Below are 45,597 nucleotides of genomic sequence, written 5' to 3' on the forward strand. Positions count from 1 at the left end.
TATCGAGAGCAATAGTCAAAAAAGGCAAAAGCTCTCTACATATTTTTATTTCATCTACTGACAGAATTTTCCTCTCATATGCTTGAAAAGTAAACCCTCCTATAACTTCTCCCTTGACTATAAGAGGAGCATGATAAGAAACTTGAGGGGTTGCCTCTTTACACTTTATGCTATGTTCCACCTTTAATTTACTATTTATTACTTCCCTTTTATCAAGAACAGCTACTAAAAGAGCATTCCTACTTTCAGCCGAATAATTCATATCATCTTCTTTTAAAACTTTACCACTTTCACAGTAAAAACAATCCCCTATCTTTTTTCCCTCAGGGTAGTTTATACCTATCCCAAATTTACACTCCCCATAGCTTATCCTCATATAACTATATAACTTCTTAATTATCTTTTCCATAGATCTAGTAGATACCACAACCCTTATAAGTTTCAGCATTAAGCTATATTCATCACTTTCTCTTTGATCTATTTCAAGTAATGTATTTATCTCCTCTCTGGAGCTAGATGCTAATAGACTTCTATTTCCAATTTTTCTCCTCACCTTTCACCTCCAGAGTATAACTCTTACTTGATCCAGCCTTAAATTACTCTTCAGATTTTTTCTATTTAATTCTCTCTCGAGAACATATCTCTTTGAGGTGCTTAATCCCTAAGACTCTTCTTCTCTTTCCTTTAATCTCAATAATTTTAACTTCATTTTTTTTCCAAAACTCTAATAATTTTTCTCTTGTCACATCACTTGTAACTAAAAGAACTTTGTATGGGTCATCTATAACTTTCATAAATCTATACCTACCTTTAATTTTACTTAAGTTTTAATGCTAATATAGCTACAGTGAAGGTATCTTTCATTTACAATTTAACTATTCCCTTATATCTACTAACCCTCAGATTTTTTCAGAAATAACTTTATTCTCTGGCAAACAATAACTTCTAAACCACTTACCATTTAATATATATTCCCCATAGTGAACTACTACTACTTCCTAAATCATTTAAAAGATTTCATAAGCAAAAGCACAGAAAATCACCGTATTTCAAAAACATTATTTCATACAAGCTCTAACTTAACTGTTAACTGGGTTAACAGTTAAGCTTTTCTTTAGCAAACATTAAGGTGAACATTAGAAAAAATAATTCTTGAATCTCTCCTAATTACTTTGTTATCTATAATCTAGCCTATAACAATACCGATCAAAAAGAATCTTAATATTCAAGAGATTCCTTATCACGGTAATTACATTTAGTCTATTACTTTTACACTCATTCCATCTCACACTTATTTAAAATCATCAATACCTTGAGAAACAATTTATAAAGGATTGTTTTTCTTCCTTTCAAATCTAGACTTAGATAAATTCCCTTATTAAAAATTTGACAAATTTCTAAATTAAATATAAAATGTGCAAAATAAAATAATCGTATAACCCCGATAATCTGGTTCGGGGGTTTCTACGGGAAACCTTAATTTCTCATTACGAAATGAATCGCCTAGGCATTCATTTTCGTGATGGGATTTTTTTATTTTACTAAGATTTTACAGACGGAGGAAAAATTTATGAATAACAAGATAAAGCACTTAATCGATGTGGCGGCAAAACGGAAAAAAGCAGAGCTTCTTCTGAAAAATTGCAGGATTGTAGATGTATTTTCAGGGGAGATAGCGGAGGGGAACCTGGCAATTGATTCAGGGAAGATAGTAGGCATCGGCGACTACCAGGGATTAAAGGAGATTGACCTTAACGGGAAGTTCCTAGCTCCGGGACTTATAGACAGCCATGTCCACATGGAGAGCTCTATGATCTCCCCTGGTCAGTTTGCAAGGGCAGTGGTTCCCAGGGGAACAACAGGTGTAGTTACAGATCCCCACGAGATAGCCAATGTCTGTGGTTTAGAAGGAATTAAATTTATGATGGAGTCCAGTAGGGACCTCCCCCTCAATGTTTACTTCATGCTTCCCTCCTGTGTACCTGCAACTCCCTTTGAAAACTCAGGGGCAGTACTGGAAGCTGAGGAACTGGCGAAGTTAATTGACAATCCTGCGGTACTGGGCTTGGGGGAGATGATGAACTATCCTGGGGTCATAGAGGGAAATGATAAGATAGTAGATAAGTTGAAGCTGGCTCAGGATAACAATAGGATAGTGGACGGCCACTCTCCAGATATCGTCGCCGAGGAGCTTAATGCCTATGTAATAGGAGGAGTAAAGACGGACCACGAGTGCTCCACGGTCGAGGAGATGAAGGAGAGGCTGAGAAGAGGGATGTATATCTCCATAAGGGAGGGAAGTGCTGCCAGGAACCTGGAAGCTCTCATAGAGGGGATCACCCCAGAAAATGAAAGAAGGTGCCTCTTCTGTACAGATGACAGACATCCAGAAGACATAATAGAGAAGGGACACATCGATAACAACGTAAGAACTGCCATAAAGAAGGGGATAGACCCCATATCTGCAATTAGGATGGCCACTATCAATGTGTGTGAATGCTATGGAATAAAGAACTTGGGAGCGATAGCTCCTGGATATGATGCAGACCTGATAGTTGTAGATTCCTTGGAGGACTTCAATGTGGTGGAAGTTATAAAGGATGGTAGATTTGTTGCAAGGGAGGGTAAACCACTCTTTGAGTTAGAGAAGGAGGATACTTCAAAGGTAACCGACACTATAAACTTCAAGGAGATTGTAGAGGATGATCTGAAGGTAAAGCTCACAAGCAACCGTGCAAATGTTATGAGACTCTTGTCCCACAGCCTTTTAACTGAAAAAGTAGTAAGGGAAGTGGAAAGAGATACTAAGGGATACTTTAAGTTTAATAAAGATAAGGACCTCCTGAAGCTGGCTGTAATCGAGAGACACAATGCAACGGGGAATATCGGATTTAGTCTGGTGGAAAACTTCAACCTCAAAGGAGGGGCAATAGCCTCCACCGTCTCCAACGACTCCCATAATATCCTGGTAATAGGGGATAATGATCGGGATATGTATCTTGCTGTAGAGGAGATCAAAAAGATGCAGGGGGGAGTTATCATTACATCTGGAGGTGAGGTGCTGAAAAAACTGGAACTTCCAATAGCGGGGCTCATGTCCGATAAGCCCATTGAAGTGGTAAAGGATACCCTAGAGGAGATGCACAGGATAGCCTATGACAGGCTGGGAGTAAACAGGGACCTGGATCCCTTTATGACCCTGGCTTTCCTTGCTCTGCCAGTTATCCCAGACATAAAAGTTACAGATAAGGGTTTATTTGATGTGGTTAACTTTAAGTTTATAGATATAAGTGTTGAGGATTAAAAGAATTTGATACCTTTGTCTTGATACAAATGTATCCGAAAAATCAAGACTTCCGACAATTGTCTTCTGGGGTATGCACAAAGTTTCCATTCCTTATATTGGCTCAAGATTGAACCTGCATAGTCCGACGGAATGAAGCTACATCTTTCCTGTGATGCTCGACGACTGCCTTAAGTCAATTTTTATGACCTAAAAATTCTATTTAATTGTTAGTAAAGAAAAAGAGAGAGCCTTCGCTCTCTCCATCTAATCTTATTTTTTACTATATAAAATAACCTATTATAAATTCCGGACCTCTTAATAAGAATACTCCCCATTTTTCTTCAATCTGAAGAAGTCCGAGTAGTCTATCTCGAAGATGTTTTTATTGATCTTTGAGATATCCGTCCTGTTTTTTATTAGGTGGGTTAGGACTCCCGAGTAGGAAAGGTCTCCCTGGAGAAGGGCTCCCTTGATACGCCCCTCTTTGTGGATAATCTTCTTGTAGATCCCCTGAAACTCATCTACCTCCACTATATCCCCTTCTTCAGGTAGAACACTTCCAATAGACATAGTAGGAAGGTCCATGAAGTTCATGGTGTTTTTAGAGCTGAAGAAATCATCCATTACCATCTCCGAACCCAGCATGTTGTTGGCTGCAACCACCGCTTCCTTTACAGCATTGGGCCAGATGGGATTTCTTCCTGTTACATCTCCTGCACCGAAGATATGGGGATCGTTGGTTCTTCCCCTGTCATCTATCACAAGGCCAAGACGGTCGGTGGATACCCCGGTTCCCTCTAGGAAGGAGATATTGGAACGGACTCCTGTGGCCACAACTACCATATCACAAGGGACCTTTTCTCCCCCTTCCAGGTGGAGGGCAACTGGGTTATTATCAGCATCTACCTCTAGCCTTTCAGCCCTTGAGGAGAAGGAAAACTCAACTCCCCTCTTCCTGAACATCTCCTCATATCTGGAGGAAGCCTTCTTATCCAGCTGAAGGGGAAGGATCCTGTCGCTCATCTCAACAAGATTTACCTCTACTCCCAGCTCCATAAGGCCGGTCACTGCATCTACCCCCACAAGTCCTGCCCCTATTACACAGGCTCTCTTAATATCCTTGGCATCCTCTCTAATCCTTTCAGCATCCTCCAAATTTCTCAGTCCGTATACCCTCTTGGCGCTTCTCAGGTTTTCCACTGGCGGAATGAAGGAGGAAGCTCCCGTGGCGATGAGGAGTTTGTAGTAGCTCACAGACTCACCGTTATCCAGGTGAACCTCCCTCCTTTCAGAGTCAACTCCTACAACATCCCTTCCCCTCTTCCACTGGATATTATATCTCTCGAAGAAGTTTTCATCGGAGAAGTCCAGCTCCGAAACATTCCTGTGATCGGAGATGTAGTGGTGGAGGATGCACCTTGAGTAGACGTGCTCATCCCTTGAGATGAGGATTATCTCAGCTTCCCTGTCTATCTTTCTGATCTCCTTGGCTCCGTTTATCCCTGCAGCAGAAGCTCCCAGTACAACATATCTCATATTACTCCACCTCCTCAAATGTTATAGCCCCTGTAGGACAATTATTTATACAGGCAGGTTCGTCCCTTCCTGCACACAGATCACACTTGAGGATAGTTTTGTGGTTTCTGTTGTCGGCCTTTAACACACCGTAGGGACAGGCCATTATGCACATAAAGCAGGAAGCACACTTCTCGCTGTTGTACTCAACACGTCCCGTCTCAAGGTTTTTCGTCATGGCCCCTGCCATGCATGTGTATGTACACTCAGGTCTGTCGCAGTGACGGCAGAAGATGGGCACATACTTCCCGTCAGCAGCCACCCCGATATGGTTACGGCTGCCGTTATCCAGGTTATCTATATCCAGCTGATGGATGTTTTCCGTTTCACTGTGAGAGAGCATACAGGCCACAGAGCAGCTCATACACCCTACACATATATCCCTGTCTATCCTTATTCTTTTCATTCTTCCCCCCTATGAAAAAGTATTAAAGTCCCAGCGCTCTTCTTCTGTCTAAGATGATATCCTCCATGATGTCTGCTGACTTCAGGATATCCTCCTCAACAATAAGCTGTCCTCCAGTGATCTCCTTTAAGCTGTTTGTAAGGACATCTACCACTATCTCACTTCCAGTAACAAATGGAGGAAGTCCAAGGTGTAGAGGAAGTCCAAGGGCAAGTCCGAAGGCTCCGTCGGCAAGTGCCTGCTCCTCCAGCCACTGTGGTGCTGATAGAGCAAGTGGTAACTGAGGAATATCAATTCCCAGAGCTTCAGCCAGTTCAGTGGCTACAATCTCTAATCTACCTATGGCAAGACATGGACCGAAGTTTAGTACAGGAGGAATTCCCAGGTTCTCACAAACTGCTCTTAGGTTATCTCCAGCTAGAGATGCTGCTCCTGGCGACATAAGCCCTACATTCTCAAGTCCTCCCGATGAACACCCTGCTGACAGCACAAGAATATCCCTCTTGATAAGCTCCTTGGTAAGCTCCACAGTAAAGATATCATGTCCCTTTGCAGTAAGGTTGGAACATCCAACAACTCCAACAACTCCCTTGATCTTACCAGATGCAATTAGGTCGATTAGTGGCTGCCACGTGTTCCCCAGGAAGGCCTTCAGGGATTTTTCCGAAACTCCTGTGATTACATCGTCGTGTCCGTGATCCTTTGGAATATTTATAGAGATCTCTCCCCTTCTCTCTGAGTAAGCTGAGATAGCTTCTTTTATTATGGCTTCCGAGATAGACTCCTTGTCATCGGTGGAGTACTTCATGAACTCTGCATTGGATTTCTTTGCAACGTCGTCCAGACAGATCTGCTTTACCTTAAACTCCTCTGCAATAGGCTCGATTCCAGGCAGGGTACAGTTGAACTCCGAAAGGATTACGTCCACTGCTCCAGTCTGAAGGAAGGCTTCAGAGATAAAGTTATTTCCTGCATGTCCCACGAAAACCTCCTGGTAGTGCTCTCCTCTCAGCTGAAGGTCCTGTCCCACACATGTACAGCCCACAAGTCTTATTCCCTTAGCTCCTGCAGCCTTGGCCATCTCAGTTACATCTGCATCGATAAGCCTGTCCTGAAGGTGTGAAAATACAGAGTGCTGGTGTCCTGTGATCATTATGTTGATGTACTCCTCATTTACCACCTTAAACCCTACTGGTGCCTTTCTTATTACAGGCTCCCCTAGCATTACGTCGTTTAGCAAGTTAGTCAGGGTAAGTCCATAGAGTCCCGTTGAGATTCCAAGGTTCAGCGAGTGCATAAGCATATCCACCGGGTCTGAGTTTAGGTTTGTAGAGGTCTTTACCAGGGCATCGAAAACCTCCGACTTAGCTCCTCCAGGCAGGATTCCCAGCTCCTCCCACTTCTTGTATCTTGGAGCATAGGCCATCTTCTCCACCAGTTCCATCTTCTGGTTTCTTGGCTTATAGAGGTCTGCCAGTACTGCGTCGGCAACCTTTACAGCTTTCTCATGCTTATCTCCCTCATGGATACCAAAAATTTCACATAGTTCTTCAAGAGCATTCTCTCCCTTGATCTTCTCCCTCTTTTCTCCCAGAGACTTAAGGTTGTTTGCAGTTGTCTCAATAACGTGTAGGTAGCACGCACTACCTGCAGCGATGTTTCTCAGGAAGTTTCTGGCAACTATAGTGTGTGCATCTGCTCCACAGACCCCCTTAGGTGATTTAGGTGTGATCCTGCACGGCCCGTTTGAACAGAGCCTGCAACAGACTCCCTGAAGTCCGAAACCACACTTTACTTTTTGATCGACTACCCTCTTAAAGGACGTTTCACAGCTGCACTCCTTGATAAAATTTTCTAACTTCTTGTCCGCTGATTGACACATTGGCATCTTAATATCTCCCCTTTCCTATCTGGATTTAATTTAAATGTATACTATTTTGGTATAGTTTAAGTTTAAAAAATATGGGGGCTTTACCCCTGCCTTTAGTAGAGCAGCTTTCACACAGAAAGCTGCTTACTGCTCATCTCCCATTAACTTCTTAAAGGTTACCGAGGAGAGATCCTCCAATAAGTTTCTCTGTACCCTTGCCAGCTCCTTGTGGACGGCACAGACATTCCCCCTCTGGACATTGCATTTTTCTTTACTATTTAAGCATCTGTTTATAAAGATCTCGCCCTCTACAGCTTCTATTACATCCAGCATGGTGATCTCCTGTGGATCCTTAGCCAGGGTATACCCCCCGTGGACTCCCCTGAAGGAAGCTACTATTCCCCTATGGGTCAGTTTTCTCAGGATCTTCAGGGTAAACCTCAGGCTTACTCCTTCGGCCTCGCTTATAGCCTTGGCCTCGATCTTCTTTCCAACCCCTAGCCTGCAGAGAAATAGAACGATCCTCATAGCATAATCAGACTCTTGAGTTATCTTCATGTAAAACTCCTTCAAACTATACTCTCTTAGTACACTTTTTACATCAATTTTTAGTTAATGTCAAGTACTTTCCTTCACAAATAATAAAATTTTTAATGGAATTCCTATTCATCAAAGGAAGCAAAAACTATATTTTTCCCTATTAAAACTGGAAGAATTTTAAATTAAACACTGTAAAACCTTAAATATAAAATCATTAAAAAAGAGAGGTTTCCCTCTCCCTTTTAAATTTTATATTATTTTGGATCTACAGTGCTGCCTCAAACTTTTTCATTGTATCTGTGAGCTTTGCATCCACAGCCTCAGCTGAATCTGCCTTTACACCATAGTAATACTTGATCTTTGGCTCGGTACCAGATGGTCTTGCTGTGATGTGAGTTCCGTCCTCTAACACAAACTGGATTACATTTGAGCTTGGAAGGTCCAGCTTAGCTTCAGTTCCCGCAATCATATCCTTCTCAGTCTGCAGTTTAAAGTCTCTCAGGATAGCTACCCTCTGACCAGCTAACTCCACAGGTGTGTTGTCTCTAAGCTTAGTCATGATAGCTGCTATCTCCTCAGCTCCGGACTTTCCGCCCTTGGTAATAGCGCTGATTCCCTCCTTGTAGTAACCATACTTTTCATATAGCTCCTCCAGCTTCTCTGGGATAGATGTTCCCTCAGCAGCATACTTTGCCGCCATCTCAGCTATAAGAAGGGTTGTAACCACTGCATCCTTATCCCTTGCATGGGTTCCGATAAGGTATCCGTAGGACTCTTCAAATCCAAATAGGTAGGTTCCATCCAGCTTCCCCTCCTCAAACTCCTTTATCTTCTCCCCTATGAACTTAAATCCAGTAAGGGTTCTCATCACCTTTACATTCTTGTCTGCAGCTACCACATCCAGCATAGGTGTGGATACCACTGTTGAGATTACCGCTCCGTTTGCAGGGATATCCTTTCTGTTTTCCAGGATGTAGTTCATAAGAAGAAGTCCCACCTGGTTTCCATTTGGATAGATCCACTCTCCCTCCTTAGTCTTTACTGCAATACCAATTCTGTCCGCATCTGGATCGTTTGCCATACAGATATTAGCACCCTTCTTCTCAGCCAGCTTGATCCCAAGCTCAAATACTGCAGGATCCTCTGGGTTTGCATAGGAGCAAGTTGGGAATGTTCCGTCTGGCATCTCCTGCTCAGCAACGGTATATACAGATTCAAAACCAGCTTCAGCCATGACTCTCTGTACCGCTACCCTTCCAGTTCCATGAAGAGGTGAGTAAACAATCTTAAAATCCTTCTTCCCCTCTATCTCAGAGTTCAGCACCTCTCCCTTTATAGTCTCGATATACTTATCATCCAGATCCTTACCGATCATGTGAAGAAGCCCCTTCTCTTTAGCTTCCTCCTCAGAGATCATCTTTATCATCTCAAGGTCTGTTACTCCATTTACGCTCTCTACCACTCCTGTTGCATGGGGATCCACTATCTGAGCACCGTCATTCCAGTAAACCTTATATCCATTGTACTCCACAGGGTTATGGGAAGCTGTTACTACCACTCCTGCTTGGGCTCCCAGCTCTCTTACTGCAAAGGATAGCTCTGGTGTAGATCTCAGCGACTCAAAAAGATATGCCTTTATCCCGTTGGCTGCCAGTACCAGTGCTGTTGTAAGGGCATACTCTGTAGATCCTATTCTGCAGTCATAGGCTATAGCTACTCCCTTTTCCCTAGCTGCTTCAGCATCCACTGAAAGCATGTAGTTCGCCAGCCCCTGAGTTGCCTTTCCTATCATATATTTATTGATTCTGTTGGTCCCTACTCCTCTGATACCTCTCATTCCACCAGTTCCAAATTCCAGGTCCTTATAGAATCTTTCCTCTATCTCCTTAGGGTCGTTAGCTATTCCCCTTAATTCCTCTCTGTCTGCTTCATCAATACACTTAGAGTTTAGCCATGTATTGTATAGATCTTGTATTCTGTCTTCCATCATTTCTCACTTCCCCCTTGTATTTTGCTAGTATAATTTTATGACAACTCCAGGGAAATTGCAAGGCCTACAGACCTATTTGAGAATACTTCCTCTAAATTAAATCTAGCCCTGAACAGCCTTTCTCTCTTTTTTTCCAGCAAATATCTTCTCCGCTGCAAAGATAGATACCCCGTTAGCTATAAACCCTGGTAGAAGCTCATACATGTAGGCACCATATCCCAGCTCCTTCCAAAGAAGCATTACAAGCATTCCAGTAAGCATCCCCAGGAATACACTCTTCCAGTTGATCCCCTTAATATATAGAGTTGCAAGGATAGCAGGTCCAAATACAGCCCCAAATCCTGCCCATGCATAGGATACAAGGGCAAGTACGTGGGCTCCAGGATTCAGTGCCAGTACTACAGCTATTGCTGAGATAGCTACTACACAGATTCTTCCTACCCACATAAGCTCACCATCTGTTGCATCCTTCTTTATATACTTATAGAAGTCCTCTGTAAGAGTTGTAGAGGATACCAGCAGCTGGGAGTCGATAGTTGACATAATAGCTGAAAGGATCGCTGCAAGAAGCACTCCCCCTACCCAAGGGTTGAATAGCTTGGAGATCATGTAGATGAATACTCTTTCAGCATCTCCACCCATCATATCAGTTGTGGCAAATAGGGAAACCCCTGTAAGTCCCACAGCTATAGCTCCCCCAAGGGAGATAAATACCCAGATCATAGCTATTAATCTCGACTTATCCAGTTCCTTTACACTCTTGATACTCATAAACCTTACAAGGATGTGAGGCTGACCAAAGTATCCCAGACCCCATGCCATAGAGGAGATAATAGCCGCAAATCCTATCTTCTCTCCCCCGTTTTCCATGATATTCATGGTCATATCTCTCACCTGCATAGCTGCTTCCATTCCGTCCATTCCTCCACCAGCTCTAAAGGCCATAGTAGGAACAAGAATTATAGCTCCAAACATAAGTGCTCCCTGGAAGAAATCTGTCCAGCACGACGCTAGGTATCCCCCCATAAATGTGTAGAAGACTATTGTTAAGGCTCCCACAACTACAGCTACCTGATAGTCGATTCCAAGCATAGTTTCAAAGAGTTTTCCTGCAGCTACAAGACCGGAAGCCGAGTAGATAGTGAAAAATACTAGGGTTACTATAGCTGAAAAGTTTCTTATAAGCCCTGTGTTATCTCCCAGCTTCTTCTCTAGGAATGTAGAGATAGTTAAGGTGTCCGTCTCCTCCGTCTGTCTTCTCAGACTCTTAGCCACAAACTTCCAGTTGAGGTAGGTTCCTATTAGGAGTCCTATGGCTATCCATATCTGGTTTATCCCGTAGAGGTAGATTGCTCCAGGCAGTCCCATTAGCAGCCATCCGCTCATATCGCTGGCCTGTGCTGAAAGTGCTGTTACCCACGATCCCATTCCTCTACCACCTATTAGGTAGTCCTCTACTCCGCTGGTTCTCTTATAAAAAAATACTCCTATTCCCATTAAAAATACTAGATATATTCCAAAAGTTATTAGTGTTTCAATTCCCATCTTCATTCTCCTTCTTATTCTGAATTTTCATACTCCCGGCATCTCCTGCCCAGCCACAATCTCCAACAATCCTCTGTAACCCCGAGGGGAATCTCCTTTATCTTTACAACCCTATAGATGAAACTGTACATACTTCCCTCCTAAACTTTTTTATCTATGAAATAGTTTTGCTCCCAATAAACGATAAAATAAAAAGCCCCTTAGATGCTCTTGCACCTAAGGGGCTAACTCAGCTGAATAAAAGAACTTTCTTCCTTTACCTCACACTCTTTAACCATAGATGCAAATCCAGTTTGACATTCAACTCAAAATGGATTTGCACCTATGATCAACAATCACAAACACAAATCCTTCTATGGCATAATGGGGCTGTTATTAAGTGTAAAGGTATTGATTAACTTCATTTTCTTCCTCCGAAATATTTATTATATTAATAGAATATCATACCTTCAGTCCATCTGTCAAAGAAAAATTAATTTTTGTGCTCTGTAGAAGGACTTTTATATGGTTTTTCTCACACTTTACAGGGACTATAACACCTTTCTCTTAAAAGAAAGGTGCCCAAAGTTCAAGACTTTCGGTAATTGTCTTTTTAAGCTGAGCAAATTTACCGTTTCTTTTATGGATGCTAGATAGAACCTAATAAGTCCAACGAAACGACGTTCGATATTCTGTGAAGCTCGACGACTACCTGTAGTCGACCAAAACCTCTAAAAAATACTCTTTAATAGTACCTTTGACTAATTATACGCTCCTTCTTTTTATCGATATGACTTCGACTTATTTACCTGCTAGTCCATAAAACAGACTAAGTTCCCCAGGACATTCCAATATATTTTAATCATAAATTTATACCAATTGCTAAGCTTTAATGGAAAGTTATCTATACGAACTCTAAAGCGGGGTTCATAGTCGTCGAGCATCACAACAAAAAACTACTTCGTTCCGTTACACTCCTTCAGGCTCTGTAGAGAGCCCGGCAAAGGAACGAACAATCTGCAGTTACCCAAGATGACAATTATGAACCCCTAGACTTTCTTTGGTTCGTTTCTTGTGTCATGACAAGAAATGAACTCACTCTCTACAGAGAGTGAAATAGCTCCTTTCCAAAATAAAAAAGCTGCCCCTAAGGGCAGCTATGTCTATCTATTAAAATACCTCATACTTTGCTACAGTATTTCTTATTCTGTTAAGAGTTCTGTCTCTTCCGATGATTGAAACTACGTTGTAAAGCTCAGCTCCTCTTGCCTGACCAGTTACCACTACTCTTAGAGGCATAAGAACCTTTCCAGGTCCCTCTCCGATCTCCTCCATAGTGTCGTTAAGCATAGCCTTTGCTTCCTCTACAGTAAGCTCCTCCCCTGCAGCTTCAAGCTTAGACATAAATAGCTTAATAGAAGCCTTTCCAGTCTCATCGTTGATTGCACTGTACATTCTGTCGATGGACTTTCTCTCCTTCTTGTTCATATCCTCAGTTGCCACTGGAAGTTCAAACTCATCCACGTAGTAAAGGTGAGCTTCCTTAGCGATCTGCTTTAGAGTATTTGCTCCCTCTCTCAGGATCTCAACAACAGTTGTCAGAGCCTTCTCCTCCTTCTCAGTCAGAGTTTCTCCGATATATCCCTCTCCTCTGAAGAATGGCTTAGCAAGCTCTACAAGCTCCCCAAGGTCCTTCATTCTCATGTGCTGGTTGTTAACCCATCCAAGCTTTACAAGGTCGAATACAGGTCCTCCAAGAGATACGTTGTCGATGTTGAAGTTGTCGATGAACTCCTGTAGGGAGAAGATCTCCTTGTTCTCTCCAAATGAGTATCCCATCAGCCCAAGGAAGTTTACAAGACCTTCCTTCAGGTATCCCTCATCTCTGTACCAGTTTAGTGATACTGGGTTCTTTCTCTTTGAGATCTTTGTCTTATCCTGGTTTCTAAGAAGTGGCATGTGGATAAACTCAGGCTCATCCCATCCGAATGCTCTGTACAGCTGGATGTGCTTAGGTGTAGATGCAATCCACTCCTCTGCTCTGATTACGTGAGTGATATTCATCAGGTGGTCGTCCACTACGTTAGCCAGGTGGTATGTAGGGAATCCGTCAGCCTTTAGAAGAACCTGGTCGTCGATCTTGTTATTTTCAAATCTAACCTCTCCTCTAAGTCTGTCCTTGATTACAGTTTCACCCTCATATGGCATCTTTAGTCTGATTACATATGCTTCGCCAGCTTCTAACTTAGCCTTGATCTCCTCATCAGTAAGGGATCTGCAGTGACCGTCATATCCTGGAGCCTGCTTCATAGCCTTCTGTCTCTCTCTTAACTTCTCAAGTCTGTCTCTTGTACAGAAGCAATAGTAAGCCTTCCCATCCTCTACAAGCTTTCTTGCATAGTCCCCGTATAGGTGGAATCTCTCAGACTGTCTGTATGGTCCTGTGTCTCCTCCAACATCTGGACCTTCCGAGTAGTCTAGTCCCAGCCACTTTAGAGTTTCAAAGATCATCTCTTCAGATTCAGGTGTAGATCTTGTCTGATCTGTATCCTCTATTCTCAGGATGAAGTCTCCTCCGTTTTTCTTTGCAAATGCAAGGTTAAACAGTGCAATATAAGCTGTTCCCACATGTGGGTCTCCAGTTGGAGATGGAGCTATTCTTGTTTTTACTTTTGCCATCTTTAGTTCTCTCCTTATACTCTTTATATTAAAGTTTTATTTTTATTTAATTTTTTTAATTAACTACATCTTCTTCCATCTGAGATATCCGGTTATAAATGAATCCAGGTCTCCGTCCATTACAGCCTTTACATTACCAGATTCCACAGAGGTTCTGTGGTCCTTTACCATGGTGTAGGGCTGGAATACATAGGATCTTATCTGACTTCCCCATCCTATCTCATTTTGCTCACCCTGAAGCTTCTTCATCTCCTCTTCCTTCCTCTTCATCTCGATCTCCAGAAGTTTTGATTTTAGGAGCTTCATCGCTGTTTCTCTGTTTTTAAGCTGGGATCTCTCCTTCTGACATGTGACCACCACTCCGCTTGGCAGGTGGGTAATCCTCACCGCTGAGTCTGTGGTATTTACGTGCTGTCCTCCGGCTCCGCTGGCTCTGTAAGTATCTATCTTCAGATCCCCTGCATTTATCTCTATATCTGTGGATTCATCCACCTCTGGCATGACATCTATAGATGCAAAGGAGGTGTGTCTCTTCTTGGCTGCATCAAAGGGGGATATCCTTACAAGTCTGTGGACTCCCTTCTCACTCTTGAGGTAACCATAGGCCCTCATCCCCTCTACTGCAAAGGTTACAGACTTAACTCCCACCATATCTCCTGGCATAAAGTCAAGCTCGGTAATCTTATACTTCTTCTCATTACACCATCTGGAGTACATTCTGTAGAGCATCTCTGCCCAGTCGCAGGATTCAGTTCCTCCAGCTCCAGCATGGATGGTAACTATAGCACTGTTGGAGTCATACTCACCGTCTAGAAGAAGCTTTGTATCATAGGCCTCTATGGAGCTTCCCAGAACCTTTATCTTCTCCTCCAGCTCCCCGGCAAACTCCTCCTCGCCGCTCTCAACGAAATCGATGAGTACCTCTACCTCGTCTGAATACTCCTGGAGTCCCTGAAACTCTCCCACTATCTCCTTGAGAGAGTTCATCTCCTTTATCACCTTTTCACTGGATCTCTTGTCGTTCCAAAACCCCTCGGCCATGGTCTTGTCCTCTAGGGATTTTATCTTCTCCCCTTTGCCTTCAAGGTCAAAGAGACCCCCTTATATCATCTAATTTTTCCAAGTAGTCACTATACTCTCTCTTTATGTCTAGTATGTCCACCATCTTCCTCCTTAAATTCAAAAAGAGTCTTTAATCTGTCTAAAAACCCCTCCCTTTCCTCAGCTGCCACACCTTCAAGTTTTTTTATATATTTCAGGTTCTGGGATATAAATATCCACCTTCCCTCTATAAAGATATACTTCTTCCTCTCAAAGAATGGAATCTCCAAAAAATCCACTCCCTCTTCCACGCCTCTCACAAGGCCTATCCTCTTGAGCACCCCTTCATTGTAAAGGTTTACCACCTCATCCACTGTCATAGGATCAAGGGATTTTATTACTATTCCCTCATCCAGGCTGAACACTCCGTTCACCCTGCCCTCAAGGAGTTTTTCAAGCCTTGCCGGATTCAGATCTATCTCAGGAACAGATCTCATCATGGTCTGGGCCATCTCCTGGTAGTCCACTACCACCCTTACATCTCCCAGCCTGCTGTCCCTTCTTACATCCTCATCTATACTGAAGCTTTTAAAGTAAAGCCTCGTACTTCCTCCGTCTTCAGATGCTTCAAGGAAGGAGGAACCGTATATGGTCTTCTTCTCCTCATATACTATCTGCCTGTTGCTGTACTGGCTTCCCTCTTCAAAGTAGCCCTTCAGCTCAGCCTTCAGGGCATCTATATTCTCTATTCCAAAGTAAGCCCCTTCCAGGCTGTTGGAAAGGTATATCCTCTCATCGCTGTAGATAATAGCTATCTCATTGTAGTTGGGTCTGTACTTCACCCTGTAGCTTCTTCCGCCTATCTCAAAGGTGTCATCTATAAAACCGCTGCTCTTCAGGATCAGCCCCTCAAAATCTCCCTCTATCTCCAGAAAGAATTTCTCCTTGGACCTTCCCTCATAGAAGTAGGGACTCTTTATAAGGTTGCCCACATCTATCCCCGCTCCGTCCAGGTATTCATAGACCTCATCGATGGTGTCCTCTGTGAGCCAGGATCTGAGTTTCTTCCCCTGTCTCAGCAGTCTCCTCTCACCCTGCTTCCCATAGGAAATAAAAGAAAGTAACAGGTAGATTATCAGTGTAAAAGTTCCTACTTTCCTCAAAATATCAATCCTCCCAGGGAAATTTATGCAAAGAGTATTATACCATATGCCTCTGTTTTTTTCAATAATGGTAGGGGCTTAAAAACCCTCCTCCTCAAGGATTCTTGGAAGATCCTCCTCCTCTACCCTGTGATACCCTGTGTCATCCACATAGATATTCGGACCTATTGCGCACTTTCCAAAACACCTCTGGGTTCCCAGGGAAAATCTTCCATCCTCAGTGGTCTCATCCACCTCTATTCCCATGAGCTCCTCCATCCTCTTGAGAAGCTTGGCACTTCCCCTTCCGCTGCAGCCCATTCCTACACAGACCTTTACCACCTTGGGTCCGGTCCTCTCCAGGGTCTCCTTAAACTTAGGATAGAAATCTATAGTCCCCTTGATGGTAAATGGAAATAGTCCCGTTTTTTCAGCTATAAACGCCTGAACCTCCTTGGGAATATATCCGATCTCCTCCATTACAAACTCAAGGATCTTCTTGTCATCTTTCTTATCTGTAAGTCCCTCTATATACTCTTCCAGTCTCTTATAAAACTTCTGATCAATCATAGGTTCCTCCTTACTGTTAGCCTCCTACCTCTCCAGAAGAAGTGCCACTGCAGTGGCGTAATCTCTGGAGTGAGATATGGACAGCTCTACTCTGTAGTTTACATATTTTTCAGCCAGAGGTCCTTTCAGGGTCACCTCAGGCTTCCCCAGCTCATTGCTGAGTATCTCTATATCTGTAAGCTTAAACCCCCTTACCCCGGTACCAAAGGCTTTGGCTACCGCTTCCTTGGCTGCAAAACGTCCTGCATAGCTGGGATAGGGATTACTCTTCTCCGCTACAGCCTCTATCTCCCCAGGTGTAAAGACCCTGTCCCTGAACCTGGAGTTTCTCTCTATTGCCCGCTGTATCCTATCTATCTCTACAATATCATTTCCTATTCCTCTGAACATAGTCCATTCCTTTTATTCTATAATTTTTTACTCGGTACCTCTGGAGTCTAAAATCCTACTTGAACCTCTTAACAAAGACGTCTATATTCACATCTATGGTTACATCCAGCTCCTCTAAGGCAGCAAGCCTCTCCACTCCCTCCTTGGGAGTTCTCCACTTATACGGGGTCATATCAAAGAGACTCATAATGTCCTTACTCCCCTCTACAAGGGTTCTGTACTTTACATTTTTCGTCTCCTTTAGCTGAAACTCCTCTGCTAGGTCCACTTCAGGTCTGTAGTACTCCATCCTCACCTCATCGTAGAGGACCTTTTTCATATCCAGGAGGTGGTCCTCCCCTGTGGATACCACTACTAGTATACCATCATCCTTCAGTACCCTGCTGTACTCCTCCTCTGCCAGCCTGGAGAACATACATACCACAGCATCCAGGCTTCCAGCTGACATAGGCAGGTCAGCTGCACTTCCCACAGCCCAGAAGATATCCTTATAGGATCTGCTGGCAAAAAGTACCGCCTCCTTTGAGATATCTATCCCGTAGATGTTACTCTTCTTCCCCATATCCTCAAGGTGGTTTTTCAGGTGCTTTGTATAGTATCCCTCTCCGCACCCTATATCCAGGATCTCTGGTTTCTCAGATCCCAGGTGTCTTCCTGTAACCTCATTTACCTCTTCTGAGATCTTTTTGTAGTAATCCTTCTCCAGGAAATCCCTCCTGCTCTGGATCATCTCCTTATCATCCCCTGAGTTCTTCTTGTTGGAGATGTGCAGGTTCACATACCCCTGCTTTGCCATATCAAAGGAGTGGTTTTTAGGGCACCTGTAGGTTCTCCCCTCTCTCTCTAAACTTCCCTTACAGATGGGACATATTAAGATACTCATCTACTTCACCATCCCATAAGCTTTTTTAGTATTTTCATTGGTGATCCTCACAACTTCCTCATAGGAGATTCCCTTTACCTCTGCTATCCTCTGGGCTATATACTCCACATACACAGGCTCATTTCTCTTTCCCCTATATGGTTCCGGTGTAAGGTATGGACAGTCCGTCTCTATAACTATCCTGTCCATTGGCAGCTTCTCCACAGTTTCCTTGAGCTTCTTAGAGTTTTTAAAGGTAAGGACTCCCCCCACTCCAAAGTAGTAGTTGTCCATTATCTCAGCTGCACTCTCATAGGATCCTGGGTAGCAGTGAACTATCCCCCTTACATCTGGGTACTCCTTCAGTATATCCAGGGTGTCCCTTGTGGCCTCCCTTGTATGGATAACAACGGGCTTCCCTACCCTTCTGGCCATCTCCATCTGTTTTCTGAAGATCTCCTGCTGCTTCTCCTTGGGGTCGGTCATCCAGTGGTAGTCCAGACCTACCTCTCCCACAGCCAGCACCTTGGGATGCTTGGCCAGGGCTTCCAGCTCTGCCTCCACCTCATCGCTGTAGATACCTATATCTGTCGGGTGTACCCCCACCACTGCATAGATGTAGTCGTGGCTCTCAGCCAGCTCCACACTTCTCTTGGAGCTTTCCAGGTCGTATCCTATATTTACTGCAAACTCTAACCTCTCCTCTATTCTCGCCAGTACCTCATCTCTATCACTATCAAATCTTTCATTGTCCAGATGACAATGGGAATCTATTAATTTCATCTCTTCACTTCACCACCATATTAATTATTAACTAAGTAAAATTATACTACACTCCCCCGCCTTTATAAAGTAAAGTTTAAAAACTCTTTTATCCTACCTGCTCCTCCTCTCCTCCCTGCAGAGCTTAAGGTAGACTCCTCTCACATAGGCCACCGCCACTATGGCAGCACTCCAGTTCACTGCAAATATCCCCCACCAGATGCCGTAGATACTTCCCACCATTGCAATAAGGGCTGGAAAGAGGATCACAGGCATGGCAAACTGCCTGTATATACCTATGACTATGGGGAACTTTGGTCTCTTGAGTCCCTGGAGAACCGATACAGATATATTCAGGAGCACATAGGAGTTGAACACCAGGGTCTCCACCCTGAAGTAGGATATTCCATAGTGGATGACCTCCATATCCCTGGTGAAGATGTAGAAGAGGTACCTGGAGAGGGGGAGGATTACAAACATGGCTGTGGTCATTATAATTAGGCCGTACTTCATGGTCTTCCTGTAGGTCTCCTCCACACGGTCCAGCCTTCCCGCACCGTAGTTTTGCCCTGTTATGCTGAGGGCCGCTATATTCAGTCCTATGGCAGGAAGGAGAGCCAGCTGCTCTATCCTCATGGCCACTCCGAAGGCAGCTACCGCCTTGGAGCCTCCCACTCTGACAACATAATAGTTTATTATAAAGACCCCCATAGCTATGGTCATCATATTAAAACTTGCAGGGATCCCCTGGGAGAGGATCTCCATGTAATTTCCTATATGGGGTATAGTGAGCCCAAATCCCTTCCCGGCTATGATCTTGGATCTCCTCACCCTCCTCAGGAGGTAGAGATTTCCTATAAACTGAACCACTACCGTAGCCAGGGCCACCCCCTCGGTGGTCATTCCCAGCACCAGTATACTTAAGGGATCCAGAACTATATTCAGCAGAAAACCAACTATAAGAAAGTTTCTGTAGCTCACTGTATCCCCCTGGGCTGAGAGGATGCCGTTCATCACCATATTTAAAACAAAGAAGACGGTCCCCAGAAAGATAACATTGGTATAGCGTAACCCGTAGACGAGAGTTAACCCCTCTCCCCCCATGGCCCTCATTAGGTATTCATCTGCTGTTACTCCTATCCCTGTTATTACAAGGGATACTATTATCCCCAGGGACAGGGCGTCCCTGGCCACCTCCCTGGCCTTTTCAATCCTTCCCTCCCCTATATAGTTGGAGATTATAGCCGTTACCCCAGTCCCCACCCCTGAACCCAGGGCTATGAGGATAAAGAATACCGGAAAGGATATGGCCAGCCCTGCAAGGGCTTCCGATCCTATATAACCTGTAAATATATTGTCCACCACATTAAAAAGGGTATTGAAAAGAAAGCCCACACTGGACGGAAAAGCTACCTTTCTCACCAGATTCCCTATATCTCCAACAGTTAAATCCATAATCTCCCCCTGCCTTTCTCAGATCTCTTCCTCTAATATTTATTCCAAAAGATCTATTTTCCTATAAAATAAAAGAGGCACCTCCTTAGGTGCCCCTAATATATTAATCTTTAAAGAAGTGTTCTCCGTGATAATAGACCCTTGCCCTTTCAGGAGCTTCATCCTCCTGTACATTGTGGAAAAATTCCAGGTTCTCTCTAGGGTTTCTCTCTTCAGTTCCAGACTGGGTACTGGTACATCCCAACAACAAGGACAATCCCATGAATAATATCAGCATTCTGAATAATTTCATAGTATCACCCCCTTTGCTATTTCCTACTCCACCTATATTAAGGATAGATTAATTTTGTCTATGTCACCCCAAAAAACGAAACAAAGAAAATATGCCCCACCTTCCAATGTTTCACGGGACACCTATTTAATATACGACCTTTTTTAGCTACAGTCTTCGCTTCCCTCTGAAACTCATACTGCATAACGGTCTAGCATCACTTTTCCAGCTAAAAGCCCCATCAACTGGATAGGTAGGGATATTTTTATCCTGTAATCTAAATAGGCATTTCAAAAGCTACCTGCACAACTTGTAGTTTTCCTTTTACATAATAAAAAAGCTGGGTAGATACCCAGCTATAAAAAACCTATCTATTCAGATCCAGGTAGTCCTCTAACTCATTTACCCTTCTTCTGTTTATCTTTCTCTTATGGAAGTAGTAAAGGATGAAGTTAATCATTTCCAGCCTCTTCTCCACATCCAGGTCCATAAAGACATTTCCAAGAATCTCCCTTCTCTCCACAAACTTAAGTCCCTTGTCCTCCTTGTAAAGTCTTATATACCTCTCAAAACTAAATGGTAGTTCTGGATTATATCTTCTCATAAGGCAGTAGGTAGACTCCTCGTTGAAGTCAATAGTATCCTCTGCAAAAAGGTTTTGTATCTTCTCTCCGATCTCTATCCAGTTATAATTTGACATATGACCCCTCCCTTTTATCCTCATACTATTTCTACTAATTATAGTATACTTTCCTTTTTTTACCAAAAAAAGAGGAGCCCCAGGCTCCTCAAAACTATATCTTAAAGAATTCATTCTCTTTAAAACTATACTTTTTCTTACAGAAGTGGCACTCCACCTCTAACTCTTCCTTCTCTGTAAAAATTTCCTTTAACTGCTCCTTACCAAGGGTAATAAGCCCCTTGAAGAACTTCTCCCTCTCACAGTTACACTGGTAATCCACATGAGTTTCCTCTAGGATCTCAAACTCCTCCACAAGCTTTTCGTGGTTCTCATCTGTCATATCCTCATATAGTAGCTTAATTATTCTCTCCAGGTCCATTCCACCCTCGAAAAGCTCAGTTACATTTCTTACAGCCTTTACCTTCTCCTCTAGTGCGTCTATAAAGCTGTCCTGGGCTCCTGGAAGAAGCTGGATCATGTATCCCCCTGCTGCCTTTACAGTCATATCCTGGTTTAAAGATACTCCCAGTGCTACAACAGACGGAGTCTGCTCAGATGTGTAGTAGTAGTAAGCCAGATCATGAGCCAGGTCACCATTCTTTATATCGGACATTCCAACATATGGCTCCTTAAGTCCCATATCCTTAATAACTCTAAGGATTCCCTTTCCAGTTATTGCGCTTACTCCGTTGGACTGAAGGTCTGCTGCTGGGTTGGACATATAACCCTTTATTCCACTCTTAGCGTCTGTCGTCACTACCATGTGATTTAACGGACCATCTGTATCTGTTCTCAGTGTAAGAAGGTCATCTCCCTTTAGATCTGTTCCCATCATAAGTCCCGCTGTCATCAGCTTTCCAAAGGCCTCTATAGCTTTTGGTGTAGCTTTATGTAAGTCCAGTGCCTTCTGTACTATATCCTTAGAATCCACTGCAATAAATCTTGCATTTTTACTAGTTCCTCTTATTATTCTAGCCATTTATATCTCCCTTCAAGACTATTTTTTTACAAACTTAATTCTATCATAAGATACACTTTTTTTCAATCTCTAGAAGAGTAGGTAGGGATACTGAATTTTTCTACAAAACTTCCTACTCTCCACTCTTTTCAATTAAAAGTATCTCTTTCAGCTTTTAATACCTTTCTTTTAATCATAGATTCACCAAGGGGACTAAGCCTTCATCTGCAGATATTTTAAACGGGGTTCATAGTCGTCGAACTTCACCCAATAATTTACTCCGTTCCGTCATACTCCTTCAGGCTCTATAGAGAGCCCAGCAAAGGAACGAAAAATATGTATTCACCCCAAAAGACAATTATGAACCTCTAGACTTTCTTTGGTTCGTTTCTTGTGTCATGACAAGAAATGAACTTCCTCCTTGAGAGAGTAAATTATAATTTAAAATAGCTGCCGGGAGTCCCGGCAACCTCTCTATATCCTTCCAAGGATCTCCTCTTCCAGCTCCTCTATGTGCTCTTCTCCCTTGAGCCTGGCTATCTCAGCCTCCACCCTTCTCAGTTCCTCCAGAAGTTCCTCTCTTCTCTTTAAAAGCTCCTCCATACTCTACCACCTTCCAATAAATATTGGACATTATAACATTTTTGTATTTTCCCAGCCACAGCTTTAACCTTAAAAGAAACTCTGCCAGTTAAGGCAGAGCTTCACAAAACTACTACTTATATCTTCTAAAGGTATCCTCCATCTCATCTGTGTATGGAACAGCCTCTACCTCCAGCTCATTCAGGTCAGCCCTTGCAATAAGGATCTTCATCTTATCCCCCATATTGTAGGTATAACCTGTATCCACATTCTTCATTACATACTCTCTCTCATCAAACTCATGGTACCCCTCAGCCTGGACTATATCCCAGAAGCACTCCACATGCTCCTTGGTCTCAAAGAATACCCTCTTGTTGCTGAATCCTATGATGGTGGCATCGAAGACATCTCCCACCTTATCCATCATATACTCCACCACCTTGATCTTTACACTTTCATCCTCCAGCTTCATGGCATCCCTTTCAGTCTTGGAGATTATAGTACCAATGGTATCCATCTCGTGATTCCATCTTGCTATTTTCTTCTTGCTCGGGTATCCGTCCAGAGTAGATGCCAGTACCCTGTGGATCATCAGGTCTGCATATCTTCTGATAGGTGATGTAAAGTGTGTATAGTAGCTGGATGCCAGTCCGAAGTGACCGGTATTCTCCTTGGTATACCTGGCCTGCTTCAGGGACATAAGGATCATCTTGTGCACTATCATGGCCATATCCTTGTCCTTGGAATCCTCTATTATACTCTGGAACTTCTTAGGGTGAAGGTCCTCAAAGGAGTGGATCCTGTACTTAAACTTAGCCAGGGTCTCGTTGAGGCTCTTTATCCTCTCTGGGTCGGGCTTATCGTGGGTTCTGTAGAGGGACGGTATCTCCATCCAGAAGATCTTCTCAGCCACAGTTTCATTGGCTGCGATCATAAAGTCCTCTATTATCCTCTCAGCTTCTCCCCTCTCTCTGTTCTTCAGTCTCTCTACCTTACCATTTTCATCTAGCTCCACCTTGATCTCAGGCAGGTCGAAGTCTATACTTCCCCTGTTGTACTTTACCCCTCTGATTATCTTAGAGAGCTCATGCATGGTAAAGAGCATATCTTTTATATCAGCATACTTAGCTGTAAGCTCCTCATCTCCCTTGAGTATCTCATTTACATCGTCGTAGGTCATCCTGTGGGCTGTCTTTATTACAGACCTGTGGATATCGTGATCCAGTACCCTTCCCTCTCCGTCTATCTCCATCTCGCAGGTAAATACCAGCTTATTTGTGTGGGGGTTCAGGGAGCATACTCCGTTGGATATCTCCCTTGGGAACATTGGCAGTACCCTGTCCACAAGATACACTGAGTTACCCCTCTTGAGGGCTTCCTTGTCCAGCATAGATCCCTCTGGGATGTAGTGGCTTACATCGGCAATACTTACTATAAGCTTGTAGTTTCCGTTGGCAAGCTTCTCCACATATACTGCGTCATCCAGGTCCTTGGCATCTGCGCCGTCTATTGTAATTATAGGAAGGTGTCTGAGATCCCTTCTCTTGGCGATCTCCTCCCTGCTTATCTCCTCCTCTACCTGCTTTACCTCTCTCATCACCTCTGGGGCAAACTTCTCTGATAGGCCGTTTCTCTTAATTAGAGCCTCTATCATATTGTTGGTGTCGTATGGGTCCCCTAGGATCTCAAGGATCTGCCCCTCGGGCTTCTTCCCCTCTCCTCCCCAGTTTGTGATCTCCACAAGAACCAGCTCACCATTTCTCGTTCCTTTCATCTGCTTTCCTGGAATAAATATATCCCTTCCGAAGGAGTGGGTAGGTTTTACAAAACCGAAGTTCTGGCTACGCTCGAAGATACCTACAATACGGTTTTTCTCCCTCTTGATTACTCTATCTACCTCTCCCTCCTTCTTCTTTCCTCCGTCTAACCCCTTTGTTACCCTTACAAGTACTGTATCTCCGTCTAGGGCTGAGTTAAATGAAGATCTCGGGATGAAGATTCCCTCATCCTCTGTATCCACAAAGGCAAACCTGTCCTTTATAACGGTAAATATTCCCTTTACAAATCCAAGGTTTTCAGGGATGTTGTACTTCCCCCTCTTGTTTCTCAGAAGGTCTCCCTCCTCTATCATCTTGTCCAGCTTATCTCTGTTTTCCTTCTTCTTCTTGGGAGACCATCCCATCAGCTGACTTATCTCGCTCAGGGTCATAGCTTTCTTCCCCTTGAGAGCCTCCCTTATCATACTATATTCTTTGTTCAAGTTCATTTATGCCTTCTCCTTTTCTGTTGTGAAGCAGCCAGTTTCTCATATCCACAGTATTTGGATGGATTATAGCTTCCTTCTTTATGAGGAACTCCATCTTTCTGTCCACTTCGTGTATTATAGCCTCATCTATATTTTCATAGGCCAGCCTTCTTATAGTTTGAACCTCTTCATGGGTTCTGCTGGGCTCTATGGCATCTGCCACATATATTATCTTTTCGACTATAGACATCCCCCTTCTTCCAATGGTGTGGTACCTTATGGAGTTGAGGATATCCTCATCTGTTATGCCAAACTCCTCCCTGGCATACACACTTCCTGCAAATCCGTGAAGGAGCTCTCCCAGGTGACCATAGGTCTTTATCGTCTCATCACAGTCGCAGAGCTCGTGCATCCTTGTGAGAGTAAACTGCTTGGAGCAGTCGTGGAGGAGGGCTCCCTTTCTTACCTTGTTTATATCTGCCCCGTAGTGGTGGGCCAGCTCTATAGCTACCTTCTCCACCCCCAGGGTATGGTTATATCTCTTCAGTGTGAGGAGTTCCCTCATCTTATCCTTTATTCTACTTATCTTATCCATGAATCCACATCCTTTCCGCTCATACTTCTACATACTATAATACGGACAGTTTTTCATATTCTTTTTTTAACTTTATTCATTTCTTTTGGCCAGCAAAAGAAACGAAGCAAAGAAAACTGGCCCTTATTTATAATCTTTCACGGGCTAGGTTACTCTTAATACGGCCTTTATAAGCTACAGTCCTCACTTCTTATGACCAAGCTTTTCAGCAGTGGCGTTGCGGAACTTAATTTGCATAACGGCCTAGCAGATATATATTGTACAAAGTCCTATCAATATAAACAAGGGACTTTATTTAAAGGCTCTGCAAGGTCCTTTTGGCCGGCTGCAGGCAGTCGTCTAGCGTCACAAAACTCCTTGCTTCATTACGTCTTGCTCCTTCAGGCTCTGTAGAGAGCCCCACAAAGTAATGAAAACCTTGTTTCTGCTCCTAAAGACAATTGCCGGAAGCCTTGACCTTCTTGGTTCGTTCTTGTGTCAAGACAAGAATGAACGAATAGATTTTGAATTTAACTAAAGTAGATTCCCTCCTTAGGGGAAAGAACTATACATTCATAATCTATACTTAGTAGAGTTTCGAGCAAAAAACAAGGTGACCTCAGAGGCCACCTTAATTCCTTATATTTCTAGATTTCTCTCGTAGAACTCTGAAAGCTTATAGAAGTTAAGCTGCTCCACTTCCTTGTCGTTTACAAGGAACTTCACCCTTCTATACCTTCCATCTTCAGTTAGGGTATTTACTATTGAGTAGATTACAAAGATCTCCTGGGAGATGGTCTTCATATTCTCTCTGAAGTGGTAGTTCATATTGAGGTAGATATCCCTTCCGTCGATATATACGTTCATGAGCTGAACTTCATCATTTAGGAATGGAACCTCCACCACCTTCCCCTCTTCATCTGTGTAAGTTATCTTGTAGGCAAGGTTCTCCTTGAGGGCGTCAAAGATCATCTTTACCCTCTCTTCCGGTGTATCCCCCACAACTATCTCCACCTGCTTGCTCTCCAGGCTCTCACCGCTCTCAGTAGGCACATAGATAGTAAGGGCTTCCCTCACTATCTCCCTGACCTGCTCCTGCTCCTGGTAGATTACCTTGGGAGGATTCTCCTTCAATACCAGGTTGTAGTAGAAGGCCCCGGATACTGCAGTAAGTACACCCAGTATCCCCAGAATCCCTATCCTTATGGGAGAGGGTTTATCGCCTGTTTTTTTTGCTTCCCTCTTCCCCTCTATCTTCTCATCTTCCTTTACTTCTGTGTTTCTCTTGTCTTCCAAAACAACCTCCTCCATCAATAGAAGTGATTTCTTATACTCTTTCCAATCTCCTGCGCCATTATCTTCTGATACTTGGACTGCTTCAGCTTCCATACATCGCTGGAGTTACTTATAAATCCTGTCTCCACAAGGATTCCCGGTCCGTCAAATCCACGAAGTACAGCAAAGTTTGCCCCGTGGGTTCCCCTGTTTCTCATATTCAGCCTCTTGGAGTAGGATCTTGCCAGATCGTCTGCTATCTTAGCCGACTGCACCTTGTTGGCGTTGTACTCCGTCTCACCCTTTACCTGGGCGATATTGCTGGTATCCTCTCCATACTCCTCACCAAAGGAGTTTTCAAAGGCAGCTACCTTAGCTGCATATGGAGATGATTTCTTGGAGTAGTAGAATACCTCAAATCCCGATGCGCTGGCTGCTGCTGCTGAATTGGCATGGATACTTACAAAGAGGTCTCCCCTGTTCCTGTTTCCTATCCTTGCCCTCTCATTTAGAGGAATAAACTTATCGCTGCTTCTGGTCATGACTATGTTGAAGTCATTCTTCAGCTCCTCTCTGAGGTACTTGGCCACAGCAAATACAACATCCTTCTCCCTGTATTTCTTAAATCCAATAGCTCCAGGGTCCTGTCCTCCGTGTCCTGCATCTATGATTATGGTGTATTCCTTCTTGTTTATCCTCTTGGAGAAGTCTATTACAAACCTCACAGGGTTGCTCCTGTAGGATAGCTTGTAATCCACATTTTTCTGCAGGTGGATAAACACCCCTACCGATGTGGGATACCTCACCACATCCACCTTTCTCACATAACTTCCGTTTACATTCCTGCTGACAAATTGCTCCGCTGCCTTTGTATTCTTAAACTCTATAAATATAAGACGGTTTACCTCGTCGTAGTTCAGTTCATACTTGGGCTTTGTGCTTCCCCCCATATCAATAACCATCTGGGGAGGGGTTCCGTTAAAACGTATATTACTTGCCTGAATCCTTTCTGCTCCAAAGGAAAGGCTCGTGCTCAATATTATAAATATCAAAAGAAGGTAGTATCTCATTATCCAAAACCTTTCTGAGACTGTTCAGTCTATATCAAAATTTAAATTATACGATCAATTAAAGAAAAAACGACAATTTAAAATTGTCGTCTTATTTATTATAAACAGATGCTATTGAACTCTTCTTTACAGTAAGTTTCACACCTTTATCTACTCTTATAATTACAAACTCATCTGTTACCGATGCTACATCTCCCTTGATTCCCCCTGCAGTAATAACTGGAGTTCCTTCTTGAAGGCTGCTCATCATCTCCTGGTGCTGCTTCTGCTTCTTCTTATTTGGTCTTATAAGCAAGAAGTAAAATACTGCTCCCCAGATAGCTAAGGTAAAGATCATTCCTGTGTAATTGGCCTTTGCGGCACCTTCAGCGGCATAAACAACGAAATTATTTAACATTTTTTACCCCCTTTTCTTAATACCTTTGAGTATAACATATAGAGTGTTTTTTTTCAACTGTGGTCTTATGCAAAAAGACCCTTTAGCTTGTCAAAAAATGTCTTCTTCATCTTGTAGTTTTTTTCCTTAAGGCTTGCTTCAAAGGCTTCTAATAGCTCCTTCTGTTTATCGTTAAGGTTTACTGGTACCTCTACCACTACCTTCACCAGCTGGTCACCGTTTCTGTAACCTCTGGTACTTGGCATTCCCTTCTCTCTCAGCTTAAATACCTTTCCAGTCTGAGTTCCAGCTGGAACCTTCATCTTAAGCTCTCCCTCAAGGGTAGGTATCTTGATCTCTCCCCCTAGAGTAGCTATTGTATAGGAGATAGGCACCTCACAGATGATATCATCATCCATTCTCTCGAAGATAGAGTGCTGCTTAACCTTTACAAAGATATACAGGTCTCCGTTAGGTCCTCCGCTTGTACTTGCCTCTCCAAGACCTGAAAGTCTCAGTCTCTGACCGTCATCGATTCCTGCAGGTATCTTAACCTTCTTCTCCACAGTCTCGCTCTGGATTCCGCTTCCACCACAAGTGTGGCAGCTCTTCTCAGGCATCTGACCAGATCCCTTACAGTGAGGACACTCCACTACATTTTCAAAGTTTCCAAGCATAGTTCTCTGAACCTGCTTGATCCTTCCCTGACCATTACAGTGGCTACAAGTCTTCATGTTTGTTCCAGGCTCAGCTCCCGTTCCGTTACACGTTCCGCACTGACCCTTTCTCTTATACTTAACAGTTTTCTCTATTCCCTTGGCTGCTTCCTCCAGTGAAATCTCCACAGTATATCTCAGGTCTGCTCCAGGCTGAACCCTTCTTCTGGCTGAGCCTCCGCCGAAGCCTCCTCCTCCGCCACCGAAGAATGAACTGAATATATCCCCAAGGTCCTCAAAGTCTCCGAAACCTCCGCCGAAGCCACCGAAGCCTCCAGCTCCACCTGCTCCGCCCTGTTCAAAGGCTGCGTGACCGAATCTGTCGTACTGTGCTTTTTTATTTGAATCAGAAAGAACTTGGTAGGCATCGTTTATCTCCTTAAACTTTACCTCTGCCTCGTGCTTCTCCTTTTCATCTGCTCCACTAAATTTATCTGGGTGATACTTCATGGCTGCCTTTCTGTATGCTTTCTTTATCTCCGCATCAGATGCATCCTTGGATACCCCCAGTACGTCATAATAATCTCTCTTAGACATCTAGTATTCCCTCCGTATTTTTTTACAAGAAATATTATACCATATCCTATACTTTTTTTATAGACTTACTTGTATTCGGAGTACTCTAGAAAATTCCTCACCCTCTGTCAGTCTTTCTATTCCGTATTTCTCCTCTATCTTCCCGTTGCTCTTAGCAAAATCCGCTATTCCGCACCATGGCTCGATACAAACATAGTCCGCCCCTGGAACATTCCAAAATGCTATAAAGGGGAAACCTGTATAGTCCACTGTTACACTTCTCTTATTTTTTTTATTTTTCAGGCTAACCCTCTTAGAGGCCAGCCCCTCAAACATAATTGCATCCTCTATAAAGGTGTCCTTCTTGAGATTTATCCTTCTTCCCTCCAGGTAATCCACCCTCTTATCCCCTATATACATCCCCTCCAGGGTATAGGTCTTAGCTTCCTCCTCCTTTTCAAACTCCAGGTAGTAGTCTGAAAACTCCACATCTTCATCTGTAGGTGTGGCAAAGGCAGGGTGTCCCCCAAGGGAAAAGTAGATCTCTCCCGAGGTTTTGTTTACCACCCTGTATTCCATGATGAGTTCGCTTCCCTCAAGGGTATAGGTAATGTAGAACTCAAACTCAAAGGGATAGTTCTCCAGGGTCTTCTTGTCTGAGGAGAGCTTGAATACTACCTTCTCCCTCGAGCTCTCAGCCACCTGAAACTCCATGTCCCTGGCAAAGCCGTGCTTGCTCCCCCTATACTCCACTCCACGGTAGGTGTAGGTATCGTTTTTTACTCCCCCTACAAAGGGGAAGAGTACCGGCGAGGTCTTTCCCCAATACTCTGGGTCCCCGCTCCACATAAACTCCTCATTATCTTTAAGGAGTCTCAGGTTTTTAAGCTCCGCTCCCTTGGATTCTATCACTGCTTCCAGTATCCCGTTGTCTATCCTATACAGCATCTACTTCTCCTTCTTCTCTAGTTTTAGCAGGTATTCCTTTCTCCACACACCTGCTCCGAATCCCGTAAGTTTACCCGACTTACCTATTACTCTGTGTCAGGGTACCACTATGGATACGGGATTTTTTCCGTTGGCTCCCCCCACTGCCCTCACAGCCTTGGGATTTCCTATGGCATCTGCCTCCTCTGAATAGGAGATAGTCTCCCCATAGGGGATATCATACATCGCCCTCCAGCAGGACCTCTGAAACTCCGTTCCTCCCCTGAGGTCTATCTTCACTGTAAACTCAGTTCTATCCCCCCTGAAGTACTCCTCTAATTCCTTTTTGCATTTGAGTACCTCGGGACTCTCTATCTCCTCTCCCCGGATCTCGTCCAGAAAGTAGATTCCGCTTATTCCATCTGTCTCCTCGGTTATCTCTATATAGCCGAGATATTCATGTTTCAGGTATACCCTTCCCCTCATCTATACTCCCATCTTCTTACTCATATATACGTCTGTTATATCATATCCCATCTTCCTATAGAGGGCTATTGCCCCCTCATTGTACCCAAAGGAGTGAAGGTTTACCTTCTTGGCATCCAGGTTCTCTGCCATCTCCTCTAAGAGCTCCACCATATTGATCTCATAGTCCTTCCCCTTATACTCATCGTAGATGAGGTAGTTGTTCACATAGATGGTATCGTTGAAGAGATTAAACCACACAAAGCCCACCTTGTCTATATCCTTGCAGATATCCAGGAGATAGTGGTGCTTGGTTTCTACCCCGTCCTTTAATATATTGTCCAGGGTTTCCTTGGCAAGGTCTATGGCGTCCCCCTCCTGCCAGTGTCCTACCTTTATCTTATCCTGGGCGTAGTCCCTTATCATCCTTCCCTTTATAACGTCGAATTCCTCCTGAGTCATCTTCACAAGTCTCATAAGTTGTCCCCCTCTAAGTATAGTTTTATAAGTATTTTTACTTTTTTAAACTATAATTTCTTTTTTCTGATGATTGTTCTTTCTTTGCTTGTCCAAAGAAAGAACCCAAGAAAGGACACCTCTTTCAAAGTGTTTCCCTGGTAAATATAATATTCTACGACCTTTACAAGCTACAGTCCTCGCTTACGGGTAACAAATTTTAAGCTGTATCACTGCGGAACTTATTCTGTTGTACGGTCTAGCTAACTATTTCAGTTAAAGCCACATTAACTTGAAAGAGGATACACAAAACCCTCCCTCTTTAGTAAAGCCAATTTATTGCCAAGCAGTTAATAAACTTAGTTTAATTAAATTAAGCCAAACATTTCTTTAACCTCTTTTTGTTTTGCTTCATTCCACTCCATTTTATCACTATCAAACACTTCATTGAATTGTACAAGAGATATTTTTACTTCTTTTAAAGCTTTTTTCATAATTTCTTCTTTTTCTTCAATATCATTAAAAAATTCATTTTTTAACATTAATAACCCGCTTAATATCCCTGACAGCCTTTCTATATTAGAAGTTTTTATATAGCATTTTATTATTCTTTCAAAGCAATCTAATGTTGTTTTAAGCAAATGCTTTTTATCTGAGTCTTCCAGAAAAGCCACAGAATTAAGAATCATTAAGAAGTAAGCTTCTCCCATTTCATCAAGTAATCTTTTTTCTTGATCTTTTAATTCTTCTTGGGATTCTTTAATCTTTTTCTCTTGAGCTTCTATCTTTAAAAAAATACTTCTCGCTTTAAAACTTTGATATATTGGCATAATTGCAATTATACCTATTACTCCAAAAGCTGCCGCTACAAGACCTAGTATCCAATTTATCTTTCTATCCGTTTCATTTTGAAGCTTATCCCAAGCTGAAGTATAAAATTGATCAACATTATAGTTTTGGCTGGCACTAGCTAAAAGTTTATCATTTAATTTTTCTTCTAGTTTTTCATATTTTCCTAGTACTCTTTCATATGTTGCTACTTTTTCTTCTAAAAACCTAGAATACTGTTGCTCTTCATTATATTTCTTCCTATAATCAACTTCCTCTGCTTTATCTTGCGAAAAAGTCAGAGAAAACATTAGTAGAAAACAAGCTATGATTTTAAACCTTTTCAATACTCCCCCCTTTTAAACCATTATTTTAAACTCTTCATCTCTACCTCGGTTTCTCCTTAGTTAGGGAAAAACCATAGAAAAGATAAGGGTTCTTGTCGACCGCAGGTAGACGTTTTAACTTCACAGGATATCCCTGCTCCTTTCCGTTTTACTTATTAGGTTCAATCTTGAGCCCATAAAAGGAAAGAAAAATATGACCTCTCCCGAAAAGTCAATTACCGCAGGTCTTGAACTTTGGGTACCTTTCTTTCAAGAGAAAGGTACTATGAAGTATAGTAACCTGCATTGTGGCCTGGGAACTCCTTGTAACCCTTATATCTGCAGTTTCCTATTATCACCAGGCTGTAGCCTTTGCCGAACTCATCGAAGGAGAAGTGAAAGAGCTTATCAAATACATCCCTTATCATATCTGTAGTCTTTTGACAGCCAAGCTTTGTTGCCCCCCAGCAGTAAAGCCAGCATACGCTGCTAAAATATGCCCTTCCATTCTCTTCCCTCCAGTACTTGTCGTAGCTCTCATTAAAGGAGTCTATCTCAAGGGATCTCAGTAGTCCCTTTGCTTCCTCTGCACTTACCTTTAGTTCTAAGTTCATATGCTATCCCCTTTTAAACCATTATTTTTAAACTCCTTGCCCCTGCCTTGGTTTCTCCTTAGTTAGGGAGAAACCATCTAAAGTATGAGGGTTGTTGCCGACCGCAGGTAGACGTTTTGACTTCACAGGATATCCCTGCTCCTTTCCGTTATACTTATTAGGTTCAATCTTGAGCCCATAAAAGGAAAGAAAAATATAACCTCGCCCGAAAAGTCAATTACCGCAGGTCTTGAACTTTGGGCACCTTTTTTTCAAGAGAAAGGTTCGAAATAAAGCTTTAAATACTTTTCCAAAGTATGGAACTATCTCTTTCTACCTATCAACAGGAATAATGGATACTCCCTGTCTTCTCTGATTATCGTGTGGGGAGTCGTTATGCTCTCCACTACTAGGTTATTTTTCTCGAAGATCTCTCCCAGCATCTCTGGATCAAACCCCAGGTGACCATCAAAGTTCCCCTTGTGGAAACTACCGTCCTCGGTTATTAGGTCTGCAATGCAAAGGTATCCTCCCTGGGTAAGGCTCTCAGTCCATTCCCTTATAACCTCCTCTGTGTCTGGTATGTGGTGGAGCACCATGAGGTTGAAGATACAGTCATACTTATGGGAGGTATCCATTGCCTTCTCCGGGTCTATGAGGACCGTTCTGCAGTTAGTGTGTCCCCCAGCCTCTATCTTCCTACCTACCTCCTCCAGCATACCTTTAGAGGTGTCGCAGAAGGTCATCCCCTTAAACTCTGGCAGAAGGCCAAATCCCAGTAGCCCAGTACCGCACCCGTACTCTGCAGCCCTCATCTCCTTAGTGTCCGGCAGGTGCTTCACTATCCCCTCAGCCACATCCCTGGCTCTCCTTACCTTCTTCTCATCTAAATCCCACTGCTTTGCTGCTTCATCAAAGTTAGTTCCCATTCCTATCCCCCATATCCTTTAGATTGAATTATCTCTACTAAACTTGCAACTGTACCGCTTTTTTTTTAATGCCGACTGCAGATAGTCGTCGGGCTCCACAGCGAAATCCTACTTCGTTCCGTTTTACCCATTAGGTTCTATCTAGAGCCCATAAAAGGAACGCATTCTATGCCCTTGCCCCTAAGACAATTATCGTAAGTCTTGACCTTTTAGGTACCTTTTGTGTCAAGACAAAAGGTACAAACCTCTTTTATCTATCTAAAAACTCCCCAGGAGTCCTTAGATACTCATCCAACCTCATATAAAACTTCCCTGCATGCACCCCATCTGCTAAGCCATGGTGAGCTTGGAGAGCCACCGGCATAAGGAGTTTCTCCCCCTCCTCAAAGTACTTACCCATGGCTATCCTCGGAACTGAGTCCCCCTTCACTATGTGCATGGGATGCTGTATAGAGGTAAAGGATACCCAGGGAAGGGTGGTCAGGTAGAAGTCGCTGTCCATATCAGCATCGAAATCCGGGGTGACATTATCCTTTACCCCTTCTATCGCTTTCTCCACTCCCTCGTAGAACTCCACAAAGTCCTCCTTGTGCTTAGTCCTTGCAAAACCAAAGAGCTCATCCTCTCCCAGTACTGTAAAGGAAGGGTTCACCACTGGGTGCTCTACTATCCCGTTTTCTCTTATCCTGGTTCTCAGCTCAGGGATCTCATTTACCACCCTGGAGATAAAGTAGAGAACCGTCTTAAAGAATGAGAGCTTCCTCTCCCTACAGTAGCTCTTTAACTCCCTCACATCCACATTGGAGCAGATATTAAAGTGGGGAAGTTCCATCTCTTTAAACATCTCATACTGCTTCCTTCTCTTCCACGTTTCCATGTCTATGTATTTCATTTTGTTTTCCCTTCTAAACCATTTTTCTGTTTCTCTCTTTTATCCTCTGTACTTTTTTTGCTTGTACCCCAAGGGCATTTCCTCGCTTCCCTCACAGCATCCAAAGAAAGTACCCAAGAAAGGACACCTCTTTCAAAATGTTTCCCTAGTAAATATAGAGTTTTACGACCTTTTCCAGCTACAGTCCTCGCTCACAAGTGGTCCAACTTAAGCTGTATCGCTGCGGAACTTATTCTGTTGTACGGTCTAGCTAATCACTCTAGCAAAGGTCACATCAACTTGAAAGAGGGTTTAAATTTTTCTGAAAACCTCTGAGCTTTTTCTGCCTCTCTAAACATTTCAATAAGAAAGTAAAAAGAGGAGAGCTCTAGCTCTCCCCTTCAACTCTTTAAGCTAGACTGCTTAAATTCTATACCATTTTCTGATTATCCTTTCCCAAAGGAACATATTCGAAAATTTTACTTATTAGTCAACAACCTCAGCTTCAGCTACATCGTCGTCAGCCTTTGGAGCTTCCTGTCCCTGTGCTCCAGCCTGAGCTGCCTGAGCTTCCTTGTACATCTCCTCAGCTAGCTTGTGAGCTGCCTTTGAAAGGTCCTCGATAGCCTTGTCGATAGCTTCCTTGTCGTCTCCGTCCTTAACCTTCTTAAGTTCCTCAAGAGCAGCCTCGATAGCCTTCTTGTCCTCTTCAGTTACCTTATCTGGGTTCTCAGCAAGAGTCTTCTCAGTAGATGAGATTAGCATATCAGCCTTGTTTCTAGCCTCTACCATCTCCTTAAACTTCTTGTCCTCAGCCTCGTGAGCCTCAGCGTCCTTCTTCATTCTCTCGATATCTTCCTCAGATAGGTTAGATGATCCAGAGATAGTTACCTTGTTCTCCTTACCAGTTCCAAGGTCCTTAGCCGATACGTGTACGATTCCGTTTGCATCGATGTCGAATGTTACCTCGATCTGAGGTACTCCTCTTGGTGCTGCAGGGATTCCCTCTAGGTTAAAGTCTCCAAGCTTGTGGTTCTGTGCAGCCTGTGCTCTCTCTCCCTGGAATACGTTTATAGTTACTGCTGGCTGGTTGTCCACAGCAGTTGAATATACCTGTGATTTCTTTACTGGGATAGTTGTGTTCTTCTCGATCATCTTAGTGAATACTCCACCTAGAGTCTCGATTCCTAGTGATAGTGGTGTTACGTCTAGTAGAAGTACGTCCTTAACGTCTCCCATTAGTACTCCACCTTGAATAGCCGCTCCAGCTGCTACTACCTCGTCTGGGTTGATTCCCTTGTTTGGTGCCTTACCGAAGTAAGCCTCTACCCACTCCTGAACTGCAGGGATTCTAGTTGATCCTCCAACAAGTAGGATCTCGTCGATTTCTCCTGGGTTTAGTCCAGCGTCAGCCAGTGCTGTCTTAGTTGGTCCCTGAGTAGCTTCTACAAGGTTTCTTGTGATCTCGTTGAACTTAGCTCTAGTAAGCTTCATCTCAAGGTGCTTAGGTCCAGTTGCATCCATAGTGATGAATGGAAGTGAGATAGGAGTTTCCATCATTGTAGATAGCTCCTTCTTAGCCTTCTCTGCTGCGTCCTTAAGTCTCTGCTCAGCCATCTTGTCTGCAGATAGGTCGATTCCAGTCTCCTTCTTGAACTCAGATACTAGCCAGTCGATTACTGCGTTATCGAAGTTGTCTCCACCTAGGTGGTTGTTTCCGTTTGTAGATAGTACCTCTACTACACCGTCTCCGATCTCTAGTACAGATACGTCAAATGTACCTCCTCCAAGGTCGAATACAAGTACCTTCTCCTCGTGCTGCTTATCAAGTCCGTAAGCTAGTGCTGCTGCAGTTGGCTCGTTGATGATTCTCTTTACGTCGAATCCAGCGATCATTCCAGCGTCCTTAGTTGCTTGTCTCTGAGCATCTGTAAAGTAAGCTGGTACAGTGATTACTGCTTCCTTTACATCCTCACCTAGGTATGCTTCAGCGTCCTTCTTAAGCTTCTTAAGAGTCATTGCTGAGATCTCCTGTGGAGTGTAGTCCTTACCGTGAATGTTTACCTTGTGGTTCTCTCCCATGTGAGTCTTGATAGATGAGATCGTTGAATCAGGGTTTGTGATAGCCTGTCTCTTTGCGATCTCTCCTACGATGATCTCTCCGTTGTCCTTTATGTTTACTACCGATGGAGTAGTTCTAGCTCCCTCTGCGTTGGAGATGATAGTAAAGTTTCCACCCTCCATTACTGATACACATGAGTTAGTTGTTCCTAAGTCGATTCCGATTATTTTACCCATTAATCTTTCCTCCTAAAATTTTTAATTTACGAATTTTTATGATTTAATTTTATTATTTACTCTTTAACTACTTTTTGCAAACCTTTACCATAGATGGTCTGATTACCTTGTCCTTCAGCTTGTATCCCTTCTGAAGCTCCATAACGATATGGTCGTTTTCCACCTCTTCGCTTGCCTCAGTCATTACAGCCTGGTGCACATACGGGTCATACTTTGTTCCCATGTCTGCTGGAATAGCTTCTACTCCCTCAGCGTTCATGATTCCGTGCATCTGGTTTAGAGTCATCTCCACTCCCTTCACTAGAGAATCGAAGTCCTTAGTTTCAGCAGATGCTGCCACCCCTCTCTCAAGGTTGTCCACTGCCTCTACTACTTTAAGGATTACCTTCTCAGCTGCATACTTTCTCAGATCAGCCAGTTCGTTTTCCTTTCTCTTGGTGAAGTTCTGGAAGTCTGCCTGCTTTCTCAGGTAAGCCTGCTTCCACTCCTCTACCTCAGCTTCTATCTTATCTATCTTATCTTCAAGGCTCTCCTCAACTACTTCCTCAGCCTCTGCTGCTTCTTCTTCTGGATTTTCGTGCTTGGCTGCTTCGTCGTGCTTTCTCTTAGCCTCTTCAGCCTTTCTCTTCATCTCTTTAGACATCTACTTCTCCTTTTTATGCTCTATTTCATCTATTACCTTATTTACTTCTCTTGTTACGTAGTCTACCAGACCCATGGTCTTGGAGTAGGCCATCCGCCGGGGTCCTATTACTCCGATAACCCCCTGGGAGGATCCCATCTTATATACCGAGTACACAAAGGAAAAATCCTCCAGTCCCGGGATATTCAGTTCATCTCCAAAGGCTACATTCACCTCACCGTAGTTTGGCTCCCTTGCCTTTACCAAGCTTTCAAAGAGTTCTCTCACTCCCTTCTTCCTGTTAAACATCTCAAGGGTTTCCTGTACCTCTCCCACGCTCTTGTCGTGGAAGATGCTGGTTGCATTATTCAGAAAGAAGTTACCCTGGATATCCTGGTAGATCTCCCTCTCAAACTCCTCTAGGAGAGGGTTGTCTTTTTCAAGGATGAGTTCCTCTACCTGGGTGTGGCTATGAACCTCTCCACGTTTGAGCTTCTCATTTATCTCCTTGGATACCTTCTCCAGCTCCTCCCTTGTGATTCCGTGTTCAAGGGAAAGCTTCTTGGTTCTTACGGACATATTTTCGCTGACGATTACCGCCATTACAAGGTAGTCATCTATATGAACAAGTTCCACCTTCTTTATCTTTTCCCGTTTAAAGTCCGGCTCTATTACCATCCCTGCATAGGAGGTAAGCTTAGACAGGAGGCTTGAGGTCTTCTTTAGAACACTCTCGATCTCCGTTACCCTTCTTTCATAGGCCAGGTCTATTCTATCCCTCTCCGCCTTGGACAGCTGCTCTATCTTCAGCAGTTCATGGAGATAAAATTTATAACCTAGATCTGTAGGCACCCTTCCAGAAGATGTATGGGTCTTAGCTATATAGCCCATATCCTCAAGGTCTGCCATCACATTTCTTATGGTAGCAGATGAGAAACCAATATTATATTTCTTTACAAGTGTTCTGGAACCTATGGTATCCCCAAAGGTCAGATAATAATCTATTATCGCCCCCAGAACCTGCTTCTCTCTATCAGTAATAGCCATCTCAACCACTCCTTGTTAGCACTCAAATTCCAGGAGTGCTAATTCCTGCTATAAATATACACCTAATCAAAATCTTTGTCAACACTTTTTTAGCCACTTTAGCCACAAGTGGCTAATTTTTTCTGTTCTAGCTTTCTAACCCTTATTTTTATGGGTTTTCTTTTTAGCCACCTGGCTAATACAGGATGAATTTTAGCCACTTTTGAGGGAAGGTGGCTAAAGAATTTTGGATATCTTTTTATTAAAATTCCCCATTAGCCACCAAGGTGGCCAGGGGTTAATTTTCTTCTGTTATACTTTATCAATTCAAAATCTTTTTCACTCCCTTTGGGATCGAGGTACTTTCTTACCATGATGCAAGAAAGTACCCAAAGAAGATCTAGTCCTACGTAATATCTCTTGAGTTAGAAGTTAATACACGACCTTTGTCAGCTACAATCATAACTCTGAATGTAAATAATTTTGTAAGACGTTATGGTAAACTTAATCTGCTTAACGGTCTAGTTAATAATTTAGGTTAAAGGCACATCGACTACTTCGGACTCTTGTTAGCTTAAAATAAGAGTTCAAATGGCCGGCTGCAGGTAGTCGTCGGTCTTCACCTACCATCTTTACTTCGTTTCGTCAAACAGGATAGGTTCTATCTAGAGCCCATAAAAGAAACGGAGGACCTGCTCTACTTGGAAAGACAATTACCGGAAGTCTTGATTTTCTTTGGTTACTTTCTTATATCAAGATAAGAAAGTGACTCGCTCCTGAAAGGAGTGAAAAATATTTTATTAAAAATAATAGAAGAGGAGCTGCCTGGGCAGCTCCTCTTTCTCAAACTCTATACAAGAATCAATAATATTAAATATGGTACCAGGTTGAAGGATACTATAAATAACTTATACGCCCCCATGAGGGCATAGTGAACAGCATCAAAGGTCTCCTCGGATATCCTGAACCACCTGTAGTGCATGAGATACATCCACTGGTGGGCATAGATAAAGGTCAGGAGCCATACAGCAAAAAAAACAGAGTTTATTATGAAGGACCAGAATAACAAGTTCATAACTATATCCAGTAACATAGGTCGCCTCCCTTCTGAGTTTTATATCTATATAACCTTTTAAGGAAAGTGGCCCCTACTTCCTTCTTTTTCAAAGTTTTTTTCCCTCCCCCTTGCATCTAATTCTATAAATAATATACTATTTCTATTAGTAGTTTTAAGGAGGTCTTTTATGGATATTACACTTAGTATGGTAGTGATATTTTTTCTTTTAATATTTTCAATTATAAACAACATCTTTATAGCCTGGCCCCTGGGAGTAGCTCTCCTTATCTTTGGATTTCTTTCCCTTAGAAGGGGGCATACCATGGGAGCTACCCTGAGGATGGCCCTGGAGGGGGGAAGGAAGTCCTTCATCGTCCTCCAGGTCTTTATTCTCATAGGTATCCTCACATCGGTTTGGATCTCTGCAGGGACCATTCCCGCCATCGTTTACTACGGGATACGTCTTATGAACCCCAGCTTCTTTATCCTCTCTGCCTTTGTCATCACATCCTTTGTATCCTTCCTTCTGGGTACCTCCCTAGGGACGGTTAGTACAATTGGAGTTGCTCTCATAGTCATGGCAAGGGCAGGGGATATTAATATGGCTTTGGTTACTGGAGCCATTATGTCGGGAGCCTACTTTGGTGACAGGTGCTCCCCCATGTCCTCCAGTGCCATCCTGGTAGCCAACCTGACCAAAACAGATATCTTCGACAATATAAGGGATATGTTTAAGACAAGCATCCTTCCCTTACTCATCTCTGCTCTTCTCTACCTTGGATTTTCCCTGAGAAATCCCATAGTATTCAGAGCAGAAAACATTGGAGGGGATCTGGCCTCTATCTTCCACATAGGCCCACTGTCCTTTCTCCCAGCAGCCATAATTCTCCTGGCCTCCCTCTTCAGGATAAGGGTCAAGAAATCCATGACCCTCAGCATAGTTGCTGCTGCCGTCCTATCTGTCATTGTAGAGGGATACTCCCCACAGGAGCTTCTCCACTTCTCCATTTTTGGATTCAGGCTGGAGGAGTGGCTCCTCCCTGGAAATATATTGAACAGGGGAGGGGTCATCTCCATGCTGAGGGCTGGTATAGTTGTATTCATCTCCTGCTCCATGGCTGGTATCTTCAACGGCACCAAGATGCTCGACAGGTTTCACACCCTCTACACCAGAGCTAGGGACAGGTATCATCTCTTTCTCTATACCATTGCCACAAGTATCCTCACATCGGTCTTTGGCTGTAATCAGACTATAGCCATAGTCCTCACAGAGCAGCTTCTGGACAAAACCTATGAAAAAAAGGAGCACAGCAGGGGGCACCTTGCCATAGATCTTGAAAATACAGCTGTGGTTATAGCTCCCCTCATTCCTTGGAATATAGCGGCCTTTATGCCCACTTCCACCCTGGGGGTAAACTTCTACACCTATGTTCCCTATGCCTTCTACCTCTACCTTCTTCCCCTTACAAACCTCCTCCTCTTAAAATACAAAAGGTCTGCCAGTTAAACCCTGGCAGACCTTTAAGCTCCCTCCTCTAAGAGGGACCACTTACAATTTTTTACTTCCCTAATTACCCTGTTAGCCTTGGACCTCAGGTGAATCTCATTACACCTTCCCTCCTTGGTCTTGTAGATATACTCCTCCCTCTCCAGTTCCCTTATCCTTCTCACAATAAGAGACCTGTCCACACTGAGACTTTCATCCAACTTATAGAGGGTGGCCTTCTTCAGCTTCTCCACAACACAAAGAAGAAGAATATCTGTTCTAGACAGGTGATACTCCTCCTTGAGGTGCTTGTACAACTGATCTGTTTTCAATAATATCTCCACCAATGATATCATCCCCCACCAAAGTTCATCATCAAAACTAGGTCTGAGTACCCTTCCATTTTTTTATAGTGCACCCATGCCGGTTTTCGACCACATATTAGCACTTTAATTGTAAATGTCAATACTTTTTTGAAACAATTGACCTCAAGGCACAATAAAAATTTCTAAAGTTCTTTTTTTAGACTTTGTCACAAAAGACTTTGTCACAACTTTTCTATGAAAAATCAATTGTAAAAAAACATAACTTTTCAACCTTTCATTACCATATTAATAAACATTTTTTTATATTTTAATGAAATTAATTTCAAAATAAAACCCCGAATCCGTACAGATCCGGGGCTATATCTTATTCTACTGTTACTGATTTAGCAAGGTTTCTAGGTTTGTCCACATCTACTCCCCTATCCACTGCTACATAGTATGACAGGATCTGTAGAGGTATCACATTGATTACAGGTGAGAATAGTTCATCCACCTCTGGAACAAAGATTACCTCTGAGGAGTAGTTCTTAGCCTCTGCATCTCCTACAGTTGCTATGGTTAACACCTCTCCGCTTCTTGCTCTTACCTCTTCAATATTTGATTTAGTCTTCTCATATACAGCTGACTTTGTAGCTATTGCCACAGTAGGACACATATCGTCGATTAGGGCGATCGGTCCGTGCTTCAGCTCACCAGAAGCATATCCCTCAGCGTGGATATAAGAGATCTCCTTTAGCTTTAGAGCCCCCTCTAGTGCTATTGCAGTATTGATTCCTCTACCTATAAACATAGTAGAGTTCACTCCTACAAACATCTCCTTCTTATTCTTAATGTGCTCAGCCTCATCTAGTATTGCCTCTACCTTAGATGGAAGCTGTGCCACACCATCTAGGATGTAGTCCGCTCTCTCCTGGCTCATTCCTCTCTTTCTTCCAAGGAATGCTGTAAACTTATACAGTGCTGTAAGCTGTGCTACAAATGCCTTTGTAGATGCTACCCCGATCTCAGGTCCTGCATTGGTATAGAATGTACCGTCTGCTTCCCTTGAGATAGTTGATCCCACTACATTGATTATACCTATAGCCTTAGCTCCATGCTTCTTTGCTTCTCTAAGTCCTGCAAGGGTATCCGCTGTTTCCCCAGACTGAGATATAAGGATTACCAGGTCCTTATCTGTTACGATAGGGTTCTTGTATCTGAACTCTGAAGCTACCTCTACCTCTACAGGTATTCTTAGCTCCTGCTCGATTATAGCCTTTCCTACAAGTCCTGCATGCCAAGATGTACCACATGCTACTATATGAATTCTTGAGATATCCTCTATCTCCTTGTCTGTAAGATCGATCTCAATATTTGCCTTGAGGGTATCGTTGATAGCCTTTGGCTGCTCAAAGATCTCCTTTAGCATAAAGTGGTCGTATCCGCCCTTTTCAGATGCTTCTAGAGACCATGTAATCTCAGTGATCTCCTTCTCCTTAGGAGTTCCCTCTAGATCATAGATCTTAACCTCATCCCTTGTAAGCTCAGCAAGCTCACCGTCATCTAGGAATATTACCTTGTTGGTATGCTCAAGTATAGCAGGGATATCTGAAGCTATAAGGTTTTCACCCTCTCCAAGTCCTATTACAAGTGGGGATCCCTTTCTGGCTGTGATCAGTCTCTCTGGCTCATCCTGGGTAAATACACCTATAGCATAAGCTCCATCTAGCATAGGGATAATTCTCTTTACAGTGTCAAAAAGATCCCCATTGTAGTGCTCCTCTATAAGGTGAACTATTACCTCTGTATCTGTTTCAGACAGGAAGATGTGCCCCTTGGCCTTAAGCTCCTCTCTCAGCTCAGCATAGTTCTCGATGATACCATTGTGTACCAGTGAGATCCTACCGTCCCCTGAAAGGTGAGGGTGAGAGTTTACAGTACTTGGCTTACCGTGGGTAGCCCATCTGGTGTGACCTATTCCCAGGTGTCCCTTCATCTCAAGTCCTCCCAGGATATTTCCCAGGTTAACCAGCTTTCCTACAGATTTCTGTGTGTTGATTGCTCCATCCTCTTCAAGTATAGAGATCCCCGCTGAGTCATACCCTCTGTACTCCAGCTTTGCCAGCCCGTCGTAAAGTATCCCCTTAGGCTCTCTCTTTCCAATATAACCTACGATTCCACACATAATTTGTTACCTCCTAAAATATTCTTTTTTTAATGTTCTCAATTTTAGAAGAAATAACTACTGAGATAGCCTTTGTCTCTGAGGTCACCCCCAGGTTTTTCCCTATCTCTCAGGCTGTAGTCACCTTTAGGGCATCCGCCGAAAATTTCGATAACCCTATTCCTCGTCAACTCCACAGGGAGTTCTGGCGCTGTTTTTATTTTTTATTTCTTCAAATTGCTGTGCTCCCTATTTTACCATACACTTCAAAGTATTGCAATTACAGGAGCCCTCTCAAGCTTCAACAGGATAACACATAAATATGTCTTTTATATATTATTTACTCGCTTTCCTTTAGCAACCCCGCTATTATACACAATTTATTCCATCGGTATAAGTGACTTTGTCACTCTTTTCTTAAATAACCCTATTTATTGAATTTTATTCCTTTCAAATTTATCAAAATATTTCTAAGCTTCATCAAAAGTTAAGCTCTATAAAAATAAGTTCATTTCTTGTCTTGATACAAGAAACGAACCAAAAAAGATCAAGACTTTTGGTAATTGTCTTTCTAAGTAAGTCAAGGTTACCGTTTCTTTTATGGGCTCTGGATAGAACCTATCCTGCTTGACGAAACGAAGCAGAGATGGAAGGTGAAGACCAATGACTACCTGCAGTCAGCCATTTAAATTCTGATTTTAAACTAACAAAGCTCCGAAGTAGTCGATATAGCTTTGAACATCATAATCAACTAGACCGTTAAGCAGATTAAGTTTATCATAACGTTTTACATAACTCTTTTCATTCAGAGTTATGATTGTAGCCATCAAAGGTCGGACATTAACTTTTAACTTAAGAGACATTACGCAGGACTAGATCTTCTTTGGGTACTTTCTTGAATCATGGTAAGAAAGTACCTCGCTCCAAAAGGGAGTGAAACAAGATTTATCACATTTTATCTCAAATAAAAAGTAGCTGCCTACGGGCAGCTTTTTTTGTACTTGCAAGTTTGATACCATATAGGGATGAGTTCTTTAAATAAACCCTTAAAACAAATTCTTTCAAAATACTTCTTTGATTATTGGAGATACAATAACCATAAATTCCCAGCTTCTTTAAGAGATAATATTCTTCATAATATTAACCGTTTCCTTGAATGTGGAGACCCTAAAGTTGGGTATACGTCATTTATCTGCTTAAAGTGTAAAACTATCCATAAAACGCCTTTTTCCTGTAAATCGCGTTTTTGTTCTTCATGCGGAAGAGCTTACTCTGAAGCCTGGGCGCATAACCTTACTAATAATTTAATTAATTGTTCTCATAGACACGCTGTCTTCTCTTTACCTGCTGGATGGATTAGAAACTTCTTCTTCAAACGTAGGTATCTTCTTAAAGATTTAGCAGAAGCTTCGTACCTCGCGCTAAAGTACTCCTTTAATAAAATGGGAATTTCAACTTTTGGATCTATCTCTACAATACACACTTTCTCCAGAAAAATAGAGTGGAATCCTCATATCCATTCTTTAGTTACCTTTGGAGGGATAACTAAAAACAACCAATGGAAAGGTATTAAAAGCCTCCCTTGGCAAGTCCTAAGAAAATCATGGCAAAAGTGCGTCTTGGATATCATTGCTAAATATGCTAAGGATAATAATTCTCAACATCTAAAAAACAAGATTTCATTAGCCTATAAAAGGTATCCAAATGGCTTTTACGTTAATGCTAAATCTAAAGTTGGTAATTCTAAAACTATTGCAAAGTATATAGGTAGATATCTTGCGCGTCCTGCTGTTGCAGATTACCGAATCATCTTTTTTAACAGTAAAATTGTTAAATTTTGGTATCAAAACCCTGATTCTAAAAAGAAGCTTATCATCACCCTCACTA

At 42.9% G+C, this 45,597-nt stretch carries 42 protein-coding genes and 1 riboswitch (1 of these 43 running past the window's edge); of the genes, 3 read left to right on the forward strand and 39 right to left on the reverse strand.

Going from position 1 to position 45,597, the window contains the following annotated elements; genetic code table 11:
* Together QMG11_RS05820 and QMG11_RS05825 are read right to left on the reverse strand one after the other, a co-directional pair.
* Positions 1-553 carry the 5' portion of a GGDEF domain-containing protein gene (locus QMG11_RS05820; RefSeq protein WP_281834246.1) on the reverse strand. Its footprint begins 542 nt before the window's first position, so only the first 553 of its 1,095 coding nucleotides appear in the window; the start codon lies at positions 551-553; its stop codon lies beyond the left edge, outside the window.
* A 61-nt stretch (positions 554-614) separates the two neighbouring features.
* The gene (locus QMG11_RS05825) at positions 615-794 is read right to left on the reverse strand and encodes a hypothetical protein (protein ID WP_281834248.1); all 180 of its coding nucleotides are present in this window, start codon (positions 792-794) and stop codon (positions 615-617) included.
* Between the two features lie 617 nt (positions 795-1,411).
* Positions 1,412-1,510: riboswitch (purine riboswitch) on the forward strand.
* Positions 1,511-1,570: 60 nt separating this feature from the next.
* Between QMG11_RS05825 and ade the strand changes: the two genes are divergently transcribed.
* Positions 1,571-3,304 carry an adenine deaminase gene (gene ade, locus QMG11_RS05830; RefSeq protein WP_281834250.1) on the forward strand — a complete coding sequence of 578 codons (1,734 nt, stop codon included), beginning with the start codon at positions 1,571-1,573 and terminating at the stop codon, positions 3,302-3,304.
* A gap of 297 nt (positions 3,305-3,601) precedes the next feature.
* Here ade and QMG11_RS05835 read toward each other — a convergent pair whose 3' ends face one another.
* From QMG11_RS05835 to QMG11_RS06005, 35 genes are all read right to left on the reverse strand, one after another.
* Positions 3,602-4,822 carry an NAD(P)/FAD-dependent oxidoreductase gene (locus QMG11_RS05835; protein ID WP_281834252.1) on the reverse strand — a complete coding sequence of 407 codons (1,221 nt, stop codon included), beginning with the start codon at positions 4,820-4,822 and terminating at the stop codon, positions 3,602-3,604.
* 1 nt (position 4,823) lies between these two features.
* Positions 4,824-5,267 (reverse strand): 4Fe-4S dicluster domain-containing protein, encoded by a 444-nt coding sequence (locus QMG11_RS05840; protein WP_281834254.1) that lies wholly within the window; start codon positions 5,265-5,267, stop codon positions 4,824-4,826.
* Between the two features lie 22 nt (positions 5,268-5,289).
* On the reverse strand, positions 5,290-7,155 hold the full coding sequence (cooS, locus tag QMG11_RS05845; protein ID WP_281834255.1) for an anaerobic carbon-monoxide dehydrogenase catalytic subunit: 1,866 nt from the start codon (positions 7,153-7,155) through the stop codon (positions 5,290-5,292).
* A 126-nt stretch (positions 7,156-7,281) separates the two neighbouring features.
* On the reverse strand, positions 7,282-7,695 hold the full coding sequence (locus QMG11_RS05850) for an RrF2 family transcriptional regulator (RefSeq protein ID WP_281834257.1): 414 nt from the start codon (positions 7,693-7,695) through the stop codon (positions 7,282-7,284).
* A 247-nt stretch (positions 7,696-7,942) separates the two neighbouring features.
* Positions 7,943-9,664 (reverse strand): phospho-sugar mutase, encoded by a 1,722-nt coding sequence (locus tag QMG11_RS05855; protein WP_281834348.1) that lies wholly within the window; start codon positions 9,662-9,664, stop codon positions 7,943-7,945.
* A gap of 105 nt (positions 9,665-9,769) precedes the next feature.
* Entirely contained in the window at positions 9,770-11,212 is a 1,443-nt protein-coding gene (gene putP, locus QMG11_RS05860) for a sodium/proline symporter PutP (protein ID WP_281834259.1), read from the reverse strand.
* A 1,149-nt stretch (positions 11,213-12,361) separates the two neighbouring features.
* Complete coding sequence (gene gltX / locus QMG11_RS05865; protein ID WP_281834263.1) at positions 12,362-13,870, reverse strand: glutamate--tRNA ligase; 1,509 nt, start codon at positions 13,868-13,870, stop codon at positions 12,362-12,364.
* Positions 13,871-13,933: 63 nt separating this feature from the next.
* Positions 13,934-15,032 (reverse strand): peptide chain release factor 2 gene (prfB, locus tag QMG11_RS05870; RefSeq protein ID WP_373877218.1). Its coding sequence is split into 2 segments (ribosomal slippage): positions 13,934-14,959 and positions 14,961-15,032, totalling 1,098 coding nucleotides; the frame shifts between segments, so codons are not numbered across the junction.
* Positions 15,001-16,074, reverse strand: coding sequence for a hypothetical protein (locus QMG11_RS05875; protein ID WP_281834265.1), 1,074 nt, complete (start codon positions 16,072-16,074; stop codon positions 15,001-15,003). Before QMG11_RS05875 ends, prfB begins: the two co-directional genes overlap by 32 nt.
* A gap of 78 nt (positions 16,075-16,152) precedes the next feature.
* Positions 16,153-16,623: an NADH-quinone oxidoreductase subunit NuoE family protein gene (locus QMG11_RS05880; RefSeq protein WP_281834267.1), complete on the reverse strand. Its 471-nt coding sequence runs from the start codon at positions 16,621-16,623 to the stop codon at positions 16,153-16,155.
* Between the two features lie 24 nt (positions 16,624-16,647).
* Positions 16,648-17,013 (reverse strand): holo-ACP synthase, encoded by a 366-nt coding sequence (acpS, locus tag QMG11_RS05885; RefSeq protein WP_281834268.1) that lies wholly within the window; start codon positions 17,011-17,013, stop codon positions 16,648-16,650.
* A 55-nt stretch (positions 17,014-17,068) separates the two neighbouring features.
* Positions 17,069-17,896: a putative RNA methyltransferase gene (locus QMG11_RS05890; protein ID WP_281834270.1), complete on the reverse strand. Its 828-nt coding sequence runs from the start codon at positions 17,894-17,896 to the stop codon at positions 17,069-17,071.
* The gene (locus tag QMG11_RS05895; RefSeq protein ID WP_281834272.1) at positions 17,897-18,658 is read right to left on the reverse strand and encodes a TatD family hydrolase; all 762 of its coding nucleotides are present in this window, start codon (positions 18,656-18,658) and stop codon (positions 17,897-17,899) included.
* Positions 18,659-18,751: 93 nt separating this feature from the next.
* Positions 18,752-20,092, reverse strand: coding sequence for an MATE family efflux transporter (locus QMG11_RS05900; RefSeq protein ID WP_281834273.1), 1,341 nt, complete (start codon positions 20,090-20,092; stop codon positions 18,752-18,754).
* A 103-nt stretch (positions 20,093-20,195) separates the two neighbouring features.
* A complete protein-coding gene (locus QMG11_RS05905) occupies positions 20,196-20,384 on the reverse strand; it encodes a hypothetical protein (RefSeq protein WP_281834275.1) in 189 nt (62 codons plus the stop codon).
* A gap of 346 nt (positions 20,385-20,730) precedes the next feature.
* The gene (locus tag QMG11_RS05910; protein WP_281834276.1) at positions 20,731-21,063 is read right to left on the reverse strand and encodes a hypothetical protein; all 333 of its coding nucleotides are present in this window, start codon (positions 21,061-21,063) and stop codon (positions 20,731-20,733) included.
* A gap of 94 nt (positions 21,064-21,157) precedes the next feature.
* Positions 21,158-22,024 carry an Hsp33 family molecular chaperone HslO gene (gene hslO / locus QMG11_RS05915; protein WP_281834277.1) on the reverse strand — a complete coding sequence of 289 codons (867 nt, stop codon included), beginning with the start codon at positions 22,022-22,024 and terminating at the stop codon, positions 21,158-21,160.
* Between the two features lie 453 nt (positions 22,025-22,477).
* Positions 22,478-22,606: a hypothetical protein gene (locus QMG11_RS05920; protein ID WP_281834278.1), complete on the reverse strand. Its 129-nt coding sequence runs from the start codon at positions 22,604-22,606 to the stop codon at positions 22,478-22,480.
* 112 nt (positions 22,607-22,718) lie between these two features.
* Positions 22,719-24,851, reverse strand: a complete 2,133-nt coding sequence (gene rnr, locus QMG11_RS05925) for a ribonuclease R (protein ID WP_281834299.1) — start codon at positions 24,849-24,851, stop codon at positions 22,719-22,721.
* Positions 24,829-25,425 carry a bis(5'-nucleosyl)-tetraphosphatase (symmetrical) YqeK gene (gene yqeK, locus QMG11_RS05930; protein ID WP_281834302.1) on the reverse strand — a complete coding sequence of 199 codons (597 nt, stop codon included), beginning with the start codon at positions 25,423-25,425 and terminating at the stop codon, positions 24,829-24,831. The genes rnr and yqeK overlap by 23 nt, the downstream gene beginning before the upstream one ends.
* Positions 25,426-26,043: 618 nt before the next feature.
* Positions 26,044-26,700, reverse strand: coding sequence for a GerMN domain-containing protein (locus tag QMG11_RS05935; RefSeq protein WP_281834303.1), 657 nt, complete (start codon positions 26,698-26,700; stop codon positions 26,044-26,046).
* Between the two features lie 14 nt (positions 26,701-26,714).
* On the reverse strand, positions 26,715-27,749 hold the full coding sequence (locus QMG11_RS05940; protein ID WP_281834305.1) for an N-acetylmuramoyl-L-alanine amidase family protein: 1,035 nt from the start codon (positions 27,747-27,749) through the stop codon (positions 26,715-26,717).
* 91 nt (positions 27,750-27,840) lie between these two features.
* Positions 27,841-28,146: a preprotein translocase subunit YajC gene (gene yajC / locus QMG11_RS05945; protein ID WP_281834307.1), complete on the reverse strand. Its 306-nt coding sequence runs from the start codon at positions 28,144-28,146 to the stop codon at positions 27,841-27,843.
* A 65-nt stretch (positions 28,147-28,211) separates the two neighbouring features.
* Positions 28,212-29,378 carry a molecular chaperone DnaJ gene (dnaJ, locus tag QMG11_RS05950; RefSeq protein WP_281834308.1) on the reverse strand — a complete coding sequence of 389 codons (1,167 nt, stop codon included), beginning with the start codon at positions 29,376-29,378 and terminating at the stop codon, positions 28,212-28,214.
* Positions 29,379-29,435: 57 nt separating this feature from the next.
* A complete protein-coding gene (locus QMG11_RS05955) occupies positions 29,436-30,305 on the reverse strand; it encodes an aldose 1-epimerase family protein (protein WP_281834309.1) in 870 nt (289 codons plus the stop codon).
* Positions 30,306-30,770 carry a methylated-DNA--[protein]-cysteine S-methyltransferase gene (locus tag QMG11_RS05960; RefSeq protein WP_281834310.1) on the reverse strand — a complete coding sequence of 155 codons (465 nt, stop codon included), beginning with the start codon at positions 30,768-30,770 and terminating at the stop codon, positions 30,306-30,308.
* On the reverse strand, positions 30,771-31,226 hold the full coding sequence (locus QMG11_RS05965) for a GNAT family N-acetyltransferase (RefSeq protein WP_281834312.1): 456 nt from the start codon (positions 31,224-31,226) through the stop codon (positions 30,771-30,773). It lies immediately after the preceding gene.
* A gap of 347 nt (positions 31,227-31,573) precedes the next feature.
* Positions 31,574-32,380 carry a hypothetical protein gene (locus QMG11_RS05970; protein ID WP_281834313.1) on the reverse strand — a complete coding sequence of 269 codons (807 nt, stop codon included), beginning with the start codon at positions 32,378-32,380 and terminating at the stop codon, positions 31,574-31,576.
* A 263-nt stretch (positions 32,381-32,643) separates the two neighbouring features.
* A complete protein-coding gene (locus QMG11_RS05975) occupies positions 32,644-32,973 on the reverse strand; it encodes a hypothetical protein (RefSeq protein ID WP_281834315.1) in 330 nt (109 codons plus the stop codon).
* A 302-nt stretch (positions 32,974-33,275) separates the two neighbouring features.
* Positions 33,276-33,881 (reverse strand): class I SAM-dependent methyltransferase, encoded by a 606-nt coding sequence (locus QMG11_RS05980; protein WP_281834317.1) that lies wholly within the window; start codon positions 33,879-33,881, stop codon positions 33,276-33,278.
* A 250-nt stretch (positions 33,882-34,131) separates the two neighbouring features.
* Entirely contained in the window at positions 34,132-34,773 is a 642-nt protein-coding gene (locus tag QMG11_RS05985) for a chloramphenicol acetyltransferase (protein WP_281834318.1), read from the reverse strand.
* A gap of 465 nt (positions 34,774-35,238) precedes the next feature.
* Entirely contained in the window at positions 35,239-37,050 is a 1,812-nt protein-coding gene (gene dnaK, locus QMG11_RS05990) for a molecular chaperone DnaK (RefSeq protein ID WP_281834320.1), read from the reverse strand.
* A 67-nt stretch (positions 37,051-37,117) separates the two neighbouring features.
* The gene (grpE, locus tag QMG11_RS05995) at positions 37,118-37,693 is read right to left on the reverse strand and encodes a nucleotide exchange factor GrpE (protein ID WP_281834322.1); all 576 of its coding nucleotides are present in this window, start codon (positions 37,691-37,693) and stop codon (positions 37,118-37,120) included.
* Positions 37,694-38,719, reverse strand: a complete 1,026-nt coding sequence (gene hrcA / locus QMG11_RS06000; RefSeq protein WP_281834324.1) for a heat-inducible transcriptional repressor HrcA — start codon at positions 38,717-38,719, stop codon at positions 37,694-37,696.
* Positions 38,720-39,548: 829 nt separating this feature from the next.
* On the reverse strand, positions 39,549-39,791 hold the full coding sequence (locus QMG11_RS06005) for a DUF6868 family protein (RefSeq protein WP_281834325.1): 243 nt from the start codon (positions 39,789-39,791) through the stop codon (positions 39,549-39,551).
* Between the two features lie 151 nt (positions 39,792-39,942).
* Between QMG11_RS06005 and QMG11_RS06010 the strand changes: the two genes are divergently transcribed.
* A complete protein-coding gene (locus QMG11_RS06010) occupies positions 39,943-41,262 on the forward strand; it encodes a Na+/H+ antiporter NhaC family protein (protein WP_373877216.1) in 1,320 nt (439 codons plus the stop codon).
* 14 nt (positions 41,263-41,276) lie between these two features.
* On the opposite strand, the gene QMG11_RS06015 is transcribed toward QMG11_RS06010, so the two are convergent.
* Positions 41,277-41,585 carry a transcriptional regulator, SarA/Rot family gene (locus tag QMG11_RS06015; protein WP_281834351.1) on the reverse strand — a complete coding sequence of 103 codons (309 nt, stop codon included), beginning with the start codon at positions 41,583-41,585 and terminating at the stop codon, positions 41,277-41,279.
* 346 nt (positions 41,586-41,931) lie between these two features.
* Complete coding sequence (gene glmS, locus QMG11_RS06020) at positions 41,932-43,731, reverse strand: glutamine--fructose-6-phosphate transaminase (isomerizing) (RefSeq protein ID WP_281834327.1); 1,800 nt, start codon at positions 43,729-43,731, stop codon at positions 41,932-41,934.
* Between the two features lie 1,004 nt (positions 43,732-44,735).
* Between glmS and QMG11_RS06025 the strand changes: the two genes are divergently transcribed.
* Positions 44,736-45,597: IS91 family transposase (locus tag QMG11_RS06025; RefSeq protein ID WP_281834329.1), on the forward strand; the 862-nt coding region annotated here is incomplete at its 3' end.

Origin of the sequence: Propionigenium maris DSM 9537 (assembly GCF_027925155.1) — a bacterium.
In the GTDB taxonomy this organism is placed as follows: Bacteria; Fusobacteriota; Fusobacteriia; order Fusobacteriales; family Fusobacteriaceae; genus Propionigenium; species Propionigenium maris.

Excerpts from the sequence above, each read along its gene's own strand:
- yajC (WP_281834307.1), bottom strand. The coding sequence starts at position 28,146 with ATGTTAAATAATTTCGTTGTTTATGCCGCTGAAGGTGCCGCAAAGGCC.
- QMG11_RS05825 (WP_281834248.1), bottom strand. The coding sequence starts at position 794 with ATGAAAGTTATAGATGACCCATACAAAGTTCTTTTAGTTACAAGTGAT.
- QMG11_RS05835 (WP_281834252.1), bottom strand. The coding sequence starts at position 4,822 with ATGAGATATGTTGTACTGGGAGCTTCTGCTGCAGGGATAAACGGAGCC.
- QMG11_RS05910 (WP_281834276.1), bottom strand. The coding sequence starts at position 21,063 with ATGTCAAATTATAACTGGATAGAGATCGGAGAGAAGATACAAAACCTT.
- dnaK (WP_281834320.1), bottom strand. The coding sequence starts at position 37,050 with ATGGGTAAAATAATCGGAATCGACTTAGGAACAACTAACTCATGTGTA.
- QMG11_RS05920 (WP_281834278.1), bottom strand. The coding sequence starts at position 22,606 with ATGGAGGAGCTTTTAAAGAGAAGAGAGGAACTTCTGGAGGAACTGAGA.
- grpE (WP_281834322.1), bottom strand. The coding sequence starts at position 37,693 with ATGTCTAAAGAGATGAAGAGAAAGGCTGAAGAGGCTAAGAGAAAGCAC.
- acpS (WP_281834268.1), bottom strand. The coding sequence starts at position 17,013 with ATGTTCAGAGGAATAGGAAATGATATTGTAGAGATAGATAGGATACAG.
- QMG11_RS06010 (WP_373877216.1), top strand. The coding sequence starts at position 39,943 with ATGGATATTACACTTAGTATGGTAGTGATATTTTTTCTTTTAATATTT.
- cooS (WP_281834255.1), bottom strand. The coding sequence starts at position 7,155 with ATGCCAATGTGTCAATCAGCGGACAAGAAGTTAGAAAATTTTATCAAG.
- QMG11_RS05985 (WP_281834318.1), bottom strand. The coding sequence starts at position 34,773 with ATGAAATACATAGACATGGAAACGTGGAAGAGAAGGAAGCAGTATGAG.
- putP (WP_281834259.1), bottom strand. The coding sequence starts at position 11,212 with ATGGGAATTGAAACACTAATAACTTTTGGAATATATCTAGTATTTTTA.
- dnaJ (WP_281834308.1), bottom strand. The coding sequence starts at position 29,378 with ATGTCTAAGAGAGATTATTATGACGTACTGGGGGTATCCAAGGATGCA.
- gltX (WP_281834263.1), bottom strand. The coding sequence starts at position 13,870 with ATGGCAAAAGTAAAAACAAGAATAGCTCCATCTCCAACTGGAGACCCA.
- QMG11_RS05850 (WP_281834257.1), bottom strand. The coding sequence starts at position 7,695 with ATGAAGATAACTCAAGAGTCTGATTATGCTATGAGGATCGTTCTATTT.
- yqeK (WP_281834302.1), bottom strand. The coding sequence starts at position 25,425 with ATGGATAAGATAAGTAGAATAAAGGATAAGATGAGGGAACTCCTCACA.
- QMG11_RS05900 (WP_281834273.1), bottom strand. The coding sequence starts at position 20,092 with ATGGATTTAACTGTTGGAGATATAGGGAATCTGGTGAGAAAGGTAGCT.
- glmS (WP_281834327.1), bottom strand. The coding sequence starts at position 43,731 with ATGTGTGGAATCGTAGGTTATATTGGAAAGAGAGAGCCTAAGGGGATA.
- rnr (WP_281834299.1), bottom strand. The coding sequence starts at position 24,851 with ATGAACTTGAACAAAGAATATAGTATGATAAGGGAGGCTCTCAAGGGG.
- QMG11_RS05855 (WP_281834348.1), bottom strand. The coding sequence starts at position 9,664 with ATGGAAGACAGAATACAAGATCTATACAATACATGGCTAAACTCTAAG.
- hrcA (WP_281834324.1), bottom strand. The coding sequence starts at position 38,719 with ATGGCTATTACTGATAGAGAGAAGCAGGTTCTGGGGGCGATAATAGAT.
- QMG11_RS05975 (WP_281834315.1), bottom strand. The coding sequence starts at position 32,973 with ATGAACTTAGAACTAAAGGTAAGTGCAGAGGAAGCAAAGGGACTACTG.
- QMG11_RS05965 (WP_281834312.1), bottom strand. The coding sequence starts at position 31,226 with ATGAGACTTGTGAAGATGACTCAGGAGGAATTCGACGTTATAAAGGGA.
- QMG11_RS05940 (WP_281834305.1), bottom strand. The coding sequence starts at position 27,749 with ATGAGATACTACCTTCTTTTGATATTTATAATATTGAGCACGAGCCTT.
- QMG11_RS06005 (WP_281834325.1), bottom strand. The coding sequence starts at position 39,791 with ATGTTACTGGATATAGTTATGAACTTGTTATTCTGGTCCTTCATAATA.
- QMG11_RS05980 (WP_281834317.1), bottom strand. The coding sequence starts at position 33,881 with ATGGGAACTAACTTTGATGAAGCAGCAAAGCAGTGGGATTTAGATGAG.
- QMG11_RS05880 (WP_281834267.1), bottom strand. The coding sequence starts at position 16,623 with ATGATTGATCAGAAGTTTTATAAGAGACTGGAAGAGTATATAGAGGGA.
- ade (WP_281834250.1), top strand. The coding sequence starts at position 1,571 with ATGAATAACAAGATAAAGCACTTAATCGATGTGGCGGCAAAACGGAAA.
- QMG11_RS05890 (WP_281834270.1), bottom strand. The coding sequence starts at position 17,896 with ATGAGTATCTTAATATGTCCCATCTGTAAGGGAAGTTTAGAGAGAGAG.
- QMG11_RS05840 (WP_281834254.1), bottom strand. The coding sequence starts at position 5,267 with ATGAAAAGAATAAGGATAGACAGGGATATATGTGTAGGGTGTATGAGC.
- QMG11_RS05955 (WP_281834309.1), bottom strand. The coding sequence starts at position 30,305 with ATGCTGTATAGGATAGACAACGGGATACTGGAAGCAGTGATAGAATCC.
- QMG11_RS05895 (WP_281834272.1), bottom strand. The coding sequence starts at position 18,658 with ATGAAATTAATAGATTCCCATTGTCATCTGGACAATGAAAGATTTGAT.
- hslO (WP_281834277.1), bottom strand. The coding sequence starts at position 22,024 with ATGGCTAGAATAATAAGAGGAACTAGTAAAAATGCAAGATTTATTGCA.
- QMG11_RS05905 (WP_281834275.1), bottom strand. The coding sequence starts at position 20,384 with ATGAAATTATTCAGAATGCTGATATTATTCATGGGATTGTCCTTGTTG.